The sequence below is a fragment of the Streptomyces wuyuanensis genome (assembly GCF_900103455.1).
Taxonomy (GTDB): domain Bacteria; phylum Actinomycetota; class Actinomycetes; order Streptomycetales; family Streptomycetaceae; genus Streptomyces; species Streptomyces wuyuanensis.
This window is the reverse complement of record NZ_FNHI01000022.1, coordinates 1-57,671: the sequence shown is the minus strand read 5'-3', so window position 1 is coordinate 57,671 and position 57,671 is coordinate 1. Positions and strand designations below refer to the sequence as shown.

Here is a 57,671-nt window from a genome sequence, read left to right as displayed (position 1 = left end):
CTGGCCGCCGCGAACGCCGGTTCCGCCGGCATCACCGCGCTCGAGGAGCTGTGCGACAAGGGCGAGCGGGCCGTGGCCGCCGACGACGTGGACCTGGCGGTGGCCACCAACGCCGCCTTCCACGCCAAGGTGATGGAACTCGCCGGGAACGTCGTGCTCGCCGAACTGGCCGGCCAGGTCGACCGGCGCGTGCGCTGGTACTACACCCCCGTCGCGCGGCAGCGCGGCGAGCAGTCGTGGATCGAGCACCGCGAACTGATCGCGGCGATCTCGGCACGCGACGAGCGCCGGGCGACCGAGGTCATGCGCGCCCACACGGAACACACCCGCCGCACGTACCACGAGCGCGAGTCCTGACCTCCCCCCGGCCGCAGGCCGACGGACCCGGCGGGGCAAGCCCCGTCCTGCCGCCGCTCGCCCCGCCCGCGGGCCACGGCCTGAGGTGCGCGCCCCCACGGCCCTGGCGCATCCTTCTTATGTGACCTGGTACGGCGCGGCCAGGCCCGGCGCGCACACGGAGCGCGGGCCGCAGCGCGAGACGAGCGGCGGCGCGGTCCATCCTCTGGACGAGCTCGGCCTGGTGCTCGCCGAGGCCGCGGTCCACTCGATCGGCGCGGTGGGGGGCCACGCCGGAGGGGTGTACCTGCGGTCGGGGACGCCTGGGCTGCTGCGCCTCGCCGTGGTCGTCGGGCTCCCCGGCGAACTGATGCGCCCGTGGTGGCGCATGCACGTCAACAGGCCCTTCCCCGTGGCCGAGTGCCACCGTCGCTCCCAGCCGATCCACCTCGCCGACGGCGAGGAGGCCATGCAACGCTTCCCGCAGCTCATGGCGGGGCTGCCGTTCTCCTTCAGCTCCCTGTACGCGCCGGTCAGAAGCGGCGACGAGCGCTTCGGCGTGCTCGTGGCGCTACGCCCCGCCACCGCCGGGGAACCGGTCGCCGAGGCCGACCGCCGGCGCTTCACCGACGCGGGGGCCCGGCTCGGCGCCGCCCTCGGCGAACTGCACCACGACGGCACCCCCATCCGCTGGGACGGTGAGCCCTTCGTCGTCCAGGCCCCAAACTCGACGGCCGGCCCCGTGCGGATCGGCACGTTCGACTGGGACATCGGCAGCGGAGTGCTCCGCGCCGACGAGGAACTCTGCGCCATCCTCGGTGTGGACCCCGCCGCCTTCACCGGCACCATCGACGCCCTCACCGCCCATGTCACGTCCGAGGACGCCTACCAGCTGTGGGCCGTGGCCCGGGAGGCGGGCCAGACCGGCCGCCCCGTCGTGCGCCGGATCCGGATCACCCGCGACGACGAACCGCCGTCGCTGGTGGAACTGACCGGCCGCCCGGTCCACCCGTCGCCCGGCATCGGGGCCCGCCGCGTCACGGGATCCCTGATCGACCTCGGCACCGGAGTGGTCTCCGGCGAGGCAGGCGACCGGCTACCCGACGGGCTCTTCTCCCTCGACCGCTCCTGCCGCATCACCTACGCCAACCACAGCGCCGAGGACCTGATCGGGATGGACCGGGACCGGCTCATCGGCCGCGTGCTGTGGGAGGCCGTGCCGTGGCTCGACCGCCCTGGCTACTGGGACCACTACCGGGCGGCGCTCCTCTCGCACACCCCTGTCCAGTTCCGGGCCAACCGGGAGGAGGACGTCTGGGTCACCGTCTCCCTCTTCCCCGGCCGGGAAGGGGTGACCGGGACGGTCGCCGACGCCGAACGTCCCGACTACACACCGGGCTCCGTCAGCTTCCCCGGCGCCGGGCTGGGCACCTTCGCCTCACCCGCCGACCGGGCCAGCGCGCTCTACCGGCCGGTCGCCCTCGCCATCGCCCTGACCGAGGCCGTCACCGCGCGCCAGGTCTCGGCCGTCGTCACCGAGGAACTGCTGCCCGCGTTCGGCGGCCGGCAACTGGCCATCTACGTCCTTCACGAGCGCCATCTCTACCTGGCCTGGGAGACCGGCTTCCCGGCCGGTTTCCTCGCGCCCTTCGACGGGGTGGGGCTCGACGCCCGGATCCCCGGCGTGGAGACCCTCACCACCGGCCGCCCGATCTTCTTCGAGTCCATGGACAAACTGTCCGCGGCCTACCCCGGGCTCGCGATCGACGCCTCCGTCGGCGCCCGCGCCTTCCTCCCGCTGATCGCCTCCGGCCGGCCCGTCGGCTCCTGCATCCTCGGATTCGACCACCCTCGCGGCTTCGCACCCGAGGAGCGCACCGTCCTCACCGCCCTCGCCGGGCTCATCGCGCAGGCACTCGAACGCGCCCAGCGCTACGACAGCGAGTCCGCACTCGCCCGCGGCCTCCAGGACGCACTGCTGCCGCACCGGCTGCCCGTCATCAAGGACGTGGAGACCGTCGGCCGCTATCTCCCCGGCACCCAGGGCATGGACGTCGGCGGTGACTGGTACGACGTCATCGAGACGGACCGCGGTCTGGCCCTCGTCATCGGCGACGTCCAGGGGCACGGGGTCTCCGCAGCCGCCATCATGGGCCAACTGCGCAGCGCCGTCAGGGCGTTCGCGCTCGCGGACCGGGAGCCCGACGAGGTGATGAGCGGCACCAACCGGCTGCTCATCGACCTCGATCCCGCGCAGTTCGCCACCTGCTGCTACGTACTCCTCGATCCGGCGACCGGCGCCGCCCAGGCCGTACGCGCCGGGCACCCCCAGCCGCTGCTGCGCAGGCCCGACGGCACGACCGAGGTGCTCGACCTGAGCGGCGGGCTCATCCTCGGCGTCGACGCGGAGGAGCACTACCCGGTCTCCGAACTCACCCTGGAACCAGGGGCGGTACTGGCCCTCTTCACCGACGGGCTGATCGAGGAGGCGGGCACCGACATCGACGCCGGTGTCGAGCGACTGCGCGCCACCCTCAGCAGGGTCAGCCGGATCACGATCGCCGACACCGCCGACCGGCTGATCCGCGAGGCCCGCCAGGCCACGGACCGGCCGGACGACATCGCGCTGCTGCTCACCGCCCGCTGGTCGAGGCGGGAGACGGACCGCACCCTGGCCGGCCCCGGCAGGCCCTGACCGCCGCGAAACGGCGACCGCCCGCGACCGCCCGTGCCGGGCGTCGAGGCGTTGGCCGGAGGCCGGCACGGCGCTCCGCCGCCCACACCTCAGCGCCCTCCGCGCGGCCGGAGGCCGGGGACCGGTCGTGTCGGCCCGTCCCGTACGCCCACCCGCCCTCGTATGTCCCCTTGCCGGCACCTGCCGCCGGTTGCGCCGCGGCCTGTCCTGTCCGCCCGGGCCTCCGGCTCGTGGGCGCCGCCGTGTTCACGGCCGGAAGGAGTCGGCGTGCGCGCCCGCGCACACTGGGGCGAACGTCCTCGGCGGGCGCCCCGTCACATCGCCCACGGCCGGCTGCACCACCGACTCGTCCGCCGCCCCGTCCACGAAGAAGCGGAAGAAGGCGTCGACGTACTCCACCGGCATCCGGGCCTCCATCCCGGCCCGCGCCTCCTCGTCCGACGACGCCTCGAAACGCAGCTCGCGGCGGAGCACCCAGCCGAGGATCCGCACCTGCTCCGCGGGCACGAGCGCCTCGGGCCCGGACAGCGTGTACGCGCGGCCCTCGTGGCCGGACGACGTCAGCGCCACCGCCGCCACGGCGGCGATGTCGTACGGATCGACCGCGGCGACCCCGGCCGCCTGGAACGCGGCACGCACCGTGTCGTCGCCGGCGCGCAGGCCCTCCGCCCACTCCAGGGTGTTCGACGTGAACGAGTACGGGCGCAGGAGCGTCCACGCCACCCCCGACTCCCTGACCGCGGTCTCCGCCTCGGTCCGGTAGCGCGTCACCGCGTTCGTGAGGCCCCCACCGGCACCGAAGCGCCGGAGAGGAGGACGACCCGCTCGACTCCCGACTCGCGCACGGCCTTCAGCGACTCCCGCGCCCGGTCGTGGCCGGGCATCGGGAACACGGCCCGCACCCCGGCGAGCGCCGCGGCCACCGACGCAGGACTGTCGAGACCCCCGTACCGCCTCGGCGCCCTCCGCAGCCCTTCCGCGCGGCCCGAGCGGCTGAACGCCCTTGCGGGGGCGCCCGCTTCGCCAGGACCCGGACCAGCTCCGAGCCGACATGGCCCGTCGCGCCGGTCACCAGGATCATCCCGGTAACTCCTCCGTCGTCGGTCGTACGACGCCGCGCGGATGCGCGCGCGGCCCGCCCGGGCGCCCGGCCCTGCCGCTTGCGGGGCCGGCCCGCCGGACCGGCCGCGAGCACTCCGCGGCGCCCCGGGCATCCCTCACAGTCTGGGGTCCGGCCCCCGGGGCCGCACCCGAGCGGACCCCTCGCGATCCGCGGCGGGCCTCCGCCGCGGACGCCCCGGGACCGCACCCGAAGCAGCCCTCCGGGCCCGCTCTGGCCCAGGCGCCACCCGTGGTCCGCAGCCGTGGCGTGCGGGTGGCCGGAGGACGGGGCACGCTGGTCCTGGGGCTGCCGACCGCCCGGCCACGGCCGCGGAGGAAGGGAAGCTGCGATGTTCGCGAGACTGAGCAGGTACGAGGGGTCGCCCGTGCCCCCCGAGGGCGACCTGTCCGCGCACGCGGAGACGGTCGTCCAGCAGGTCCGGGGACTTCCCGGCTTCCTCGGCGTGTACTGGTTCGTCGACCGGGCAACGGGCAGGGCCGTGTCGCTGACCCTGTGGGAGGACGAGGAGACCATGCTGGCCAGCGAGGAGAGGGCCGACCGGATCCGGGTGGACACGGCCCGCAGGGAGGGCCAGCGGATCGTCTCCGTCGACCGCTACGAAGTCGGCTTCAGCCACCTCAAACCCTGACGGCGCCCCACGGAACGCGCCCCGCCCGCGCCACGTTCGGCCACCCCCGTCCCCGGCTTTGTCCTGGGTGTGGAGAAAGTTGTGGTGGATTGCTGCTCAACTTCTTCCCCCTCGGGGAAAGCGCTGCTACGTTCCCCTCGAAAGCCCGACGAAACGGCTGACCGGGATCCCCCGCGCCGAGGGCCAGGGGAGGGGAGGGGCGCGTGAGACGCATGACGGCTCGACCCGCCAACGCGCACCAGGCGCGACTGCTCAGGCTGTTGCGCGACGGCGGCCCCAACTCCCGCGCCCAGCTGGGCGATCAGGTCGACCTCTCCCGCTCCAAGCTCGCCGTCGAGATCGACCGGCTGCTGGAGACCGGGCTGGTCGTCGCCGACGGCCTCGCCGCCTCACGCGGCGGCCGCCGTTCCCACAACATCCGGCTCGCCCCGAACCTTCGCTTCCTCGGCGTCGACATCGGCGCCACCTCCGTGGACGTCGCCGTCACCAACGCCGAACTGGAGGTCCTCGGACACCTCAACCAGCCGATGGACGTCCGCGAGGGCCCGGTCGCCGTCTTCGAGCAGGTCCTCGCGATGGCGGCCAAACTGAAGGTCTCCGGCCTCGCCGAAGGCTTCGACGGCGCCGGCATCGGCGTACCCGGACCGGTCCGCTACCCCGAGGGCGTCCCCGTCGCACCGCCGATCATGCCCGGCTGGGACGGCTTCCCGGTCCGCGAGGCCCTCAGCCAGGAACTCGGCTGCCCGGTCATGGTCGACAACGACGTGAACCTGATGGCCATGGGGGAGCAGCACGCCGGCGTCGCCCGCTCCGTCGGGGACTTCCTCTGCGTCAAGATCGGCACCGGCATCGGCTGCGGCATCGTCGTCGGCGGCGAGGTCTACCGCGGCACCACCGGCAGCGCCGGCGACATCGGCCACATCCAGGTCGAGGCCGACGGACGCGCCTGCGCGTGCGGCAACAAGGGCTGCCTGGAAGCACACTTCAGCGGTGCGGCACTGGCCCGCGACGCCGAGGAGGCGGCCCGCACCGGGCAGTCGCCCGAACTCACCGCGCGGCTGGAGGCCGCGGGCAGGCTCACCGCCGCCGACGTCGCCACCGCGGCCGCCGCCGGCGACTCCACCGCACTCGACCTGATCCGCGAGGGCGGCAACCGCGTCGGCCAGGTCATCGCCGGACTCGTCAGCTTCTTCAACCCCGGACTGGTGGTGATCGGCGGCGGTGTCACCGGTCTCGGCCACACCCTGCTCGCCAGCGTCCGGACCCAGGTCTACCGGAAGTCCCTGCCGCTGGCCACCGGAAACCTCCCCATCGTGCTGGGCGAACTGGGCCCCACCGCCGGAGTGATCGGCGCGGCCCGGCTCATCAGCGACCACCTGTTCTCCCCGGCCTGATCCGCCCGGACCGGTCGGTCCGCAAACGCACCACAGCACCACGCACCTGGTTCCACCCTGCCCGCTCACCGGCCGCACCTGCCGAGGGGATCCGCCATGGCACCAGAACCACCCGCACCACCATCACCGCAGGACACAACCGCACCACCGCTGCTCACGATGTCCGGCATCACCAAGTCCTTCCCCGGCGTCCGCGCCCTCGACGGCGTCGACCTCGACGTCCAGGCCGGCGAGGTCCACTGCCTCCTCGGCCAGAACGGCGCCGGCAAGTCCACCCTCATCAAGGTCCTCGCCGGAGCCCACCAGCCCGACGACGGACGGATCACCTGGCGCGGCGAAGACGTCGCCCTCAAGTCGCCCATCGCCGCCATGCGCCTCGGCATCGCCACCATCTACCAGGAACTCGACCTGGTGGAGGGCCTGTCGGTCGCCGAGAACGTCTTCCTCGGCCATGAACCCACCGCCGCCGGATTCGTCGTCCGGGGCCGCGGGGCCCGGCGCTCGGCCTCCGCGCTCCTGCGCCGCCTCGGCCACCCCGAGATCGACCCCGGCCGCCGCGTCGGCGGCCTCTCCGCCGCCCAGCAGCAGATCGTCTCCATGGCCCGCGCCCTCTCCCACGACGTGCGACTCATCGTCATGGACGAACCGTCGGCCGCCCTCGACCCCGACGAGACCGACAACCTCTTCCGCATCGTCGCCGACCTCACCGCCGCCGGGGTCGCCGTCGTCTACATCTCCCACCGCCTCGAGGAGATCCGCCGCATCGGCGACCGGGTCACCGTCCTCAAGGACGGCCGCGCCGTCGCCGGCGGACTGCCCGCCAAGGACACCCCCACACGCGACATCGTTGCCATGATGACCGGCCGCAACGTCGAGTACGTCTTCCCCGACCGCCCCGCCTCGCCGCCGGACACCGCACCCGTGCTCCGCGTCGAAGGCCTCAGCCGCGAGGGCGAGTTCGCACCCGTCGACCTCGAACTGCGCCCGGGCGAGATCCTCGGCCTCGCCGGACTCGTCGGCTCCGGGCGCTCCGAGATCCTGGAGACCGTCTACGGGGCCCGCAAGCCCACCACCGGCCGCGTCATCGTCGACGGCCGCACCCTCAAGCCCGGCAGCGTACGCTCCGCCGTCCGCGCCGGACTCGGCCTCGCCCCCGAGGAACGCAAGGCCCAGGGCCTGCTGATGCTCGAATCCGTCACCCGCAACGTGTCGGTGTCCTCGCTCTCCCGCTTCTCCCGCGGCGGCTGGCTCGACCGCGGCGCCGAGCGCCGCGACGCCCGCCGGGCCACCCGCGAGCTGTCGCTGCGCCCGGACAACCCCGACGCCCGCATCCGCACCCTGTCCGGCGGCAACCAGCAGAAGGCCGTCCTCGCCCGCTGGCTGCTCCGCGGCTGCCGCGTCCTGCTGCTCGACGAACCCACCCGCGGCGTCGACGTCGGCGCCCGCGCCGAGCTCTACGCCGTCATCCGCCGGCTCGCCGACGACGGACTCGCCGTCCTCCTCGTCTCCAGCGAGGTCCCCGAGGTGCTGGGCCTCGCCGACCGGGTGCTGGTGCTCCGGGAAGGCCGCGTCGTGCACACGGCGCCCGCCGGGGAGCTCGACGAGCACCGCGTACTCGACCTTGTCATGGAAGGGAGCCCGAGCTCATGACGCAGCCCGCCTCCGAGGCACCGCAGGCCCCTCCGCCGCCCGCGGTCACGCCCCCGGCCGCCAAGGCCGCCAGGCCCGCCCTGGGACTGCGCGCCGACGTCCGCAACCTCTCGCTCCTCGGGGTCCTCGCGGTGCTCGTGGCGGTCGGCGGCATCACCAAGCCCGAGACCTTCCTGGACACCTCCAACCTCCAGCTGGTGCTCACCCAGGCGTCCGTCATCGGCGTCGTCACCGTCGGCATGACCTTCGTCATCACCAGCGGCGGCATCGACCTGTCCGTCGGCGCGATCGTCGCCCTCGCCTCCGTGTGGGCGACCACCCTCGCCACCCAGGAGTACGGCTTCGCCGGCATCCTGTTCACCGCGGTCGTCGTCGGCGTCGGCTGCGGACTGGTCAACGGACTGCTCATCGCCTACGGCGGGATGGTGCCGTTCATCGCGACCCTCGCCATGCTCGCCTCGGCACGCGGACTCGCCCTGCAGATCACCGACGGCAAGACGCAGATCGTGACCGTACAGCCCGTGCTCGACCTGGGCGTTCCCGACTCCTACCTCCTCGGCGTCCCGCCGCTGGTGCTGGTCTTCGCGGTCGTCACCGTCCTCGGCTGGCTGCTGCTGAACCGGACGACCTTCGGACGCCGCACGGTCGCCGTCGGCGGCAACGCCGAGGCGGCCCGGCTCGCCGGCATCGACGTACGCCGCCAGCGGCTCTACCTCTACCTGCTGTCGGGACTGTGCTGCGGCATCGCGGCCTTCCTGCTGATCGTCCTGTCCGGCTCCGGCCAGAACACCAACGGCAACCTCTACGAACTCGACGCCATCGCCGCGGCGATCATCGGCGGCACCCTGCTCAGCGGCGGCCGGGGCACCATCGTCGGCTCCGTCCTCGGCGTCCTCGTCTTCACCACCATCACCAACATCTTCGCCCTCAACAACCTGGAGAGCGCCGTCCAGCAGATCGCCAAGGGAGCGATCATCGTGGCCGCAGTCCTGGTCCAGCGCAGCACCCTGCGCAACGGCGAGACGTGACCCAGCCCCGCTGACACCTCGTCACCCCCGTCCCTCCTCCACCCCCCCGCACGTCCCGGCCCACCCGCATGCCCGAACCCAGAGGGGTTGACCCGCCATGCCAGAAATCCCCGCCACCAGCCGCAGAGGACTGCTGTTCGGCACCGCCGCCGTCTCCGCAGGCGCCCTCCTCACCGCCTGCACCAGCAACGAGCCGAAGAGCGCCGGCACGGCCACCGGGAACGCCCCGGCCGCCGACGACAAGCCCGGCAAGCCCGTCACCATCGGCTTCGCCGGCCCGCAGGCCGACCACGGCTGGCTCGCCGCCATCAACGCCAACGCCAAGCAGCGCGCCGGGAAGTACTCGGACGTCACCCTGGAGATCACCGAGGGCTCCAACGACACCGCCGCCCAGATCGGCCAGATCCAGACCCTCATCAACAAGAAGGTCGACGTCCTGGTGATCCTGCCGGCCGACGGCAAGGCCCTCACCCAGGTCGGGCTCCAGGCCATGAAGGCCGGCATCCCGGTCGTCAACCTGGACCGGATCTTCGCCTCGCCGCAGGCCTACCGCTGCTGGATCGGCGGCGACAACTACGGCATGGGCCTCAACGCGGGCCGCTTCATCGGCGAGCAGCTCAAGGACAAGCCGAACGCCAAGGTGATCGAGCTCGCCGGCATGGACAACCTGGAGCTCACCAAGCAGCGCACCCAGGGCTTCGACGACGCCCTCAAGAACTACCCCAACATCCGCAAGGTCGCCCGCCAGGCCGCCGAGTTCACCGTCGAGTCCGGCCAGGCCAAGATGGCCCAGCTGCTCCAGGCGCAGAAGCAGTTCGACGCGCTGTGGAACCACGACGACGACCAGGGCGTCGGCGCCCTCCGCGCCATCCAGCAGGCCGGCCGGGACGACTTCCTGATGGTCGGCGGCGCCGGCGCCAAGTCCGCGATGGACGCCATCAAGGCCGACAACGGCGTGCTCAAGGCGACCGTCCTCTACCCGCCGACGATGGCCGCGTCCGCCATCGACCTCGCCCGCGCCCTCGGCCAGGGCAAGGGCATCGGCGGCATGGCGGAGCTCGAGATCCCCGCCTCCGTCACCCTCTACTCGGCCGTCGTCACCAAGGACAACGTCGACCAGTACCTGCCGACGGGCTTCAGCTGACGTTCCGCCCGCCCCCACCGAGCAACCGACGAGGAGGAACCCGTATGGCCGGCAAGGAACAGAGGGACAGCGACAGCGAGGCCGCACCGCCGACACTCGGCGTCGGCATGGTCGGATACGCGTTCATGGGTGCCGCCCACTCACAGGGCTGGCGCACCGCGGGGCGCGTCTTCGACCTGCCGCTGCGGCCGGTCCTCGCCGCGATCGGCGGCCGCGACGCGGTCGCCGTCCGGGCCGCCGCCGCCAAGCACGGCTGGGCGGCGGCGGAGACCGACTGGCGCACCCTCGTCACCCGCGACGACGTACAGCTGGTCGACGTCTGCACCCCGGGTGACAGCCATGCGGAGATCGCCATCGCGGCACTGGAGGCGGGCAAGCACGTCCTGTGTGAGAAGCCCCTGGCCAACTCGGTCGCCGAGGCGGAGGCGATGGTGGCCGCCGCCGAGGCGGCCGCCGCGCGCGGCCAGGTGGCCATGGTCGGCTTCAACTACCGGCGGGTGCCGGCCATCGCGTACGCCCGCCGGCTGATCGCCGAGAACAGGATCGGCGCGCTCCGCCACGTACGGGTCACCTATCTGCAGGACTGGCTCGTGGATCCCGACTTCCCGCTGACCTGGCGGCTCGAGCGCGAGCACGCGGGCTCCGGCGCGCTCGGCGACCTCGGCGCGCACGCCGTGGACCTCGCGCAGTACCTGGCGGGGGAGCCGCTGGTCGGGGTGTCCGCGCTCACCGAGACGTTCGTACGCGAACGGCCGCTGCTCGCCGGGGCCTCCACGGGACTGTCGGCGACCGGCTCGAACGGGCGCGGACCGGTCACCGTCGACGACGCCGCCCTGTTCACCGGGCGGCTCGCCTCCGGGGCGCTGGCCTCCTTCGAGGCGACCCGGATGGCGGCCGGCCGCAAGAACGCCCTGCGGCTGGAGATCAACGGCGAGCGCGGCTCACTCGCCTTCGACCTGGAACGCCTCAACGAACTGTCCTTCCACGACCACACCGAACCCGCCGCGTCGGCCGGCTTCCGGCGGATCCTCGTCACCGAATCCGCCCACCCCTACCTGGAGGCGTGGTGGCCGCCCGGCCACGCCCTCGGCTACGAGCACACCTTCGTGCACCAGGCGCGCGACATCGTGCACGCCGTCGCCTCCGGGAACACCGCACCGGCACCGTCGTTCGCCGACGGACTGCAGGTGCAGCGGGTGCTCGCCGCCGTGGAGGAGAGTGCCGAGAAGAACGCCGTCTACACCCCCGTCCCGGGGTCCGCCGGCTGACACCCGGCCCCACCCACCCGGCCCGCACACCGCCGGGGAGCCCGGGGGGTGCTCCCCGGCGGCGTGCCACCGTCCACGGGCCCGCCGTCCGCGGGCCGCCGTACGAGGAGGTCCTCGCCGTGCCCCGTCCCTTCACCCTGTTCACCGGCCAGTGGGCCGACCTGCCCCTGGAGGAGGTCTGCCGGCTCGCCCGCGACTTCGGCTACGACGGTCTCGAACTCGCCTGCTGGGGCGACCACTTCGAGGTCGACAAGGCCCTCGCCGACCCCGCGTACCTGGACGGGCGGCGCGCGCTGCTCGACAAGTACGGACTGAAGTGCTGGGCGATCTCCAACCACCTCGTCGGCCAGGCCGTCTGCGACAACCCGATCGACGAGCGGCACCAGGCGATCGTGCCCGCCCGGATCTGGGGCGACGGCGAGCCGGAGGGCGTCCGCCGGCGCGCGGCCCGCGAACTGCAGGACACCGCCCGCGCCGCGGCCGCGTTCGGCGTCCGCACCGTCATCGGCTTCACCGGATCGTCGATCTGGCACCTGGTCGCCATGTTCCCCCCGGTGCCGGAGCGGATGGTCGAACGCGGCTACGAGGACTTCGCCGAGCGGTGGAACCCGATCCTCGACGTGTTCGACGCCGAGGGCGTGCGCTTCGCCCACGAGGTCCACCCCAGCGAGATCGCATATGACTACTGGACCACGCACCGCGCGCTGGAGGCCGTCGGGCGGCGGCCCGCGTTCGGGCTGAACTTCGACCCCAGCCACTTCGTCTGGCAGGACCTCGACCCCGTCGGCTTCCTCTACGACTTCCGGGACCGGATCTACCACGTGGACTGCAAGGAGGCCCGCACCCGGCTCGACGGCCGCAACGGACGCCTCGGCTCCCACCTCCCGTGGGGCGACCCGCGGCGCGGCTGGGACTTCGTGTCCGCCGGCCACGGCGACGTGCCCTGGGAGGACGTGTTCCGGATGCTGCGATCCATCGGCTACGACGGGCCCGTGTCCGTCGAGTGGGAGGACGCCGGCATGGACCGTCTGGCGGGCGCGCCGGAAGCGCTTGCCACGCTCAAGCGGTACGACTTCGACCCCCCGTCCGCGGCCTTCGACGCCGCCTTCGGGGGCAAGGACTAGCCCGCTCCCGCAGGCCGGAGCCTGGTGGCGGCCCCCGCCGCCGGGCGGTCCGGCCTGCCCCGGAACGGCTTTGTCCTGATGCGGGAAAAAGTTCAACTTCCCCGCCGCACAAGGGCTTTCGGTGGTGGACGAACCCCGCTACCGTCCCTGAGGTGTACAGGACACAGCCGTGAAACACGGCTCGCATCCTGAACGAGTGACACGACCAGCGTGACGGCGCACGCCGGTCCCCGGACCTTCCGCACGGCAGCACCACCCGCCCGTACGACCGCTCTTTCCGGAGGACACACGTGCACATAAAACGGCCCGGAGCACAGCGAACCCGCGTCAGAAAGGGCATCGCGCTCCTCACCGGCGGCCTGCTCGCCGCGACCTCCCTCACCCTCGCCGCCCCCGTCGGCGCCCTCGCGTCCGCGAGCGAAGCGGCGCCCGCCGCGGCCGAGGAGTTCCAGCAGGTGACCCTCGCCAAGGGCGAGCCCGAGGTCGGCGAGCCCATGTCGCTCGCCGTACTGCCCGACCGCAGCGTCCTGCACACCTCGCGAGACGGCGAGCTGCGGATGACCGACGCCGCGGGCAACACCCGCGTCGTCGGCACCGTCCCCGTCTACGCGCACGACGAGGAAGGCCTCCAGGGCGTCGGCATCGACCCCGGCTTCGCACAGAACCGGGCGATCTACCTCTACTACGCGCCCCCGCTGGACACCCCCGCAGGCGACGCCCCCAACGAGGGCACCGCCGCCGACTTCGCCAAGTACGACGGCGTCAACCGGCTCTCCCGCTTCGTGCTCAGGGCCGACGGCACCCTCGACAGCGCCAGCGAGAAGAAGGTCATCGACATCCCCGCCACCCGAGGCATCTGCTGCCACGTCGGCGGGGACATCGACTTCGACGCCCAGGGCAACCTGTACCTGTCGACCGGCGACGACTCCAACCCCTTCGCCTCCGACGGCTACACGCCCATCGACGAGCGCCCCGACCGCAACCCGGCCTACGACGCCCGCCGCACCTCCGGCAACACCAACGACCTCCGCGGCAAGATCCTCCGCATCAAGGTCGCCGACGACGGCAGCTACACCGTCCCCGACGGCAACCTCTTCGCCCCGGGCACCGCCAAGACCCGGCCCGAGATCTACGCCATGGGCTTCCGCAACCCGTTCCGCTTCAGCGTCGACAAGAAGACCGGCGTGGCCTACGTCGGCGAGTACGGTCCCGACGCCGGCGCCGCCGACCCCAAGCGCGGACCGGCCGGACAGGTCGAGTTCGCCCGCATCACCAAACCCGGCAACTTCGGCTGGCCGTTCTGCACCGGCGACAACGACCCCTACGTCGACTACGACTTCGCCACCAAGGTGTCCGGCGCGACCTACGACTGCGCGGCCCCGAAGAACGACTCGCCGCACAACACCGGCCTCGTCGACCTCCCGCCCGCCGAACCCGCATGGATCCCCTACGACGGCGGCTCCGTCCCCGAGTTCGGCACCGGCTCCGAGTCCCCCATGGGCGGACCCGTCTACCACTACGACCCGGACCTCGACTCCCCGGTGAAGTTCCCCGAGGCCTACGACGGCGACTTCTTCGCCGGCGAGTTCGGCCGCCGCTGGATCAAGCGCATCGAGCACGGCGCCGACGGCACCGTCCAGTCCATCAACCCCGTCCCCTGGACCGGGACGCAGATCATGGACATGAGCTTCGGCCCCGACGGCGCGCTCTACGTCCTCGACTACGGAACCGCCTGGTTCGGCGGCGACGAGCACTCCGCGCTCTACCGCATCGAGAACGCCACCGGAGGCCGCTCCCCGGTCGCCGAGGCCACCGCCAACAAGACCTCCGGCAAGGCACCGCTGAAGGTCGCGTTCTCCTCCGCCGGCACGACCGACGCCGACGGCGACGCCCTCACCTACACCTGGGACTTCGGCGACGGCGGCACGTCCACCGCCGCAAACCCGACGTACACCTACCGCAAGAACGGCACCTACACCGCCACCGTGACCGCCAAGGACCCCACCGGACGCACCGGATCCGCCAGCGTCCAGGTCGTCGTCGGCAACACCGCACCCAAGGTCACCCTCGAACTCCCCGCCGAAGGCGCCCTGTTCAGCTTCGGCGACGAGATCCCCTTCAAGGTCACCGTCACCGACCCCGAGGACGGCACCGTCGACTGCGCCAAGGTCAAGGTCACCTACATCCTCGGCCACGACAGCCACGGCCACCCCGTGACCTCCGCCAACGGCTGCACCGGAACCATCAAGACCTCCGCCGACGGGGGCCACGACCCCAACGCCAACATCTTCGGCGTCTTCGACGCCGAGTACACCGACGGCGGAGGCGGCGGCCAGGCCGCACTCACCGGCCACGACCAGGCCCAGCTCCAGCCCCGCCACCGCCAGGCCGAGCACTTCACCGGCCGGTCCGGCATCAGCGTCATCGACAAGACGCCCGCCCACGGCGGCAAGACCGTCGGCGACATCCACGACGGCGACTGGATCTCCTTCAAGCCCTACAACCTCACCGGCACCACCAAGCTCACCGCCCGCATCTCCTCCGGCGGCGCCGGCGGCTTCCTCGAGGTCCGCACCGGCTCCGCAGGCGGCACCCTCCTCGGCTCCGCCCCCGTACCGGTCACCGGCGGCTGGGAGACCTTCCAGGACATCGACGTGCCGCTGCGCGCCGTACCCAGGAAGACCACCGAACTGTTCCTCGTCTTCAAGGGCGGAGCCGGAGCCCTCTACGACGTCGACGACTTCGAACTCTCCAGCACCCCCGCCGACCGCTCCGCCAAACGCGTCCTCGTCTTCTCCAAGACCGCGGGCTTCCGCCACGACTCCATCCCCACCGGTGTGACGGCCCTCAAGGAACTCGGCACCGGCAGCAACATCACCGTCGACGCGACCGAGGAAGCCGGCCAGTTCACCACCGCCAACCTCGCCCGCTACGACGCCGTCGTCTTCCTCTCCACCACCGGCGACGTCCTCAACGCCGAGCAGCAGAAGGCGTTCGAGAACTACGTCGCCACCGGCGGCGGCTACATGGGCGTCCACGCGGCCGCCGACACCGAGTACGACTGGGAGTTCTACGGCGGCCTCGTCGGCGCCCACTTCCACTCCCACCCGCAGATCCAGAAGGCCACAGTCCGCGTCGAGGACCACGACCACCCCGCCACCTCCCACCTCGACGCGGCCTGGGAGCGCACCGACGAGTGGTACAACTACCGCACCAACCCCCGCGGCCAGGCCCGCATCCTCGCCACCCTGGACGAGACCACCTACCAGGGCGGCAACATGAAGGGCGACCACCCGATCGCCTGGTGCCAGACCTACGAGGGCGGCCGCTCCTTCTACACCGGCGGCGGACACACCAGGGAGTCCTACGCGGAGCCCGCCTTCCGGCAGCACCTGCTCGGCGGCCTGCGCTACGCCTCCGGCCAGGTCAACGCCAACTGCAAGCCCGCCACCGGCTACCGCGACCTGTTCAACGGACACACCCTCGAAGGCTGGAAGCAGGCCGGCCCCGGGAAGTTCACCGTCACCGGCGGCGAACTGCGCACCGAGGGCGGCATGGGCATGCTCTGGTACCAGGCCAAGGAGCTCAAGTCCTACTCCCTCAAGCTCGACTGGAAGCTGGACGGCGACGACAACTCCGGAGTCTTCGTCGGCTTCCCCGCCTCCGACGACCCCTGGTCGGCCGTGAACAACGGCTACGAGATCCAGATCGACGCCACCGACGCCCCCGACCGCACCACCGGGGCCGTCTACGGATTCAAGTCCGCCGACCTCAAGGCCCGCGACCGGGTCCTGAGGCCGCCCGGCCAGTGGAACAGCTACGAGATCAAGGTCCAGGGTGAACGGCTCCAGGTCTTCCTCAACGGAGCGAAGATCAACGACTTCACCAACACCGACCCGGCACGCAGCCTGAAGGACGGCCACATCGGCATCCAGAACCACGGCGCCGACGACCAGGTGTCCTTCCGCAACATCCAGCTCAAGGAGCTGCCCTCGTCGTCGTAGGGCGGCCCCTGCCGGACCACAAGCCGGCGGCGGGCGGGGAGACGCCGTACCCCCGCCCGCCGCCCCACCACAGCACGCAGGGAGGCAGTCCGTGACGAACACCGACGAACGCCGCACCGGAGTCTGGCTGATCGGAGCCCGCGGCTCCGTGGCCACCACCGCGATCACCGGATGCGCGGCCGTCACCGCCGGACTCCACCCGGCCACCGGCATGGTGACGGAAACACCGCCGTTCGCCACGGCCGCCCTGCCATCGTTGTCATCCCTCGTCTTCGGCGGCCACGACACCACCGCCTGCCCCCTGCCCAAACGCGCCGAACACCTCGCCGCCGGCGGAGTCCTGCCGCACGGACTGCCCACCGCCCTGCGCGCCGAACTCACCGCCGCCGACGACGAGATCCGCACCGGCGGCCCCCTCCCCGGCGACACCCGCACCGACGACGAACTCATCACCGCCTTCGCCGCCGACATCACCGCCTTCGTCCGCCGCCACGACCTCGCCCGCGCCGTCGTCGTCAACGTCGCCTCCACCGAACCCGCCCCCGCACCCGGCTCGGCACGCCTGCCGGCCAGCTCCCTCTACGCCGCCGCAGCGATCGAGGCCGGCAGCGCCTACGTCAACTTCACCCCCTCCACCGGGCTGCGTACCGCCGCCCTCGAGGACGCGGCCCGCGCCGCCGGACTTCCCCACGCCGGCCGCGACGGCAAGACCGGCCAGACGCTGCTCCGCTCCGTGCTCGCCCCCATGTTCGTCCAGCGGGCCCTGACCGTACGGGCCTGGTCGGGCACCAACCTGCTCGGCGGCGGGGACGGAGCGGCCCTCGCCGACCCCGCGGCGGCCGCCGCGAAGAACGCGGGCAAGGAACGCGTCCTCGCCGACACCCTCGGCACCACGCCCGAAGGGGAGGTCCACATCGACGACGTCCCCGCCCTCGGCGACTGGAAGACCGCCTGGGACCACATCGCCTTCGACGGCTTCCTCGGCACCCGCATGGTCCTCCAGACCACCTGGCAGGGCTGCGACTCCGCACTCGCCGCCCCCCTCGTGCTCGACCTCGCCCGCCTCGCCGCCCGCGCCCACGAAGCCGGACTGTCCGGGCCCCTGCCGCAACTCGCCTTCTACTTCAAGGACCCCGACCCCGGGGCGCCCGCGGCGCTCGCCGACCAGTACGCGGCCCTCCTCGCCTTCGCCGGCCGGCTCCGGAACGCCCGATGACGCGGCGGCGCTCCCCGGCCGCCCCTGCGGCGCCGGGACCCGCGCGCACCCTGGGGCTTCTCGGCGCGCTGGCCACGGCCGCCGCGGGCACCGCGGTCCTCTTCGGCGCCTTGCGCGGCACCCCGGCCGGCGGCCCCGGCATGCCCTCGCGCACCGCGGGCGGCCCGGGTCAGGAAGCGGGCGGCTTCGGCCCGCCGTACGAACACCCCTCCCCACCCGCCTCGGCCACGGTCGGCCCCGGCCACACCGGCACGGACGAACGCGCCCGGCGCACCGCCGGGTTCCCGCCGCCCGCGACGGCGCCCGTCCGGGGCGGAGGCACGGCCGCCGGGGGAGCGGGGGCTGCCGGGCGGGGCCGTTCCGGCGACGTGTGCGGTGGCCCGGAGCGGCCCGGCGGCACTCCGCCGGGGACCGCGTCCGCCACCCGCGACGCCCCCACCGAAGACCCCGGAACCCTGCCCCGGCACACCACCGGAGCGATCGGCGAGCCCGATCCCGTCCCCGCGGGCGAAGGACACCGCCCACGCGCCACCGACGGCGACGCGGGCACGGCGAACGCCGCCCCGCCCGCCCCGGTGCTGCCCCGCGGCCCGGCGACGGCGGCCGACCCGGCCCCGTCCGCCGACCCGGCGACGGCCGGCGCGCGTTCCGGCCGTCGGGGCCCGGAGGGTCCGTGTGCCGACGGAGCACCTGCCGGCGGTGCGCGCCCCGACGGCCCGCACCCCGGGCGGCTCGCCGCCTGGGCCGAACTACTCCGCGTGTCCGCCCTGTTCACCGTCCCCGGCGACGCACTCGCCGGCGCCGCGGCCGCCGGGGCACGCCCCTCCCGCCGCACCCTGCTCGCCATCGGCACCTCCCTCTGCCTCTACGAAGCGGGCATGGCCCTCAACGACTGGAGCGACCGGGACGAGGACGCCGTCGACCGCCCCCACCGGCCCATCCCGTCCGGCCGCGTCAGCCCCGCCGCCGCCCTCACCGCCGCGGGCACCCTGACCGCCGCCGGACTCGCGCTCGCCGCCCGCGCGGGCCGGGCACCGCTCACCGTCGCCACCACCCTCGCCGCCGCGGTCTGGGCATACGACCTGCGCCTCAAGCACACGGCCGCCGGCCCCGCCGCCATGGCCTCCGCCCGCGCCCTCGACCTCCTCCTCGGCGCGGCGGCCACCCGGCCCCGCGACACCACCCCGGCCCTGCGCGCCGCACTCCCGCACGCGGGACTCCTCGCAGCCCACACCTACGCCGTCACCGCCGTGTCCCGCCACGAGACCCAGGGCGGCTCCACCACCGCGCCCCTCGCGGCGCTGGCGACCGGCGCCGCCATCACGGCCGCCACCACCCGCCACGCCCTGCACGCCGCCGCCCGGGGCCGGCCGTCCGCGGAGCAGACGCCCGCCGCGCTCACCGGCCTCGTCTACGCCCGCACCGCCCTCACCCCCCTCCTCCACGCCGCCCTCAACCCGTCCCCGCCCCTCACCCAGCGCGCCGTCGGCGCCGGCATCCGCGCCATGATCCCGCTGCAGGCCGCCCTCGCCGCCCGCGCCGGAGCGCCCGGCACGGGACTCGCCCTCCTGGGACTCGCCCCCCTCGCCCGCCGACTCGCCCGGAAGGTGAGCCCCACATGAGCCTGCGTCTCGGCTACGGAACCAACGGCCTCACCGACCTGCGCCTCGACGACGCCCTCCTCCTCCTCGCCGACCTCGGCTACGACGGCGTCGGCCTCACCCTCGACCACATGCACCTCGACCCCCTCGCCCCCGACCTCGGCACGCGCACCCGCCGGCTCGCGGGCCGTCTCGCCGACCTCGGGCTCGAGGTCACCGTCGAGACCGGCGCCCGCTACGTACTCGACCCGCGCCACAAGCACGGACCGTCCCTGCTCGACCCGGACCCCGACGCCCGCTCCGCCCGCACCGGGCTCCTCGTGCGCGCCGTGCAGGTCGCCGCCGACCTCGGCGCCCACGCCGTGCACTGCTTCAGCGGCACCACCCCCCGCGACACCCCGCCCGGCACCGCGTGGCGCCGCCTCGAGTCCGCCCTCACCCCCGTCCTGGAGGCCGCCGCCACCACCCGCGTCCCCCTCGCGATCGAACCCGAACCCGGCCACCTCCTCGCCACCCTCGACGACTTCCACCACCTCCGCGCCCTCCTCGGCGACCCCGAACCCCTCGGCCTCACCCTCGACATCGGCCACTGCCAGTGCCTGGAGCCCGCCCCGCCCGCCGAGTGCGTCAAGCAGGCCGCGCCCTGGCTGCGACACGTCCAGATCGAGGACATGCGCCGCGGCGTCCACGAACACCTCCCCTTCGGCGACGGCGACATCGACTTCCCGCCCGTCCTCGACGCCCTCGCCGCCACCGGCTACCGCGGACTGACCGTCGTCGAACTGCCCCGCCACTCCCACGCGGGACCCGAACTCGCCCGCGCGTCCATCGAGTTCCTCCGCCCCCGCATCCCGACGAACGGAGCCCCGGCATGGCGACCCTGACCCGCGAGGACCTTGACACCCGGCTCGACGGCGCCGCCCGGGCCTGGTTCCACGAAGCACTCGCCGAAGCCGCCCGCGCCGCCGCCCACGCCCCCCGGCACCCCGCCGGCCCCCGCACCGTCCCCGCCTGGGAGACCCGCTTCGCGTCCGCCGGCCGCCACTGCGGCCGCGAACACGCCGACTCCGTACGCACCCACCTCCTCCACGAGGCCCGCGCGGACGCCGCCACCCTCACCCGCCTCTACCGGCAGGGCACCGCCGCCGAACGCCGCGCCGTCCTCCTCGCCCTCCACCACCTCGCCCCCGACCCCGCCGACGGCCTCCCTCTCGTCGAAGACGCACTGCGCACCAACGACACCCGCCTCGTCGCCGCCGCCGTCGGCCCCTACGCCGCCCGCCACCTCCCCCCGCACCCCTGGCGCCACGCCGTCCTCAAATGCCTGTTCACCGGCGTCCCCGTCGACGCCGCCGACGGCATCGAACGCCGCGCCCAAGGCGACACCGAACTCGCCCGCATGCTCACCGACTACGCGGCCGAACGCACCGCCGCCGGCCGGCCCGTCCCCGCCGACCTCCACCGCGTCCTCGCCCTGACGTCCCCCACGGAGGAGTCCTGATGCGCATCTTCGACCCGCACATCCACATGACCTCCCGCACCACGGACGACTACCAGGCGATGTACGACGCCGGTGTCCGCGCCGTCGTCGAACCCTCCTTCTGGCTCGGCCAGCCCCGCACCTCACCCGCCTCCTTCTTCGACTACTTCGACTCCCTCCTCGGCTGGGAGCCCTTCCGCGCCGCCCAGTACGGCATCGCCCACCACTGCACCATCGCCCTCAACCCCAAGGAGGCCAACGACCCCCGCTGCCGCCCCGTCCTCGACGCACTGCCCCGCTACCTCGAAAAGGACAACGTCGTCGCCGTCGGCGAGATCGGCTACGACTCCATGACCCCCGAAGAGGACACCGCCCTCGCCGCCCAGCTGCAGCTCGCCGCCGACCACGGACTGCCCGCCCTCGTCCACACCCCCCACCGCGACAAACTCGCCGGCCTGCACCGCACCGTCCACGCAGTCCACGCGTCCGCCCTCGCCCCCGAACGGGTCCTGCTCGACCACCTCAACGAGACCACCGTCAGGGCCGCCGCCGACAGCGGCTGCTGGCTCGGCTTCTCCATCTACCCCGACACCAAGATGGACGAGGACCGCATGGTCGCCATCCTCGAGGACCACGGAACCGAACGCGTCCTCGTCAACTCCGCCGCCGACTGGGGCAGAAGCGACCCCCTCAAGACCCGGAAGACGGCCGACGCGATGCTCGCCGCCGGCTTCACCCACGACGACGTCGACCGGGTGCTGTGGCGCAACCCCGTCGCCTTCTACGGCCAGAGCGGCCGCCTCCGGCTCGACGTCCCCCCGCCCGAGGCCCTGCACGAGGGGAACTCCATCCTCCGCGGCGGGGAATGAGGAGGTCGCCCCCATGCGCTTCCGCCACCCCGACGGCACCACCGTCCACCTCTCCTACTGCACCAACGTCCACCCCGCCGAAACCCTCGACGGCGTCCTCACCCAGCTCCGCGACCACTGCGAACCCGTCCGCAAACGCCTCGGCCGCGACCGGCTCGGCATCGGACTGTGGCTCGCCCGCGACGCCGCCCACGCCCTCACCACCGACCCCGCCGCACTGCGCGGCCTGCGCGCCGAACTCGACCGGCGCGGCCTGGAAGTCGTCACCCTCAACGGCTTCCCCTACGAAGGCTTCGGCGCCGACGAGGTCAAACACCGCGTCTACCGGCCCGACTGGGCCGAACCGGCACGCCTCACACACACCGCCGACCTCGCCCGCCTCCTCGCCGCACTCCTCCCCGACGACGTCACCGAAGGCTCCGTCTCCACCCTCCCGCTCGCCTGGCGAACCCGCTGGGACGAGGACACCGCCGCCACCGCCCACACCGCCCTCACCACCCTCGCCGAACGCCTCGACGCCCTCGAGGAACTCACCGGCAAGTCCATCCGCATCGCCCTCGAACCCGAACCCGGCTGCATCGTCGAAACCACCGCCGACGCCATCGGCCCCCTCACCGCCGTCGCCAGCCCCCGCATCGGCATCTGCGTCGACACCTGCCACCTCGCCACCTCCTTCGAACAACCCGGCCCCGCCCTCGACGCACTCACCGCCGCTGGCATCACCATCCCCAAAGCACAGCTCTCCGCCGCCCTCCACGCCGAACACCCCCACCTCCCCGACGTACGCGAAGCCCTCGCCGCGTTCGCCGAACCCCGCTTCCTCCACCAGACCCGCACCCTTCCCCGACCCCACCCGGCAGGGAATCCACCATCCGCCGCCCACCTCCGCGGCACCGACGACCTCCACGAAGCCCTCGCCGCCGACGCCCTCCCCGACGCCTCACCCTGGCGCGCCCACTTCCACGTCCCCCTCCACGCACCCCCCGCCCCGCCACTCACCTCCACCCTGCCCGTGCTCCGCGACACCCTCGCCCGGCTCGCAGGCGGCCCCACCCCGCTCACCCGCCACCTCGAAGTCGAGACCTACACCTGGCAGGCCCTCCCCGACGCACAGAGGCCACGCAGCCGCGCCCAGCTCGCCGACGGCATCGCCGCCGAACTCACCCTCGCCCGCGACCTGCTCACCGACCTCGGCCTCAAGGAACTCCCATGAGCGACACCACCCCCGACGGCACCACCCGCCCCACCCCCCTGCTCGTCCTCGACGTCGTCGGCCTCACCCCACGCCTCCTCGACCACATGCCCCACCTCAAACGCCTCGCCGCCGCCGGCTCCCACGCCGCCCTCGGCACCGTCCTCCCCGCCGTCACCTGCACCGCCCAGTCCACCTTCCTCACCGGCACCCTCCCCGCCGAACACGGCATCGTCGGCAACGGCTGGTACTTCCGCGAACTCGGCGACGTCCTCCTGTGGCGCCAGCACAACGGCCTCGTCGCCGGCGACAAACTCTGGGACGCCGCCCGCCGCGCCCACCCCGGCTACACCGTCGCCAACATCTGCTGGTGGTACGCCATGGGCGCGGACACCGACATCACCGTCACCCCCCGCCCCGTCTACTACGCCGACGGCCGCAAGGAACCCGACTGCTACACCCGCCCGCCCGCCCTCCACGACGAACTCACCGACCGGCTCGGCACCTTCCCCCTCTTCCACTTCTGGGGACCCGGCGCCGACATCGTCTCCAGCCGCTGGATCATCGACGCCACCCGCCACATCCTCCGCACCCGCACCCCCGACCTCGCCCTCTGCTACCTCCCCCACCTCGACTACGACCTCCAGCGCTACGGCCCCGACGACCCGCGCTCCCACCGGGCCGCCACCGACCTCGACACCGCCCTGGCGCCCCTCCTCGACGACGCACACGCCGAAGGCCGCACCGTCGTCGCCCTCTCCGAATACGGCATCACCCGCGTCACCCGGCCCGTCGACATCAACCGGGAACTGCGCCGCGCCGGACTCCTCGAAGTCCACACCCAGGACGGCATGGAATACCTCGACCCCATGGCCTCCCGCGCGTTCGCCGTCGCCGACCACCAGATCGCCCACGTCTACGTACGCCGCCCCGAAGACCTCGACGCCACCCGCGAAGCCCTCAGCGGCCTCGACGGCGTCGCCGAACTCCTCGACGACGAGGGCAAGAAGACCCACGGCCTCGACCACCCGCGCTCCGGCGAACTCGTCGCCGTCGCCGAACCCGACGCCTGGTTCACGTACTACTACTGGCTCGACGACGCACACGCCCCCGACTTCGCCCAGCTCGTCGAAATCCACCGCAAACCCGGCTACGACCCCGTCGAACTGTTCATGGACCCCGAGGACCCCTACGTCCGCGTCAAAGCCGCCACGGCCCTCGCCCGCAAGAAACTCGGCATGCGCTACCGCATGGCCGTCGTCCCCCTCGACCCCTCACCTATTCGCGGGAGCCACGGCCGCCTCCCCACGAGCGACGACACCGACAACGGTCCGCTCATCCTGTGCTCCACCCCCCGCGCCGTAACGGGCCGCGTCGCGGCCACCGAAGTCAAATCCCTGCTGCTCCGACTCGCAGGACTTCACTGAACCACACGCCACCGACAACGAGGAGTCATCCACAGTGAGCCGCCCCAGCAAGCACACCGACCCCGAGCTCGCCCACAAGCTCAGCAGACGCGGCATGCTCGGCGTCGCCGCCGGCGCCACCGCCGCCGCCCTCCTCGGCGCCGGCGCCCCCACCGCCACCGCCCACGGCAAGGGCCACGGCCGCCCCGTCCTGCCCCCCGGCCGGCTCGGCATCCAGCTCTACTCGCTCCGCGACAAGGTCTCCACCCTCGGCTTCGCCGCCGTCTTCGCCGAACTGGAGAAGTACGGCTACGACGAAGTCGAGTACGCCGGCTACACCCAGGGCGCCGCCGGCCCCATCACCCTCCCGCAACTCCGCCGCCTCACCCGCGACCACGGACTGCGCGCCATCGGCAGCCACGTCGGCTACTACAACGACGCCGACCCCGGCGCCTACACCTTCGCCCAGAACCTCGACAAGGTCCTCGACGACGCCCAGGCCCTCGGCCTCAAGCACATCGGCACCGCATCGGGACCCTGGCGCTACGGCGCCACCGTCGACGGCTGGAAGCGCTGCGCCGACGAATTCAACGAGTACGGCGCCGCCGCCAAGGCCCGCGGCATGAAGTTCTACCAGCACAACCACGCCGAGGAATTCTCCTTCGCCACCGACAAGCCCGGCGTACGGCTCTACGACGTCCTCCTCGCCGAGACCGACCCCGACCTCGTATACCTGGAAATGGACATCTACTGGGCCTACGCCGGCCAGTTCCGATTCTCCAAGCGCGCCGACGGCACCCCCGCCCCCTTCGACCCCCTGCGCTACGTCCTCCAGCAGCCCGACCGCTACCCCCTCTTCCACGTCAAGGACGGAGAACGCGACATCTCCGCCCGCGACGGCTACCGAATGGTGGACGTCGGGGACGGAGACATCGACTACCAGCGCTTCATCTCGGCCGTGACCCGCACCCGGGGCGGCCGGCTCGACCACCACTGGCAGGCCGAGCACGACAACCCCGTCGAGTCCTTCGCCTTCGCCCGCAAGTCCAGCGCACACCTGCACTCACTGCGCGAGAAGGACTGCTGACACCGGCACCCCTACACCGCATCCCGGCTGATCGGCTGCGGGTTCGCCGCAATCCGGCGGGCTCGCGGCCGCCCCGGCGGATGCAGGAACAGCGCCACCACCCCCGCGAACAGCGAGATCGAACCCGCCAGGACGAACGCCCCCGCGTAGTCCCACGCCGCCACCACCACGGCACCCATGCCCGACCCCAGCAGACCCGACACCAGCTTCGAGCTGTACACCAGACCGTAGTTCGAAGCGTTGTTGTTCTCCCCGAAATAGTCCGCCGTCATCGCCGCGAACATCGGGAAGATCGCCCCGCCGCCGAAACCGGAAATACTGGAGAACAACAGGAACAGCGGCAGACTTTTGATGTTGCCCGACCAGAGAATGCCGTACTGCGACAACCCCAGCACCACACACACGAAGATCAGACACTGCTTGCGGCCATAACGGTCCGACAGCCAGCCGATCACACCCCGGCCCGTACCGTTCACGATCGCCTTCAACGACATCGCCGTCGCCACGATCCCGCCCGCGAAGCCGGCCTCGTCACCGAACGGCACCTGGAACGCGATACCGAAGATGTTCACACCCGACGTACACAGCAGACAGAACCACATCAACGCCACCCGGCCCGTCCGCCACGCCTCGATCGGCGTGTACTGCTTCACCGCCGGCGGATTCTTCTCCAACGCCCGCCGCGCCCGCGGATCATCCGGCTTCCGCAGCGGATCCACCTCCGCCGGCCACCAGTTCTTCGGCGGATCCCGGAAGAAGTAACCGGCGACCGCGACCACCGCAGCCAGGAACACACCAACCGACACCAGCACCCAACGGAAGTTCGTCAGATCCATATAGCCGGTGAAGATGAACACGAACGGCACCGACCCATAGGCGAAACCGCCGTTGACGAAACCCGTCTTGCCGCCCTTCCGCTCCGGATACCACTTGCCCACCATGTTCACACACGTCGCGTACACCATGCCCGCGCCCATACCGCTGAACATGCCGAACCCGAGATACGCCACCACCACATGCGGCGCGAACGCCAGCGACAGATAACCCAGCAGCGTGCCCACCGCACCCAGCATCATCGCCCACCGCGCCGGCAACTTCCCGCTCTCCCGCAGCTTCCCCGCCGGGAAGGCCACCGCAGCCTGGAAGAACACCCACACACCGAGCATCCAGAAAATGTGCTGACTGCTCCAAGAATGCGCCGTGTGCAGAGTCTCCTCCGCCGACGCGAACGCATACTCCGCCGAACTGATGCCCATCATGCCCACCCAGGGCAGAAGGACCATCCACTTGCGCTTGCGGCCCATGATGTCCACATCGGACTCACCGATGCGGTACACCCGGCCATTGGCGTCCGTCACCTCCCTGAAGGAGACGGGCGAGGAAACGTCGGTCGTCACCATGTCGATCAGAACCCCCTGCGTCGAAGAAGCCAGGCCAGCGCCCCCTGTCCGTACTTCTCGTGCCGGGGCCCGCAGCACACGCGCAACCACGGGCCCCTCGGGTGGTGCCTCACCTCAACTCATCGACCACCACCCGGCAGCAGACCCGCCGCCCGCGCCCAGGCGTACTTCGCACCCAGCACCGCGACCGGCTTCTCCGTCGTGTACGGATACGCCACGACACCCCGCTCGAAGAGATACGCACACGCCTCCTCGACCTCCACATCACCCGCCAGCGACGCCACCACCGGCTTCTCGATCCCCCGCTCCCGGAACTCCGCCACCACCCGCGCCGTCAACTCCGCGAAAACCATCGGCGGAGTCACGATCGTGTGCCAGTAACCCAGCACCAGCGCATGGATACGCGGATCCTCCAGCCCCAGCCGGATCGTCGCCTCGTACGTCGACGGCGGCTCACCACCCGTGATGTCCACCGGATTCCCCGCCGCACCGAACGGCGGAATGAACTCCCGGAACGCCGCGTCCAGATCCGGCGGAATCTCCATCAACCGCAACCCGTTGTCGACGATCGCGTCCGACAACAGCACACCCGAACCACCCGCACCCGTGATGATGACGACGTTGTCGCCCGCCGGCGCCGGCAGCACCGGCAACGCCCGCGCGAACTCCAGCATCTCGTTCAGACCCGGCGCCCGGATCACCCCCGACTGCCGCAACACGTCGTCGTACACCGCGTCGTCACCCGCCAGCGCACCCGTGTGCGAACCCGCCGCCCGCGCACCCGCACTCGTACGACCCGCCTTCAGCACCACCACCGGCTTCTTCGGCACCGTCGCCCGCGCCGCCTCCACAAACGCACGCCCGTCCTTCAGATCCTCCAGATGCATCGCGATGCAATCCGTGTTCGGATCCTCCCCGAACCACGTCAGCAGATCGTCCTCGTCGAGATCCGACTTGTTGCCCAGCCCCACGATCGCCGACACACCCGTACGCGTCGCCCGCGCGAAACCGAGAATCGCCATCCCGATCCCACCCGACTGCGACGTCAGCGCCACCCCGCCCCGCACGTCATACGGAGTGCAGAACGTCGCACACAGGTCCTGCCACGTCGAGTAGTACCCATAGATGTTCGGCCCCAGAAGCCGCACCCCGTGCCGCTCCGCCACCGCCACGACCTCGTCCTGCAGCGCCTGCTCACCCGTCTCGGCGAAACCCGACGGAATCAGCACCGCATTCGGGATCCCCTTGCGGCCCACCTCCTCCAGCGCAGCGGCCACGAACCGGGCGGGAATCGCGAACACCGCCACATCCACCTCACCCGGAACGTCCGTGACACTCTTGTACGCCTTGCGGCCCAGAATGTCATCGGCCCGCGGATTCACCGGATGAATCTCCCCCGGAAAACCCCCGTCGACGAGATTCCGCATCACCGAATTGCCGATCTTCCCCGGCTCGTTCGACGCCCCGATCACCGCCACCGACCGCGGCTGCATCAACCGCCGCATCGACGCCAGGATCTCCTCACGCCCATAACGACGACGCCGCCTCGGCACCCCCTCCGCCAGAATCACCCGGACATCCGCCGCCACCGCCCCCACCGGCGTCGCCACCACCGGATTCAGATCCACCTCCGCGATCTCCGGGAAATCCGACACCAGCCGCGACACCCGCCGGATCTGCTCCGCCAGCGCCCGGCGATCCACCGCCGGCGCACCCCGCACCCCCCGCAGAACCTCCGCCGCGCCGATCGAATCCAGCATCGACTCCGCCTCGACCGCACTCACCGGAGCCAGCCGGAACGTGACGTCCCGCAGAACCTCCACCAGGACACCGCCCAGACCGAACGCCACCACCTTCCCGAACGTCGGATCCGTCACCGCACCGACGATCACCTCCTGGCCCGGCGGCAGCAACTGCTGCACCTGCACCCCGTCGATCCGCGCATCCGGCGCATACGCCCGCACGTTCTCCACGATCCGCCGGAACGCCGACCGCACCTCGGCAGCACCCTCCACCCCCACGACCACCCCGCCCGCATCCGTCTTGTGCAGCACATCCGGCGAGACGATCTTCAACACCACCTTCCCGCCCAGCCGGTCGGCGTGCACCACCGCCTCTTCCACATCCCGCGCCAGCGCCTCACCCGGCACCGCGATCCCGTACGCGTCCGCCAGCGCCTTGGCCTCAGGCGCCGTCAACGCCGAACGACCCTCCGCCCGCACGGCACCCAGCACCGCACGCACCGCATCCCCGTCCACCTCGAGCGCCGAGCCCGCCTCGAAACCCACCACTAGATCACCCCACTCGTCTTCAGCAGCCGCAGCTCCTCGTCCCCGAGCCCCAGCTCGCCCACGTACACCTCGGCGTTGTGCTCACCCAGCAACGGCGAACGCACCACATCCACCGGAGAGTCCGACAGCTTCAACGGCGAACCGACCGTCGTGAAAGAACCCCGCTCCGGATGGTCCACCTCCACGACCATCCCGTTCGCCACCAACGACGCGTCCTCGATGATCTCCCTCGTCGAAAGGATCGGCCCGCACGGAATGTTGTGCGCGTTCAGCCGCTCCAGCACCTCCCACTTCGGCAGCGCCGACGACCACTCCTCGATCAGCTGGAACATCTTCCCCAGCTTCGGCAACCGCGCCTCCGGCGTCGCCCACTCCGGGTCCTCCGCCAGCTCCGGCCGGCCGATCAACCGCGAAAGCGGCTCCCACCCCACCGGCTGCACGATCACGTACACATAGTCGTTCGGGCCACCCGGAGCACACCTCACCGCCCACCCCGGCTGCCCGCCACCCGACGCGTTCCCCGAACGGGGAACCTCGGCACCGAAGTCCTCGTTGGGGTACTCGGCCAACGGCCCCCGCCCAAGACGCTGCTGATCACGCAACTTCACCCGGCACAGATTCAGCACCGCATGCTGCATCGCCACATTCACCCGCTGACCGCGACCCGTACGCTCCCGCTGCAGCAACGCCGCCAGAACAGCCGCCACCGCGTGCACACCCGTCCCCGAATCACCGATCTGCGCACCCGTCGCCAACGGCGGACCGTCCTCGAACCCCGTCGTCGCCATCGACCCGCCCATCGCCTGCGCCACCACCTCGTACGCCTTGAAATTGGTGTACGGGCCCTCACCGAACCCCTTGATGGAGGCATAGACGATCCGCGGATTGATCTCCCTGATCCGCTCCCACGTGAACCCCATCCGGTCCACCGCACCCGGACCGAAGTTCTCCACCAGCACGTCCGAACGCCGGATCAGCTCCGTCAGCAACTCCCGGCCCCGCTCGGACTTCGTATTCAGCGTGATGCTCCGCTTGTTGCAGTTGAGCATCGTGAAGTACAGCGAGTCGACGTCCGGGATGTCACGCAACTGCCTGCGCGTGATGTCCCCACCCGGCGCCTCCAGCTTCACCACGTCCGCACCCAGCCACGCCAGCAACTGCGTCGCCGAAGGACCGGACTGCACATGCGTCATGTCGAGGACACGAACGCCCTCAAGAGCCTTCGCCATGGCCGGAGCTCCTCACTTGTACATGGTCTGGTTCATGGTTCCCGGGGCGTACGCGTCCGGGTCCACCCAGACGTTGACCAGCGACGGCAGCCCCGACTCACGCGCACGCCGCAACGCCGGCCCGATGTCCGCCGCGTCACGGACCTCCTCGCCGTAACCGCCCAGCATCCGCGCGAACCGGTCGTACGGCACATCCCCCAGCGTGTTGCCGACCCGCTCCCGCTCCAGGCCGTACTTCTGCGCCTGGCCGTAACGGATCTGGTTCATCGACGAGTTGTTCCCCACGACACCGACGAACGGCAGGTCGTACCGCACCAGCGTCTCGAAGTCCCAGCCCGTCAGACTGAACGCACCGTCCCCGAACAGCGCCACGACCTCCTTGTCCGGCCGCGCCTGCTTCGCCGCCAGCACGAACGGCACCCCCACACCCAGCGTCCCCAGCGGCCCCGGATCCATCCAGTGCCCCGGCGACTTCGGCTGCACCACCTGCCCCGAGAACGTGACGATGTCACCCCCGTCACCGATGTAGACCGAGTCCTCCGTCAGGAAGTCGTTGATCTCACTCACCAGCCGGTACGGATGGATCGGCGACGCATCCGACCGCAACTGCGGCAACCGCCTGTCCAAGGCCGTCTGCTCCGCCGTACGCAGCTCCTCCAGCCACGCCTTCCGCCCCGCCGCCCCGCCGTTCAGCCGCCCCGACGCCGACTCCGTCACCGCCTTCAGGACCAGCCCCGCATCGCCCACGATCCCCAGGTCGACATCCCGGTTCTTGCCCACCGTCCGGTAGTCCAGATCGATCTGCACCACCGTCGCCGACGGCGACAACCGCTTCCCGTAACCCATCCGGAAGTCGAACGGCGTCCCCACGATCACGATCACATCCGCATTCGAGAACGCGTACCGCCGCGACAGCTGGAAGTGGTGCGGATCGCCCGGCGGCAGCGTCCCCCGCCCCGCCCCGTTCATGTACGCCGGCACGTTCAACGTCCGCACCAACTCGATCGCCGCGTCCGTCGCCCGCGTCGTCCACACCTGACTGCCCAGCAGGATCGCCGGCTTCTCCGCATGCACCAGCAGATCCGCCAGCCGCTCCACCGCCTCCGGATCCCCGGCCGACCGCGTCGACGCCCGGTACCGTCCCGCCGCCGGCACCCGCGCCTTCTCCACCGGCACCTTCGCGTCCAGCACATCACGCGGGATCTCCAGGAACGACGGCCCCGGAGCGCCGTGGTAGCACTCGCGGAACGCCATCGACACCATGTCAGCGGCACGCGCCGTGTCCGGCACCGTCGCCGCGAACTTCGTGATCGGCGTCATCATGTCGACATGGGGCAGGTCCTGCAGCGAGCCCATCTTGTGCTGCGTGAGCGCGCCCTGACCCCCGATCAGCAGCATCGGCGACTCCGCGCGGAAGGCGTTCGCCACACCCGTCACGGCGTCCGTCGTGCCCGGCCCCGCCGTCACCACGGCGCACCCGGGCTTCCCGGTGATCCGGGCGTAGCCGTCCGCGGCGTGCGCGGCGACCTGTTCATGGCGTACGTCGACGACTTCGATGCCTTCGTCCACGCAGCCGTCGTAGATGTCGATGATGTGGCCGCCGCACAGGGTGTAGATGACGTCGACCCCTTCTGCCTTGAGCGCCTTGGCGACCAGATGCCCACCGGAGATGAGGTCCTGCTGACGGTCCTGGCTGTCGTCGGGCATGGCGAAGTCCCGTCCCTTCGTAGGGGGATCCGTGGCCGAGGGACAGGCGCCCCGGGCTGCTGCGACCTGCCCGGGACCGCCCTCGCGGTAGATTGCATACAGTCGACGAATACTGTATGAACCTTGTTATCCCGCATCCGGAGGACGGTGTCCAGGGGGCGTGCGGCACTTTCCGAGACAGGAGCCGGCATGGATCTGTACGAGTACCAAGCCCGCGAGCTCTTCCAGCAGCACGGCATCCCCGTGCCCGACGCAGAAACCGTCCGCACGGCCCGCGAAGCCCGCGCCGCCGCCGAACGCCTCGGCGGCCGCGCCGTCATCAAGGCCCAGGTCAAAACCGGCGGCCGAGGCAAGGCAGGAGGCGTCAAACCCGCCGCGGACCCGGCCGCCGCCGAACTCACGGCCCGCCAGATCCTCACCATGGACATCAAGGGCCACCGCGTCCACCAGGTGATGGTCGCCCGGCCCGTCGCCATCGAAGCCGAGTGCTACGTCTCCTACGCACTCGACCGCGCCGCCGGCCACTTCCTCGCCATCGCCTCCGCCGAAGGGGGCATGGACATCGAGGAGGTCGCGGCCACCCGCCCCGAAGCCGTCGCCCGCATCCCCGTCGACCCCGGCCAAGGCGTCACCGCCGACAAGGCCCGGGACATCGCCGCCGCGGCCGGACTCCCACCCGCCACCGCCCCCGTACTCCAGCGGCTCTGGCAGGTCCTCACCGCGGAGGACGCACTCCTCGTCGAGGTCAACCCCCTCGTCCGCACCGACGACGGAGACATCCTCGCCCTCGACGGCAAGATCACCCTCGACGACAACGCCCGCTTCCGGCAGTCCCGGTGGGGCGACGACACCGACACCCACGACGACCCCCTCGAAGCCGCCGCCGCCGGCAAGGGCATCGGCTACCTACGCCTCGACGGCGAAGTCGGCATCATCGGCAACGGCGCCGGGCTCGTCATGTCCACCCTCGACGTCGTCGCCGGCTGCGGAGCCCGGCCCGCCAACTTCCTCGACATCGGAGGCGGCGCCTCCGCCACCGTCATGGCCGACGCCCTCTCCCTCGTCCTCGCCGACCCCAAAGTACGCAGCGTCCTCGTCAACGTCTTCGGCGGCATCACCGCCTGCGACGCCGTCGCCGACGGCATCGTCACCGCACTCGACACCGTACGGCTCACCAAACCCCTCGTCGTACGCCTCGACGGCAACAACGCCGTACGCGGCCGCGCCATCCTCGCCGAACGCGCGCACCCCCTGGTCCAGCAGGCCACCACCATGGACGGCGCCGCCCGACAGGCCGCCGACCTCGCCAACGACGCCGCAGCAGTGTGAGGAGACCCGGAATGGCCATCCATCTCACCAAGGACAGCAAGGTCCTCGTCCAGGGCATGACGGGCGCCGAGGGCATGAAGCACACCCGGCGGATGCTCGCCGCCGGCACCGACGTCGTCGGCGGGGTCAACCCGCGCAAGGCCGGGCGCAGCGTCGACTTCGACGACCGCACCGTCCCCGTCTTCGGCACCGTGCGCGAAGCGGTGGACACCACCGGCGCGGACGTCACCGTCGTCTTCGTCCCGCCCCAGTTCACCGGCGCCGCCGTCATCGAAGCGGCGGACGCGGGGATCGGCCTCGCCGTCGTCATCACCGAAGGCGTGCCCGTCCACGACGCCGTCGCCTTCACCGCGTACGCGAAGGCACGAGGCACTCGCATCATCGGCCCCAACTGCCCCGGCCTCATCAGCCCGGGACAGTCCAACGCGGGCATCATCCCCGCGGACATCGCGCCCCAGCCCGGGCGGATCGGGCTCGTGTCCAAGTCAGGGACGCTCACCTACCAACTGATGCACGAACTGCGCGACATCGGCTTCTCGTCGGCGGTGGGCATCGGGGGCGACCCCGTCATCGGGACGAGCCACATCGACTGCCTCGCGGCCTTCGAAGCGGATCCGGACACGGAACTCATCGTGCTGATCGGGGAGATCGGGGGAGACGCGGAGGAACGAGCGGCGACATATGTCAGCGAACAGATTTCAAAACCTGTCATCGCATACATCGCCGGCTTCACCGCACCGGAAGGCAGAACCATGGGTCACGCCGGTGCCATCGTCTCCGGATCCACCGGCACCGCACAGGCGAAGAGGGCCGCCCTCGAGGCCGCCGGCGTCACCGTCGGCTCGACCCCCACCGAGACCGCACGGCTCGTACGGAGCCTACTCGCCCAGTGACACGGGGTGACGTCACCCACACTTGGTTGGAGGAGCGCGACAGCCGGGGTATCGGGCTCACGACGTTCCTCGCGCGACGAGCCGTTCCTCCCGCCCCGACCGTGCACCGAGAGCGGAGACCACTCATGGCATCATCCCGCAACGGCACACCCACCCTCACCCTCAAGCCCGGCACCTCCTGGTCCGACGCCTGGCAGCGCTGTCTCGCCGTCGCCCCCGAGGCGTTCCGCGACGACCGCGTACTCAACCTCTGGGACGCCCGCTGGCAGGCCGACGGCCGCCCTCTTCCCGCCACCAGCCCGGTCGACGGCGGGCCGATAGCCGGCCCGCCCAGGCTGGCCGCGGACACGGCCCACCGGGCCGTCCACGCCTCGCTCGACCAGCACCGGTCCTGGCGCCACATCTCCCTCCCCGAACGCCGCGCCAGGGTGACCGCCACCCTCGACGCGCTCTGCGAGCACCGCGAACTGCTGTCCCTGCTGCTGGTCCACGAGATCGGCAAGCCCTGGCGGCTCGCCCAGGCCGACGTCGACCGGGCCATCGACGGGGTCCGCTGGTACGTGGACGGCATCGAGGACATGCTCGACGGCCGCTCACCGCTCGACGGCCCGGTCTCCAACATCGCCAGCTGGAACTACCCGATGTCCGTCCTCGTCCACGCGATGCTCGTCCAGGCCCTCGCCGGCAACGCGGTCATCGCCAAGACGCCCACCGACGGGGGCCTTTCCTGCCTCACCCTCGCCTGCGCACTCGCCGCCCGCGAGGGAATCCCGGTCACCCTCGTCAGCGGCAGCGGCAGCGACCTGTCCGAGGCGCTGGTCCGCGCACCCGAGATCGGCTGCGTCTCCTTCGTCGGCGGCCGCGACACCGGCGCCCGGATCGCCACCGCCGTGGCCGACCTCGGCAAGCGCCACATCCTCGAACAGGAGGGCCTCAACGCCTGGGGCATCTGGAACTACTCCGACTGGGACGCGCTCGGCGCCGTCATCCCCAAGCTGTTCGACTACGGCAAGCAGCGCTGCACCGCCTACCCGCGTTTCGTCGTCCAGCGCGCCCTCTTCGACGACTTCCTCGCCGCCTACCTGCCGGCCGTACGCTCGATCAGGCTGGGCCACCCTCTCGCCGTCGAACACCCGGACGACCCGCTCCCCGCACTGGACTTCGGTCCCCTGATCAACGCGGCGAAGGCCAAGGAGCTGACCGACCAGGTCGCCGAGGCCGTCGACCGGGGCGCCGTCCCGCTGCACCGGGGCTCGCTCGCGGACGGTCACTTCCTGCCGGGCCAGGACACCGGCGCGTACGTGGCGCCGGTGACCCTCCTCAACCCGCCGCCGTCCTCCCCGTTGCACCACGCCGAGCCCTTCGGGCCGGTCGACACGATCGTCCTCGTCGACACGGAGGCGGAGCTGCTCGCCGCGATGAACGCCTCCAACGGCGCGCTCGTCGCATCGCTGTCGACGGACGACCGGGAGACGTACGAGCGGTTGTCGCCACAGATCCGGGCGTTCAAGGTGGGCCGGGGAAAGCCGCGTTCGCGCGGTGACCGCGAGGAGCTCTTCGGGGGCTTCGGCGCGTCCTGGCGCGGCGCGTTCGTCGGCGGCGAGCTGCTGGTCAAGGCGGTGACCGTGGGCGAGCCGGGGGAGCGTCTGCCGGGCAACTTCCCCGACTACCAGCTCAACGCCTGACGCCGGCCGGGAGATGGGCTCTCGGCGCATGCCGCGGCCCATGCCCACGAGCCGCCCCGGGGCCGCGCGTCCTGGGGCGGCCGGGTGACCCGTCCGGTCAGCCGATGCCCTGGCGGTCGGGCCGCAGCGCGAATGCGCGCTCCGCCGCCTCGGGCAGGGTGCGTTCCACGGCCTGCACCAGCAGACCCCGGTGCCGTTCGAGCGGTGCGCGCCGTTCGTCCGGTACGAGCCGCAGCAGGTCGTCGATGCCGGCCAGCATGCGCCGGGACACCTGGGGGCTCGCCGCGGCGCAGCCGCGGATCTCGGTGAGGCCGAGATCGACCAGGTCGGTCCATCCGGGGACGTTCTGCACCAGCCGCACCGCCCCCTTGCGGTCGCGATGGTGCACCGCGCCCAGTGGGCGTGCGGCGACCGCGGCGAGGAACTCCACGATCCGGTCGAGGCACTGCACGGCGGTGGTCGGATCGTTCACGGCGGGGGAGAGGGCCCGCAGTGCGATGTCGGACAGTTGCCGCAGTCCGAACCCCAGGTCCTGGTGGAAGGTGCGCTCGACCCCGACCGACACGCTGTGCCGCAGCGCCGACCGGGCGGGCACGCGCGGCCCGTGCACCGCGAGTACAGGCGTGCCGGGCACGACGTAGTCCCCGATGCGGGGGATGAGCCGCAGCACGACCCCGTTCCGCCGGGCGACGCGCACCAGCCGCGCGATGTGCGCGTCCCGCAGGACGCCGGCGTGTCCCTGGTGGCTCATGCGCGCGATCTCGGGCGCCAGGGGTGTCCCGTCGGGTCCCTGCACGGGCATCCTCGCGACTTCCCCGAGCGACTCCTTGTTGATGCGTTCGACGACCGGTCCGACCTTCATGAGCTGCAGGGTCTGTGTGACGTAGGCGATGAACAGCACCAGGCTGAGCAGGACCATGACGACGGTCAGGGCGCTCTGGACGACCGGTACGGTCATGACGTCCCGCGGGTCGGCCTCGGTCTCGTACGAGGTGAGGACCAGGAGCGACAGCAGGAACGTCGCCAGGAACACCGAGAAGGTGAGCTTGCTGATCCTGCTGCGGATGAAGATCCGCACGATCCGGGGGGTGAAGTTCCCGGCGGCCATCTGGACGGCGACCAGCGAGATGCTGAAGACGACACCGATGAAGGTCATCATCGCCGCGCTGACGGTGGTGACGATGGTCCGGGCGTCCTCGGCGACGCGCATGAGGTGGCGGATGCCCTCGAGGTCCCCGTTCTGCCTCAGGGCCTCCACGAGCGCGACGTCGAGGGTGTCGGCGGCACCCCACAGCAGGAAGGCGAGCGCAAGGGTCGTGGTGGGCGCGAACCAGAAGGTGTCGCGCAGATGCTCCCGCAGCGGCGACAGGGCACGCGGCCTGCGCTGACGAAGTTCTCGGCTCACCCCAGCGAGGCTAGACGACGGGGTACGGCGCGTACGCGTACGGTCACTTTCCGTGCGCCGGGCCCGTGTGTGGACGGGGGTGACGCCGCTGGGGGCTGTCGCCGCCGCCTCACGTCACTGACCACGGGAAATGCGGTTCAGAGGCGCCGCGAACCCCTGGTAGAGTTATCCATGTCGCCGCGGGGAACGCCCCGAGGGCGACGAAACACCTGGTCCGGGTGGCGGAATGGCAGACGCGCTAGCTTGAGGTGCTAGTGCCCTTTATCGGGCGTGGGGGTTCAAGTCCCCCCTCGGACACAACCACTGACGATACGGATTCGAGGGCCTCGACCTTACGGTTGCGGCCCTCGTTTCGTGTTCGTAGGTGATCGCAATGCCGAGGGCTTCGTAGAGCGGCCCCTTTGCATCGGCGCTGGCTGCGTGAATGCGTTGTGCGATGTCGCCGAGGCCCTCCGTGATCTGTCGGATGCGGTGGGCATTGAGCGGTGGCTTCTTTTGCCGGCTCGTGTGGAGGAGCGTGTCGAGCTGCTTCTGGGCGCTCTCCTTGTCTCGGGGTGCTTCGTTGCTCCATTGGCTGACGACGGCGGGGTCGGCGCCGGCGTCGAGAGCGGCCTGGTAGCGGGCGAGGCGGTGGTCGCAGTCCTTGATCGCGTTGCGGGCTTTGGCCTGCTCGGGAAGCATGCGGCCCTCGTCGTCGGTCTCGGAGAGCTCCGCGTTCAGGCGCTCCAAGACGCGCTGGGCGCTGCTGGAGGGGTGGCCGAGCCAGATCGGCGTGGACAGGATCAAGATGTCGCGGCCCAGGATCGTGTCCCGGATCTCAGGCCACGCGCCCCCCTCGCCCATGTGGGCCTTCACGCCGGGCTTCACGTCGTGATCGGCGATACGAATGGTCTTGCCCGTGACGCCGTGACGCCGTGCCGGCGAGGGCGGCCATGGTCTGCTCGGCCAGCAGTTGTGAGCTCGATCGCGCGGGCGAGGGAGACAAGGTGCAGACGAGCGCGACAGCACGGAGCGGAGTGTGGTCGTTGGAGTCCATGTGACGTGAACACAAGTGGAACGGTCGACAACCGCAGCCGTCACGGAGGGGGCCGGATGACGGGCGTGCAGGTCCCCCCACTGCGCCCTGCCCGAGAGCGTCCGGGCAGGGCGCAGTGCGCTGCTACATGGCCGGCCTGTCCTCCACCGGGTGGAGGTCACGCACCTTCGATGTCAGCGTGCCCTCCTGCTGCTCGTACTGGGACAGTGCGAGCCCGAGACCGAAGAAGGTGGGTGCCCATTCCCCGACGAAAATGCCCCACCGGTCGGCGCGATCGACACCGAAACCCGGCTCCGCCTTCATTGACGCGGTCCAGGAGAAGATGGAGAGGCCGATCGAAACCACGGCGGCCGTGTAGGCGTGTTCGCTGCGCAGGCCTTTCTCGTGCAGCATTTTGATCATCGCTGATCTCCCTACGGAGTGGGTGAACACTCTCACCAGCGTCGCCCCAACCCGCGCCCACCGCACCCCCAGAGTGCAGAGCACCGGGCGGGACGACCGCCGGGTGATCGGGTCGCACCACGCCGCGGCCCTGGTGGAGCTCCACCTGGGGCGCCGAGAGGTGGCCGGGCGTCTGCTTCTGTTCTTTTCCTGCCCGCACCAACGCGATGGCGCGGGCGCGGAACTCAGCGGGGTAGGCGCGGGGCATGTCCGGCAGCCTTTCGTGAAGGCCGTCAGTTAGCCAGCAGAACTGGAACCTGAGAGGTGGGGCAGGTCAACCGGAACCTGCATCAGACCCGGAGATGGTCCCTCGACGGGTCGCTGCGACCTGCTGGGGTGGGCGCGTGTGGCGATAGCTCTGGGTTAGCACGCCTGTTCGTGAATCCGCTCGTGCCTACTCAAGCCGGCCCGGCTCGAGGAATCAGTCGAAAGTGCGGACACGTGCCGTAGTCGCCCCGTTATCCTGAGCGCTGCACGAGGGGGCAGGGCGAGGGGGACCGCATGAGTAAGCCGTTCACCGTGTATCGAAAGGCCGTTCGAGGCTCTTGGGGGAAGTCCTGGTGGTTCGCTTGGCCGATCACCGAGCGGATCTCTGTGGGCGACGTACTGCACAACGTCGATGGTCATGTGCGGCGTGCCGGGACGCTCAAGGACCGTGGTGTGACCTATGAGGATCGGGCGGGCAACCCGCATGCAGACGTGCTGCATGACGCTGGTGGTTCCGCGTCAGTTCGTTTCAAGCCTGCGGGCGTTGCTGTGGAGGGTTTCTCCGCCTTGGCGGCGGCTGAGTTAGGGGCAGCCGTTGAGTTCTCGAAGAGTCATTCCGCTCTTGTCGTCTACAAAGGACTCCGAGAGCAGGCGGTCGCCGACGAGAAGGCACTCGCGGCTGCGCTTGTCGACCTGACCTGGCAGACCTGGGACGACTCGCTCCTGGCCGTCACACAGGTCATATCCGCAAACTCGGGCACTCTGCTCATCAGCGAGTCCAGCGGAGCATCGGTGGAGTTCAGACTTCAGGCGGGCCTGGGCCAGGCCCCCTTTGGGATCGCGGACCTCGCCGGGGGCGCCTCCATCCTCCGGCACCGTGGGGTGTCCGAGAAGTGGGCTGGCGCAGAGTGCACCCCGTTCTTCCGAGTGGTTCGTCTGCGCAAACGCTGGTTCCGGAGCGTCACCGAGGACTACGGCCCACGCCAGCCCGGACGCGGTGCCCAACCTGAGCCCGTGCCGCCAGTACTGATCGATGAGGCGCGGCATGACCCGAGTGCCGTGCTGGAAACGGCGGAAGCGGAGGAGCAGCACACGTCGGATCCGGCGTCGGAGTAGCCGAGCGGGTCGAGCAAGATGAAAAAAGCGTCACTGCGGATCACTGCTTCGAGCGACGGGGTCGGCTTCGGCGTCGTCATATCGGCGGGCGATCGCTCCAACGAACCGGTCCCGTTGGGGAGCCTCGGGGAGGTCCACCGCCTTCGCGAGGTCTTCGACCGCAACGCGAGCGAGGACGACCGCCGAGAGGCGGGCGACCTTCTGTATGAGGCCCTACTCGGGGGCGGTGTGGCGGACCATTGGGCCACCCTGCGGGCGGGTTGCACCGCGGACTCTCCGTTGCGTGTGGTCCTGGACATAGAGCCGGCCGAGCTCAGGTCATTGCCCTGGGAGCTCATGCGGCAGCGTGGCGCGTGGTTGTGGCGTCGCCCCGAGCTTCTGATGAGGCGAGGTGCTGCTGTGCCCGCCGTCGACGTCGGCATGCCCGAGGCGTGGCCGCTGCGCGTTCTGGTGGTCATCGGCACACCAGCGCGTGACGAGCAGGCCCTCGCTGAACAGGAGCTGGCCGCGTTGTCTGGTGTACTGGAGTGCAGGCCCGGCCAGGCTCATGTGGAAGTCCTGGACTGCCCGGACTCCGCCCATGAACTGGCGGAGGCAGTCGAGGAACTGCGCCCCCACGCTGTGCACTTCATCGCCCATGGAATGCAGAGGGCGGGTGGTGGCAGCCCGGAGCTCTCGTTCACCACCGAGTCGGGGGGTGGCTGGCAGCTGTGCGCTGAGGACGTCGCCGACCTGACGCAGTGGCAGCCGCGGCTGGTGGTGCTCAACGCCTGCCATCTCGCCCAGGCAGATCCTGCAGATTGGGTTGGAGGCATCGCTCAAGCCTTCTCTGACACCGGCGCCCGGGCCGTGATCTCTATGCAGGCTGACATCAAGTCGTCCGCTGCGGTCGTCTTCACGCGGAGCTTCTACGAGGGTTTGGTGCGCGGCCTGCCCATCGACGAATGCATGGCAGCGGCACGATCCGCGCTGGGCAAGCTACCGGAAAGAACAGGGGAGTGGGCTCTCCCCGTACTGCTCACCAGTACCGAGCCCGACGCCGTCCTGCCCTTGATAATCCGTTCTCCCGAAGGCTCCCGGCCGGAAGACATTCACCGCCACAAGCAGTACATCGATCTCCGTCGTTTTGTGGGTCAGGTCGAGGAGCGCAGACAGGCATGGTGGGCGCTGGACGACCCGCGAAGCCACGACGGGATCCCGAAGCGCTCAGTGCTCGTGATCGGGGGACACTCCCACGGCGACTTCCGCCGTACGGGTAAGACCTGGCTGTCCAACTGGTGTCAGGCGACATGGTTCCTCCGCGGGCACCAGATCATCTCGGTGGACCTGTCATCCAGGCTCGCTGCACCGGGAGCGCGCGCCGGCGGTGGAACGAGACGTAAGGACTGGCTGACGGTGCTGCGCACGATCCGAGAGCAGGCAATCTCCTCGGATCAGCTCTGCTCGCTGCCGAAGGATGCCTTCCGCGACTTCAACGCGGAGTTGAACAGGCTCGTGGTCGGCCACGTACAATCGGTCGAGGGTGGGGGGGCCGGGCAGGAGGATGAGTGGAATCCCTTCAATGACGACGTCGGCCATGCGGATGAGCGCAAGAGGGACATCATGGCGGCTTTCGTCGCCACCCTCCGCCGGGTGGCTTCCGACCAACCGTTGATCCTCGCACTCGATCACGCCGATCGGATCATGGAGGAGTCGCTCGGCGGTGAACTGTACGAGGGGCTGATTCGCCCTATCGCTTACGGCAAGGCGGCCCCCTTGCGCCTGGTGCTTGTCGCGCCCGACAATTGGATGCGACCGATAATCCCGGACGCCGACTCGCACGTCATAGGCCGTGTGCAAGTCGGTGACTTCAGGCGCGGGCAGCTGGTGCGGCTGGCCAGAGCGTACAGCCAGCGCCTTGGATGCGAGCCCAACAAAGCCACCATCGGAGTCGTGGAAGCTCTGGCCCGACAGCCGCAGGAGTACTTCGGCGTCGATCTGTTTGAATGCCTCACCCCGCACGTCGACCAGTGGGCGGCCGCGATCAATAAACTGGAGGCAGGGTGAGGAACACCACGGGCCTCTCAGCCGAACTCATCCGAAGGATGGCTGCCGGCGAAACCCCGCAGGAGATCATTCGGTCGTTTCTCCCACCGCCCTGGCGAGCAGTCCTGCGAGCCGGCGCCGCCGCGCGCACGTTTGACGCCAACTTGTACGAAAAGGTGCTCCGACCCTGGGCCATGAAATCGCACTCCGAAGTGCCCACGCTGGCAGAACTCATCGAAGAACGTGCGGTTGTCGTCGTTCCCGGAGAACCGGAGAAGTACAGTCTCCCCGAAAGCGACCGCAATAGCTATTTCGCTGAATGGCTCAACCCTGCCCAGCCTGATCTGTTCGCAACTCTGCGCATCCTCGAAAAGAGGATCGCCGATCACGCCCGCGAGGCGGGGGATGAACACGAGGAGCTACGGCACCTACTCCTGGCCGACCCGGAACGGGCGCTGACGCTGTTTGACGAGCACTTCGATCGCGCCGACAACCAACGTGACTTCGCGGCATGCGAGGACTACGTCGACGTGCTGAGGGATCCGGACCGATCCGCCCACCTCACGCCGGAATTGTGCGAACGGCTCCAGAACCGAACCGGCTACGTCAGGGCACGTTCCTACTGGGCCGCCGACTACGCCCGCTCCGCACAGTACCTTCCGCCGGACGACCTCCTCTGGGACGCCGACAAACTCTTACGTGGCGAATCACGGGTATGGCATTTGCATGCGGCCGGTGGTGCGGGGAAGACGATGATGCTTCGGTGGCTCGTCGCCCGGCGCTGGGTACCCGCGCCCAGTGACGTGCTGTGCGCACGCCTGGACTTCGACTTCATCAGCGCCAGGGCCGTAGGCCAGCACCCGTGGCTGATCCTGCTCGAAGTCGCGGAGCAGTTGAGCCGCCGTCTACCGAAGAGCGTGTTCGAACGGCTCGACGCCTACGCCACCTACCGTGTGCTCCTGGACCGCCGCCCCTCACGGCTGGCCAAGGACGTCGCACAGACCATCGACTCGCTCGACTCCGCCGCTGTGGAGGAACGCCTGCTGAGCGACTTCGCCGTGCGCCTGAACGAAGCGAGTGCCGGCCAGCCGTGTGTCCTGGTGATAGACACGCTGGAGGAGCTGCTACTCCACGGCACCGCCGAAGCCGAGCGCCTGCTCCATATGCTCACACGAATGCTCGACCGCTGCCCCGGGATGCGGCTGATCATCGCCGGCCGGTACGACCTCCGCGAAAGCGTTCCCGACGCCATTCGCGCCTTCGACGATGCCGGAATCGAGCACAGGGAACTCAAGCCCTTCACCGCCCAACAGGCCCGCGCATACCTCTGTGAGAAGCGCGGAATCACCGACGGCGAACTGGTGAGGGCGGCGTTCCGAAAGTCCCACGGTCTCCCCTTCACGCTGGCGCTCTGCGCCGACGTCATCGACAGTGATCCCAGCATCACACCTGATGCGCTGACGTCCCATCAAGAGCCGCATCTGCACTACCTGATCGACCGGGTCGTGCAGCGCATCGACGACCGAGACGTGCGATGGCTGCTGCGCTACGGCGTGATCCCCCGCCGCCTCAGCGCCGAAGACGTCAGGACCGTCATGGCGCCCTGGATCGCGCGCGGGATCTTGGGCAGTGAAGACATCGACGATCCCCTCAGGGACGCCCACCACCTTCGGGGTAGGCCGGACGTCTTCCCCACCTCCAGCCAACCACCCGAAAGACTCGACGACGCCTGGCGGCGTCTACTGGACTACGCAAGCGCGTCGTCCTGGGTTTCCCGGCACGCAGGTGATGACTCCGTCGTCGTCTTCCACCCCAACGTCGTAGCACCCATGCGACAACTGGTCGCCCACCAGCCCGTCGCCCGGCATCTCCACCTGGCCTTCGCCCAGCGGTTTGACGACCTGGCACAGGCAGAGCCCCCTCAATGGATCAGCCACACCCGGGAAGGGGTCTACCACCGTTTTCAGGCCGGGGACCCGCACGCCGACGCCTTCTGGCGTCAGGCCGTCGACACGGCAGACAGGCACGGCCGGGTAGAGGACATGCGCGAACTTGCCGAGGAGGTACTGGGGCACGAGTACGTCGACGGCGACGCACCCAGGCAGCGCACTGGTAATGGCTTGCTCATCAGCCACGCGACACTGGCCGCCGCGCACCTGACCATCGCCACGAGCCTCGTTCTCAAACAGGCGGAAGAGACCACCTACAGCCCAGCCGACCCGATGTGGAACGAAGTCGAAAGCAGGCTGGCCCTCGTCGACCGACTGCGGAACACGGCTCCGTCCCCTTTCCCGCCCGACAGCGCCGAGAGCATCCTGAGAGCAAGCCTGCTCAGCGGCAAGAACATGCACATCGAGGCCCAGAAACTGATCCGCGATGCGCTGCCCAGGGAGACAGACGACCGGTGGAGAGAACGGCTCCAGGTCACCCTAGCCCGCATCCAGGCCGCAGTGAACGACTCCAACGCCGAGACCACATACCGCGATGCGCTGGCTACCGCACGGAGCGAGACCAGCCGACTCCTCATCTCCCTCGAACTCGCACAAGAGCTCGAGCGGCAAGGTCGCATCTCACAGGCATTCGAAATCGAGGACGCTGTGAGCCTCCCACAGGAGGAAGCGCCCGAGACTGAACAACCACGGCCGGGAACAGAGCGCGAGCGACTCGCCGCACTACGCACTCGTGCGACCCTGGCCAAAGCACGAAGGCAACTCCAGGCGTTCGCGCCCACAGAGGCGATCACCACCCTTCAGCAACTCGAACTGTCCGCCGCCACCGGATCTCAACGCATGGAAACGTGCCTGCTCCGCGCCCAGGGATACCACCTTCTGGGACAGTCCAAGCAGGCACTTGACGCGCTGGACCACGTACGGAGACTGTCCACCGGCAGCGAGAGCCCCACCGCCTACCGGTACCTCGCCGCGAGCCTGATGAGAAAAGGGGCCATCGAAGGCGAACTGCTCGCGGCGGACTCAGCCCAGGAGTCCTTCGACCGTGCAGCCGGCCTCTGGAGCGACCTAGGCTTCCCCAAAGGGCATCCGCACTGCCTCCTCCTCTACGCCTCCTACCTGGCACGCCACCTCGGAGACCTCCGCCGCGCCGCTCAGGCCCTCAAGAACCTTCGAGCCGCAGACGGAAGGAACGAGTGGGCCGTCCAACGGGGACTGCTCTGGCGCGAACTCAGAACCCTGGGATACCAGGTGAGAGATGAAGACCTACTCGTGGTGCCCGCAGGCACACGCAACGAGCTCCTACGGGGAGGCGTGGCCGCGGCCCTCGGCTCCCACCAACGATCGGAACGCCTGGCCGAAGCCCTGGCAACCCTGCAACCGCCCCCGGCCCGGCTGACCGCGCTCGCAGGCCTGGCCACGTACCCCACACCCCTCAGCCCCGATCCATACCCCGAGTTGGATCTACTCGCACCACTCTTCGACGGCATCGTCCAGCCCGCGGACACCGCGGCCGACCAGCAGGTACAAGTCCTGCGCCTGGCCGAGTTCGAACGCATCCGCGGCCGGGTCAAGCAAGCAGCCGCACTCGCCGACCGCGCCCACCGCATCCTCACCCGTGAAGCCCCGGACGACCCGCTACCCATCTGGCGCCGGGCCCGCTCCCAAATCAGGATGCAGGGCGAGGTGCGCCCCCAGACCAATCGGCGACTCATCCGTACAGCCCCCGAAGAAGCCCCACTGCTCGCCGCCGTGGGTCGGTGGCTGACTGCCAAACAGACACACTCCCCACTGGTCAAAGAGGAGCAACTCAGCGCAGCAGCCGAGGCGCTGAGCCATGTACGTCAGGCCTCACTCTGGGAGGCGCACATCCTGAGACTCGTGGGGCAAACCCACGGGCAGGAGTCGATGTGGCTCGCAGCCGACCGCATGCTGGCCCGCCTCGGGCATCCGGAACCGTGGAGCCAAGCCTCCCGAACCGTGCACGAGCTGGCACGCCCACACGACGAACGCGTGCTGGCCATCACTACCGACACCGACTCCACACTCGACCACGAAGCCCTGGCCGAGACACTGCGCCAAGACTGGCGAACCGCCGCACAACAGGCAGCTCCGAGGCTCAGCGACGTGGCACTCGCCGGCCACCACGCCAGCAACACCCAAGTACAGTCCGACGACCCCGCCGCCCACGCATTCCCCTGGGAACTGGTGCCCGTCGCGGACGGCCTAGAAGACCGGGACACCGTGCTGTACCGGAACCTCCCGGACACCGCGGAGTCAGCCGACATCCGCGCACTACAAGCAGCCCTGCGGGCCATCTCCACCCCGGAACTCGTGGTCGACGGCCTGCTGGGCACGCTCACCGCCGCCGCAGTCGGCGCAGCACTCTCCAAGAACATCAGCGGCGCGGCCAGGACCGTCCTGTTCTCCGTAGGCGCGGCAGCCCTGTGGCAGCTGATGCGAGACAACAGAAGGCAAACACGCCCCCAACTCGGCGCCCGCACCGTCCTGCTCCTCGAGAACACCCCGGGCGAAGCAACCGCCGACCCCCGCCCGATGCGCCGACCACTCGCCGACGTGTACCAGAGCCAAGGCTGCGCGGCCCTCCAACTCGTCACCCCCGAGGCGCTCCCCACAACGAACGAAAGCGCACCAGCACTGCTCCACGTCAGCGCTCCACTGAAGGCGAAGGCGGGCTCCACGCCATACTTCGACCTCTCTCCCGTCGGCCTGAGCCACAGCGACCGTCTCGGAAGCAAAGCGTCCGGGTCCGATCTGGACCCATCGAGACTCGTGCGATGGCTGGCCACGTTCGAGCCCGGAACGCAACCCCTGATCGTCCTTGCCCCGCCCCGACCCGGCTCGACGGCCGACATCCCCCTCCAGCTGGTCCTACGCAACCACTTCGCCGCCATGCTGTTCGCATCCGGTGTGACACCCGCGGTCATCTGCACCGGTCTGACAAGAACCCCAGACCTCCCAGCCATGGTCCTCGCCACAGGACTGCTCCGGGATGCGCCGCTGTTGGACCTGCACAAAGCAGTCCGAGCCATGCTTCTGCTCCACTCGGAAGACGAAACCACAGTCGACGGGAAGCGGCACAGGCAATCGCTGCAGAACCTCGACTGGAGGCACGACACCTTGACCGCGTTGTGCACCACGTTGTTCGCCACACCATCCGCACTGCGAATCTCCGAGCCGCAGCCCGAAACAGAGCCGGCATGAATGCCGGCAACACTTCCCCGACGGCCGCCACCGGGTACGCGCCCGTCGGCTACCCCGCTCGCCGGGAGCACGAGATCCGGCACGTCCTCGGGGACTTCCACACAGAACTCGACGAGTGGAGCGCAGCAGTCCTGACCGAGGGGCCGCTCCTGAAGCATCGCTCACAGGTGACAGGCGCGATCGGCGTCCTCCGGGCCGCTCTCGAACGCGTGGAGCGCATGTCGGCGCCGGACCGATCACAGCGAGCTCCCGAGATCATGCTTGATCTGCACCACCTGTGGGACTTCTTCCGCGGCAAACTGCTGATCCGTCACCTGCCCCGCTACAAGTCCCTGCTCGACGTCTCGGACGAACTGGCCTGGTCCCTCTACGAGCCCGCACTCCGCGCGGCGGGAGCCAAGGCGGGACAGTTCCCCAAGGAGCCGCCACTGACCTTCTTGAGCCGTCGTCCCATCCCCTTCGCCATGGCCCGAGGCGCAGACTTCGAGCCACTGCTTTCCCACGGCAGGCAGCGGACCTTCCACGGTCGCAGCGCTGCCCAGCACCTGCCGTTCCCCCTCATCGGCATCCCATGGTCCAGCGGCCGCCACCTTCCAGCACTCCTCGCAGTTGCCCATGAGACCGGCCACCACATCGAGGACGACTTCGGCCTGGCGCCCACGCTCAAGTCCCGACTCACCGAACGAGCCGGCCTCACCCCGCAGCGATTGGCTCACTGGGAACGCTGGCTCGGCGAGACATTCGCAGACGTCTGCGCCACCACGGCATGCGGAGCCGCGTACCTCTGGACGCTGACCGACGCCCTCGGCCCCGCGGGCCCCGACGGCGAAGAGGGGTCAGGAGACTATCCGCCGGCCCGCCTGCGCGCCCTCGTCTGCCGCGCAGCCATGCCGCCGGGCACCGCCGGCCTCCTGCCGCCACTCCCCGGGGAAGCCGACGCTTCGGACGATGAGGCAGAAGCCGTCGTAGCCGCCCTGACCGGAGAGGGATTGGCAGAACTCGACGGCCGCACGCCACAAGACCTCTTCGGCCTACGCAGGCCCGAAGGTCTCACCCTCACCGTGGACCGACTGCTGAACACCCTGCCATCCAGCCGAGGGGACGTGCCAGGCATCCTCGCCGCGGCAACGCTCGCCTTCATGACAGCACCCGACAGCTACACCGAACGAGGGATAGGGGAACGCGCGCTCAACGAGGTACTGGCTCTCGTCGCCCAGACCGCGCGAGCCGACACGGACCGCGACCTCCGCGCACAACGCGATGCAGCCTCGGGAAACGCCCTCTTCGACGCCCTCTCAGGACCGAGAAGGAGCAACCAGGGAGGCCAAGCCAGACGGCAGCAAGCGTGACATCGTCCTGGCAACCAACACCTATGACGGCGCCGGCAACCTCATCCAGGAGACCACCGGCGGAGGCCGCACCACCGTCACCCACACCGTCGACGCCACGGGCCGCACCACACGCAGCACCCTCGACCCGAACGGACTCAACCGCGTCACCACGTACGCCTACGACGGCGACGACCGCATCATCCAGCAGACCCAGACGATCGACCCCTCAGGCAAGAAGCTCACCGCGACCACCGACTACGACGCGGCCGGAAACCCCACCAAGTCGACGCTCACCGACGGGTCCAGCACACGGATCACGACACAGACCTACGACACCGCGGCCTGATCACCTCCACGGTGAGCCCTCGTGGCAACGACTCCGGCGCGAATCCGAGTGATGGGCTGTCAGGTCACCTTCGTATGGGTGGATGCGTTGTGCGATGTCTCCGAGGCCGTCCGTGATCTGTCGGATGCGCTGGGCGTCAGGAGATGGCTCCTTCTACCGGTCCGCGTGGGGAGCGTGTCGAGCTGCTTCTGGACGCTTTCCTTGTCCCGGTGCGCTTCGTTGATCCATTGGGTGACGACGGCGGGGTCGGCGCCGGCGACGCGGGCGGCCTGGTAGCGGGCGAGGCGGCGGTCGCAGCCCTTGATCGCTTTGCGGGCCTGGGCCTGCTCGGATGTCGGTGTGCACGGGCTCCTCCCGTGTGATGACCAAGCAATGGGCCCGCGCAGCCTTGCCCCGTCCTGCCTTCACCGGCATCTCCCGCGCACAACTGCGGAAGCTCGCCGACACCGGCACGAGGACTTCTAGCGGGCGTCGTTCGTTGGTGGTGCTGAGGGCTGATCGGCACCGGCGGTCCAGGAGGCCAGTATCCGCAGCCCGTCGTGGGAGCGGGTGCCCGGTTCGGCGGTCCAGGTGACCAGTTGCTGGTCGGGGTCGGTGGAGCAGACGAGGGTGTCCCAGTCCAGGGTGAGGTCCCCTGCGAGGGGATGACGGAATACCTTGGTGCCCATGCCGCGGACGGCGACGCGGTGAGCGCCCCACCAGCGCCGGAAGTCGGCGTCCTGGACGGAAAGTTCACCCACGAGGGTGGCCAGCCTGGTGTCGTGCGGGTCGCGGGCCTCCATGCGCAGTTGGGCCACCGCGGTGTGGGCGACGCCTTCCCAGTCCGGGTACAGCGCTCTGACGGCCGGGTCGACGAACACCAGCCGAACCAGGTTCCTCTGCCGTTCCGGGATCCGGCTGAAGTCGGTGATCAGCGCCGCGGCCATCGGGTTCCAAGCGAGGACGTCCATGCGGCGGCCCAGGACCACCGCGGGTGTGGTGGTCAGATCGTCCAGCAGCCGCTGCAACTGGGGCTGGACTCTCTGCACCGGTCGCCGGCGCGACCGGGATGCGTCCTTGCCGGCCAGGTCGAACATGTAGGCGCGTTCGTCGTCGTCGAGGCGGAGGATCTCGGCGAGAGTCTCCAGCACCGCTTGCGAGGCCTGTCTCCGTCCCTGCTCCAGGCGGGTGTAGTAGTCGCTGCTGATGGAGGCGAGCAGGGCCACCTCCTCCCGGCGCAGACCCGCGACCCGGCGCCTGCCCTCGGCCTGCGGCAGTCCCACCATGGCGGGGCTGAGCTCCTTGCGGCGGGCCTTGAGGAAGGCGCCCAGCTCGTCGCGGTGCGCGTTGGTGCTCATGCAAACAGTCTGGCAGTGAATACGGGGACTGTGAGGGGGCCGATTCTGTCCCAGGACAGCACAGTCCTGGGCCGGAAACCGCCCATTTTGCGGGCGCGCGGCACGTGGCAGCGTTGCTTTCGCCGCCACCGGGGCCTAACGAGCGGAACCCCTTTCAAAGGCCGTCCCGGATCCCGTGCCACCGCGGCCATTGCACTCGTGAACCAAGGAGTAACAAGCATATGAAGGTCGCCGTCACCTTTCCCAGCGCCGGTCTGCAGCTGGCCGGCATCCTGTTCACCCCGGACGACCACACCGGCGCCCCGCTGCCGGCCGTGGTGGTCTCCCACCCGGGCGGCGGTGTGAAGGAGCAGACCGCGAGCATCTACGCCGAACGGCTGGCCCGCGAGGGCTTTGCCGCGCTCGTCTTCGACGCCGCCTACCAGGGCGACAGCGAGGGCTACCCGCGCGGTCTGGAGAACCCCTTCCAGCGTGCCGAGGACGTCCGTGCCGCCGTCAGCCATCTGTCCACCCGGGACGGCATCGCCCCGGCCCGCATCGGCGCCCTGGGCATCTGCGCCTCCGGCGGCTACGTGCCGTTCGCCGCGCAGACCGACCACCGCATCAAGGCGGTCGCCACGGTCAGCGCCGTCGACGTTTGCAGCCTGCTGGTCGAAGGCCTGGGCCGCGGCCAGGGCCCCGAGGTCCTGCAGTCCCTGCTCGACCAGGCCGGCGCCGCACGCACCGCGGAAGCCAGGGGCGAGGCACCGGCCGTGCTGAACTGGGCCCCGGAAGGCCCGGAGGGCCTGGAGGAGGCACCCACCCTCTACCGGGAAGCGCAGAACTACTACCGCACCCCGCGGGGTGGTCACTGCAACTCGAACAACGAATGGCCGCTGCGCAGCATCGACCACATCGCACAGTTCGACCCCTACGCCATGATCGAGCTCATCGCGCCGCGCCCCGTGCTGATGATCGTCGGTTCCGAGTCGGACACCGCCTACTTCAGCCGTGAGGCCATCGGGAAGGCTCGGGAGCCCAAGGAACTGTTCGTCGTCGACGGCGCCACCCACATCTCCCTGTACGACCAGGACGCTCACGTCGTGCCCGCGGTCGCCAAGCTCGCCGACTTCTTCGGCCAGCACCTGACCGCGTGACACGCCCGAGCACCTCGGCGCCGTCCTGCAGCGGATCGCAACAATGAAGAGAACGGAACAATGCAAACGGAATCTGTGCGTTTCAAGAATCGGACCTGGGATGTGGCGGCTGACCTCCGTCTCCCGGACGGGTTCGATCCGGCGGAGAAGTACCCGGCCGTCATCTGCGCCCCCCGATCAGCAGCTGCAAGGAGCAGACGTCTGGCAGCGTCTACGCCGAGCGACTGACCGAACTGGGCTACGTGACGCTCGCGTTCGACGCCTCGCACCAGGGACAGAGCGGCGGTGAGCCCCGCTACCTGGAGGACCCGGCCACACGTGTGGAGGACTTCCGCTGTGCGGTGGACCTCCTGGTCACGCTCGACTACGTCGACGAGGACCGCATCGGCGTCGTGGGCGTCTGCGGTGGTGGCGGCTATGCCGCGACGGCGGCGATGACGGACCGCCGGATCAAGGCGCTGGGCACCGTGGTAGCCGCGAACTACGGACGGATCATGCGCGAGGGCAACCTCACCCCTCACGCGGCGATCGAAACGCTCGAAGCGATCGGCAGGCAGCGTACGGCCGAGGCACGTGGCGCGGAACCGCTGATCACCACCTACATCCCCGACTCCCCCGAGGAGCGGGAGCAGGTCGGCGTCTCGGACGTCGACATCGTCAACGCTGTGGACTACTACCGCACGTCCCGAGGGCAGAACCCGAACTCACCGAACAAGCTGCGCTTCTCGGGCCTGCAGGCGGCACTGGGATTCGATGCCTTCCATCTGGCAGAGGTTCTGCTGACGCAGCCCCTGCAAGTCATCGTGGGCGACGTGCCGGGTGCGTTCGGTTCGTACCGAGACGGCTGGGAACTCTTCGACCGGGCCGGGTCGGACCGGAAGAACATCTTCGTCGTCGAGGGCGCGAGCCACTACGACCTGTACGACCACCGAAGTACACCACCCAGGCGCTGGAGAAGCTCGAATCCTTCTTCGCGGACACCCTGTAGACCGAACGCTGCGCCGGCCCGACCGGTGTCTGCCGACGGCTGCCAGAACGACCACCCTTCACCCACCCGGCCGGGTGCTGCGATCACAGCACCCGGCCGACCGAACAGGGAGAGCATGTCGCCGGCAACCTCAGCGGGGAGAGCCGACACGAGTGGTCCGAGGCCGGCAGCAAGGGGCTCTGCCCGACATTCCGTGCCGGTTCCAGGGCTGCTGCGTGCCGGTTCCAGGGCTGCTACGTGCGGCTTTTGGGTGGCTCGCCTTTGCCGGGCGGGTGCTGTCCGGGGCCGGTGGGGTCCTGTGCCAGCGGGGTGGGGGACAGGATGGTGTCCTCTTCTCCGGGTTCGAGGAGGGTGTCGGCGGCGCCGATGATCAGCGGGTCGGGTGTGCCTACCGCTGCGGGGTCTTTGCGGGCGTAGTCGACGCAGGTGAGCAGATGGCGGATGGCCTCGAGCCGGGCGCGCCGTTTGTCGTTGCTCTTCACCACGGTCCAGGGTGCCCCGGTGGTGTCCGTGGCGCGGAACATGGCGACCTTGGCCTGCGTGTAGGCATCCCAAAGGTCGAGTGAGGCGACGTCGGTGGGGGAGAGTTTCCATTGGCGGACCGGGTCGACCTGGCGGATCGCGAACCGGGTGCGCTGCTCGGCTTGGGAGACGGAGAACCAGAACTTCACCAGGCAGATGTCATCCTGTACCAACATCTGTTCGAATGCGGGGCATTGAGTGAGGAAGAGTTCGTACTGCTCGGCAGTGCAGAACCCCATCACCTTCTCCACGCCGGCGCGGTTGTACCAGGATCGGTCGAAGAAGACGATCTCTCCGGGGCCGGGGAGGTGGGCGACGTAACGCTGGAAGTACCACTGTCCGGCCTCCCGAGCGGTTGGTTTGTCCAGGGCCACGACACGGGCCCCGCGCGGGTTGAGGCGTTCGGTGAAACGTTGGATCGTCCCACCCTTGCCGGCGGCGTCGCGGCCTTCGCAGATGACGATCAGGCGCCCACCGGTGTCCTTGATCCATCGTTGCAGTTTCAGCAATTCGATCTGCAAGATCCGCTTGGTGCGCTCGTACTCTCTCCTGGGCACTTTGTGGCTGTAGGGATAGTTCTCCCGCCAAGTCCGGATCGGCAAGCCCTGGCCGTCCAGCAGTACCGGCTGCTCGGGTCGCCTGCCGTCCACGCTCAGCCCGGCCAGCAGGTCTCTCTTGTCGCCCACGTCTGACCTCCTCTCCGGGGCCGTGCACCGTGCCACCATTTTCCCGCCGCCTCGCCGCGGCTCGCGCGTTGGTCCCCGGGGCTCCGCCGGCAAACGAAAGCCGCATGGGCGCGATCCGCTCGTGACCGGCTCCGAACGGCGTCTCATCCTCGGCGTTTCAGTGCGTGTGTCACGCGTGGCAGTTCCTCGTGCACCAAGCGGCCGATCAGCGCGCCGCCGAAGACGACGACGCCCACGCCGACCAGCCAGGTCTGGATGACCAGGACGGTCCCGATGGCCCCGTAGGTGACAGCGTTGGATGCGATCAACGGCGAGAAGACGAGGCGGGAGAAGACTCTGAGGCCGAGCAGTCCCATCACGGTGGCCACGGCGCCGGGAAACAGGGCTCGCCAGCGGATCCGCCCGCCGAGCAGCATGTGCTGGGACCACCACAGGAACAGGACCGCGCTCAGTGACGCGACCGCTCCACCCGCCAGAGGCTCGCGCCGCAGAGTCGTCGTGGCGGAGAGGAAGAGGTATCCGGTGAGGACACCGAGCCACACAACGTGCCGCCACCGGGCCCGCCAGTGGGTGGGCGGCAGGCCCCAGACCTTCTCGTAGCCGGCCTGCACCGCCGCTGCAAAAGTCAGCCCGAAGGCCGCCAGGGCCGCAATGCCGAACGCGGTCGTGGTCCGCAGTGCCTGGCCGGGCCCGGTGAACAGCTCTTCCACCTGTTCTCTGGAAGCCGTCGACACGCCGAGCCCTTCCCCCAGCCACTGTGCGAACCCGCGCCCTTGCTGGGGATCGCCCGAGGAGACGATGATCAGCAACGGAACCAGCGTGAGGAATCCGAGCGCGGCGAAGCCCAGGGCAAGCTGCCCCAGTTCCAGGTCGCTGCTCCGCCGCCATCCGCGCCCGACCGGGGAATGGCTGACGGCACGGCGTAGCCGTCCGAGCAGAGACGAACGGTTTGCGGCGCTGGAGGGCTTCATCGGCATGCATGTCGACTACCACGGTCGATGCCGACGCTGCGTGACGGCACGACGCACGGCCAAGCAGCGATCAAAGAGATCGACTACCGCGCGGCGTCACGGGTGCCCCGGTCCGATCTCAGGACTGACGTTCGCGCCGGAATTCGTCCACGGGCCGGTGCGCCTGCGGTCGGTGTCCGCATCCGCGTGTGAGGTGTCTGGAGGGTGCTGTCCGTCAACGGCGCGGCCGATGGCGCATCGACGGTCGACGAGCGAGGGTCCAACCGCTGAGGCATCGTCTGTTCGGCGATGCGGCAGGCCGCCGTGGTGCTGTCGGCGGGGACGGCGCGGGCCATTTGCTTCGCGGCCGGCATCGGCGGTGGTGTTCGGGGGAAGCGCCAGCAGGGCGACGGGGAAGCGTCAGCAGGGCGAAGTGGTCGTCGTCGCCGCGGTGATGACGGCGTCTCGTCGTCGAGCCGGGTCGGGCCGAGATGTACGACGCGGTGGTCGACGACCAGGCGGGTGGGGAGCCTGTTCGAGGCGGATGTGTGCACACCGGCGCGGGTGACCGGTCCGAGGTGGTCGGCCGATGCGCTGATCGGCGTGGGGAGTTCGGTTTCGTCGTTTCGAGCGCGTGGCCCCACGCGCGTCCGGAATCCCTCTCGGGAGCTTGTGGTTTCCCACCGCAGCAGAGCGCAACGTGCGTGAGCCCCCCGTCGTTTCGGTCCCGCTGCCCCGCTCGTACGGCACACGTGCTGCGCCGCGCCGAGAGTACCTGATCAAGCCGGTCAAAACCCGCCGAACAGCTGTATAGTGAAAGTACCGGGAGTACTTCGCACACCGGCTTTCATGCGGGTGTCGTTTCCGGCGATCACGAGAAACCGGGCTGCCGACGGGCAGCCCGGGGGCAGGTCCGCACCATGACCACCACCCTCGACCGGACCGCGCCGCGCGACCTCGCCGCAGAGCTCCCGGCACGCTTGTCCCTCACCCCGAAGACCACCCTCGCCGGCCAGCTCGACGGGGCCTGGTGGCCCCGTTCACGCGACCTCGAGGCCGAACTTCCGCCACTCGCGGCTGCACTCGACGAAACCTGGGGCCGCATCACGCGCGTCACCGTCAACCCCGCCCACTGGCCCGTCATCGCGCGCAAGGTGTCCGTTGCCGGGCACATCGTGCACGTGGGTTGGTTCACCGAACAGCACCCCGACAAGCTGATCCTCCTCTCCTACACCACCGGCCGCTGGGACCTGCTGGTGATCCCGCCCGAGACCGAACCGGGCGCCGCTGCCCGCCTGATGGCGGCCGCTGCGGTCCCCGGCAGCGTTCTCACCGCCGGGGCTCTGATGGCCGGCGAAGCCGCCATCGGGCGCGGCATCCGCGACGCCCGACGCCGGGAAGCCGACTGGGAAAGCGAAGGCGGGGCCTGCATGTCCCCCTTCGGGAACCCGATGGGCAGACGCGCTCTCCCACTGCCCGGAAACACCTGGAGGTGAGGTCGTGGAGACCCTCGTCCTCATCGCAGCGATCATCCTCGCGACCGGAGTCGGAGTGCGCCTGATCCACCTGCTGAACGCGCAGCACGACGCCCGGATCGCCGCCTACCACTACAGCGACCCCCTACCGAGACCTCCCGTCCGGCCGGACGGCACCAGTCGTCGAGCCCACCACACGGATGCCGACCGGTGAAGGACGGACGTTCCTCGACCGGGGGCAGCGAGTGGGGCGCCATGGCGCCCCACTCGCCGATCTCTCGCCATTCCGAAGGGAACACACCCACGTGAAGTACATCGAGACCCAGACGGTGCCGTCGCTCGGACTCGCCGAAGTCCGGATCATCGCGCACACACCCGAAGCCGCCCGCGCGGTCGCGGAGGTGCTTCGCCGCTGCTTCGCAGGCGCGGAACAGCGCAGCTACCCCGGGCTCGACGGGGACACCCGCCTCCACCTCACCGTGGATACGGCGACCCCCGCCGGTTCCCGGCCGGCCGCCAGCCGGAGCTCAGCCGGCACAGGCGCCCACTCCGACGAGGTCTGACGGGCTCGGAAGGCCGGAGCCGCTCCCCCAAGAGAGGGCGTGCTCAGGGCCCGAGCGCACCGAGGGCTATCGTGAACAGGTGCTCCTGGTCCGTACGCAGCCGCCGAAAGGCAGCCGTCGCCCAGTACGGGTGTGCGGACGCTGTCAGGTGGGCTGGGGGCGGCCGAAGAGGAGGTCGTAGCCCGTGGGGAGCTGGAGCAGGATCTGGCTCAGCAGGTCGTCGCCGGCGGCGTCGGCGACGGTGCTGAGGACGGCGCTGGCGTCCCACGCCGCGGTCTGTTCGGTGGCTCCTTCGATCCAGGCCGCGGTCGCGCGGACGAACCGCTCCGGTGACAGCGGCTCGGCGCTCTGCAGCGGGTTGAGAAGGATCAGGGCGAAGCCTTCCGGCAGACGCGCGGCGAGCTGGGCGCGTACCTCGCCGACCAGGTGTGCGCCCAGCAGGGCGAGCACCACGCGGGCCGCGCGCTCGGCCTCGTGCAGGGAGCCGTATTCGCCGCGTTCCTTCACCCGGTCGAGGAACGCTTCGCATCGCAGGGCCACGTCGGCCGCACCCCTTTCCTCGTTCATTGGGGCGCGCGGAGGACGGGAGAAGGGGAGACCAGGTACCCGTCCTCCGCCGCTGTTCGAGCCGTTCGACGGTCCGGCTCAGCCGGAGATCTCCTTGTGGCCGGATCCGACGCCGATGGAGATCTTGCGGGGCTTGGCGCGCTCGGCGATCGGGATGCGCAGGGTGAGCACGCCCGCGTCGTAGTCGGCCTTGATGTGCTCGGTGTCGAGGGTGTCGGCGAGCACGATCTGGCGGGAGAACACGCCCAGCGGCCGCTCGGAGAGTTCCATCTGCACGTCGTCGGCCTTCGCCACCGGTCGGCGCTCGGCCTTGACGGTCAGCATGTTCCGCTCGACGTCGATGTCGATCGCGTCCGCGGCCACGCCCGGGAGGTCGAAGGCCACCACGTACTCGTCGCCCTCGCGGTAGGCGTCCATCGGCATCGCCGACGGCTTCGACCAGGTGCCCGGGCCCATCAGCTGCTGGGCCAGCCGGTCCAGCTCACGGAAGGGGTCAGTGCGCATCAACATCGTGAAAACACCTCCAGCAGGTTCGGGCAGTTGCTGCCAATGCGCCTCACTGACACCGTTGTAACATGTCATCCAAC

Annotated in this window: 45 protein-coding genes and 1 tRNA gene (1 of these 46 running past the window's edge); 31 read left to right on the top strand and 15 right to left on the bottom strand. The window is 70.3% G+C overall.

Annotated elements, in window-relative coordinates; translation table 11 throughout:
* Positions 1-357, top strand: partial view of a GntR family transcriptional regulator gene (locus tag BLT82_RS27735; RefSeq protein ID WP_093659682.1) — the 3' portion only. It extends 318 nt beyond the left edge of the window; only the last 357 of its 675 coding nucleotides appear in the window; the start codon falls outside the window, past its left edge; its stop codon occupies positions 355-357.
* Positions 358-442: 85 nt separating this feature from the next.
* Positions 443-3,031: a SpoIIE family protein phosphatase gene (locus tag BLT82_RS27730; RefSeq protein WP_093659679.1), complete on the top strand. Its 2,589-nt coding sequence runs from the start codon at positions 443-445 to the stop codon at positions 3,029-3,031.
* 246 nt (positions 3,032-3,277) lie between these two features.
* Here BLT82_RS27730 and BLT82_RS38215 read toward each other — a convergent pair whose 3' ends face one another.
* Both BLT82_RS38215 and BLT82_RS38210 read right to left on the bottom strand, forming a co-directional pair.
* Positions 3,278-3,754: a Rossmann-fold NAD(P)-binding domain-containing protein gene (locus tag BLT82_RS38215; protein WP_244529660.1), complete on the bottom strand. Its 477-nt coding sequence runs from the start codon at positions 3,752-3,754 to the stop codon at positions 3,278-3,280.
* Positions 3,755-3,798: 44 nt separating this feature from the next.
* Positions 3,799-3,954 (bottom strand): hypothetical protein, encoded by a 156-nt coding sequence (locus tag BLT82_RS38210; protein WP_244529659.1) that lies wholly within the window; start codon positions 3,952-3,954, stop codon positions 3,799-3,801.
* A 528-nt stretch (positions 3,955-4,482) separates the two neighbouring features.
* Here BLT82_RS38210 and BLT82_RS27720 point away from each other — a divergent pair.
* The 16 genes from BLT82_RS27720 to BLT82_RS27645 all read left to right on the top strand — a co-directional run bounded on the left by BLT82_RS27720 (position 4,483) and on the right by BLT82_RS27645 (position 25,245).
* A complete protein-coding gene (locus tag BLT82_RS27720; RefSeq protein WP_093659677.1) occupies positions 4,483-4,782 on the top strand; it encodes an antibiotic biosynthesis monooxygenase in 300 nt (99 codons plus the stop codon).
* Positions 4,783-4,994: 212 nt separating this feature from the next.
* A complete protein-coding gene (locus BLT82_RS27715) occupies positions 4,995-6,176 on the top strand; it encodes an ROK family transcriptional regulator (protein ID WP_093659675.1) in 1,182 nt (393 codons plus the stop codon).
* A 159-nt stretch (positions 6,177-6,335) separates the two neighbouring features.
* Positions 6,336-7,826, top strand: coding sequence for a sugar ABC transporter ATP-binding protein (locus BLT82_RS27710; RefSeq protein WP_093659673.1), 1,491 nt, complete (start codon positions 6,336-6,338; stop codon positions 7,824-7,826).
* Positions 7,823-8,854 carry an ABC transporter permease gene (locus BLT82_RS27705; protein ID WP_093659671.1) on the top strand — a complete coding sequence of 344 codons (1,032 nt, stop codon included), beginning with the start codon at positions 7,823-7,825 and terminating at the stop codon, positions 8,852-8,854. The genes BLT82_RS27710 and BLT82_RS27705 overlap by 4 nt, the downstream gene beginning before the upstream one ends.
* Before the next feature lie 97 nt (positions 8,855-8,951).
* Positions 8,952-9,998 (top strand): substrate-binding domain-containing protein, encoded by a 1,047-nt coding sequence (locus BLT82_RS27700; protein WP_208868058.1) that lies wholly within the window; start codon positions 8,952-8,954, stop codon positions 9,996-9,998.
* Between the two features lie 44 nt (positions 9,999-10,042).
* On the top strand, positions 10,043-11,266 hold the full coding sequence (locus BLT82_RS27695; protein ID WP_093659669.1) for a Gfo/Idh/MocA family protein: 1,224 nt from the start codon (positions 10,043-10,045) through the stop codon (positions 11,264-11,266).
* 119 nt (positions 11,267-11,385) lie between these two features.
* Positions 11,386-12,390 carry a sugar phosphate isomerase/epimerase family protein gene (locus tag BLT82_RS27690; protein WP_093659667.1) on the top strand — a complete coding sequence of 335 codons (1,005 nt, stop codon included), beginning with the start codon at positions 11,386-11,388 and terminating at the stop codon, positions 12,388-12,390.
* 290 nt (positions 12,391-12,680) lie between these two features.
* Positions 12,681-16,394 carry a ThuA domain-containing protein gene (locus BLT82_RS27685; protein ID WP_093659665.1) on the top strand — a complete coding sequence of 1,238 codons (3,714 nt, stop codon included), beginning with the start codon at positions 12,681-12,683 and terminating at the stop codon, positions 16,392-16,394.
* A gap of 91 nt (positions 16,395-16,485) precedes the next feature.
* On the top strand, positions 16,486-17,610 hold the full coding sequence (locus BLT82_RS27680) for an inositol-3-phosphate synthase (RefSeq protein WP_093659663.1): 1,125 nt from the start codon (positions 16,486-16,488) through the stop codon (positions 17,608-17,610).
* A 758-nt stretch (positions 17,611-18,368) separates the two neighbouring features.
* Positions 18,369-19,232 (top strand): SCO3242 family prenyltransferase, encoded by an 864-nt coding sequence (locus BLT82_RS38205; protein WP_244529666.1) that lies wholly within the window; start codon positions 18,369-18,371, stop codon positions 19,230-19,232.
* Positions 19,229-20,095, top strand: coding sequence for a sugar phosphate isomerase/epimerase family protein (locus tag BLT82_RS27670; protein ID WP_093659661.1), 867 nt, complete (start codon positions 19,229-19,231; stop codon positions 20,093-20,095). Before BLT82_RS38205 ends, BLT82_RS27670 begins: the two co-directional genes overlap by 4 nt.
* Complete coding sequence (locus BLT82_RS27665; protein WP_093659659.1) at positions 20,083-20,712, top strand: EboA domain-containing protein; 630 nt, start codon at positions 20,083-20,085, stop codon at positions 20,710-20,712. The genes BLT82_RS27670 and BLT82_RS27665 overlap by 13 nt, the downstream gene beginning before the upstream one ends.
* On the top strand, positions 20,712-21,560 hold the full coding sequence (locus tag BLT82_RS27660) for a TatD family hydrolase (protein WP_093659657.1): 849 nt from the start codon (positions 20,712-20,714) through the stop codon (positions 21,558-21,560). The genes BLT82_RS27665 and BLT82_RS27660 overlap by 1 nt, the downstream gene beginning before the upstream one ends.
* A 13-nt stretch (positions 21,561-21,573) precedes the next feature.
* Positions 21,574-22,773, top strand: coding sequence for a metabolite traffic protein EboE (gene eboE, locus BLT82_RS27655; protein WP_093659655.1), 1,200 nt, complete (start codon positions 21,574-21,576; stop codon positions 22,771-22,773).
* Positions 22,770-24,179, top strand: a complete 1,410-nt coding sequence (locus BLT82_RS27650; protein ID WP_093659653.1) for an alkaline phosphatase family protein — start codon at positions 22,770-22,772, stop codon at positions 24,177-24,179. The genes eboE and BLT82_RS27650 overlap by 4 nt, the downstream gene beginning before the upstream one ends.
* 34 nt (positions 24,180-24,213) lie before the next feature.
* Positions 24,214-25,245 carry a sugar phosphate isomerase/epimerase family protein gene (locus tag BLT82_RS27645; protein ID WP_093659651.1) on the top strand — a complete coding sequence of 344 codons (1,032 nt, stop codon included), beginning with the start codon at positions 24,214-24,216 and terminating at the stop codon, positions 25,243-25,245.
* 11 nt (positions 25,246-25,256) lie between these two features.
* Here BLT82_RS27645 and BLT82_RS27640 read toward each other — a convergent pair whose 3' ends face one another.
* From BLT82_RS27640 to BLT82_RS27625, 4 genes are all read right to left on the bottom strand, one after another.
* Positions 25,257-26,645, bottom strand: a complete 1,389-nt coding sequence (locus BLT82_RS27640) for an OFA family MFS transporter (protein ID WP_093659649.1) — start codon at positions 26,643-26,645, stop codon at positions 25,257-25,259.
* Between the two features lie 119 nt (positions 26,646-26,764).
* Entirely contained in the window at positions 26,765-28,903 is a 2,139-nt protein-coding gene (locus tag BLT82_RS27635; RefSeq protein ID WP_093659832.1) for an acetate--CoA ligase family protein, read from the bottom strand.
* A 32-nt stretch (positions 28,904-28,935) separates the two neighbouring features.
* Positions 28,936-30,165, bottom strand: a complete 1,230-nt coding sequence (gene frc / locus BLT82_RS27630) for a formyl-CoA transferase (RefSeq protein ID WP_093659647.1) — start codon at positions 30,163-30,165, stop codon at positions 28,936-28,938.
* 12 nt (positions 30,166-30,177) lie between these two features.
* Entirely contained in the window at positions 30,178-31,872 is a 1,695-nt protein-coding gene (locus BLT82_RS27625) for a thiamine pyrophosphate-binding protein (RefSeq protein WP_093659645.1), read from the bottom strand.
* A gap of 189 nt (positions 31,873-32,061) precedes the next feature.
* Between BLT82_RS27625 and sucC the strand changes: the two genes are divergently transcribed.
* The 3 genes from sucC to BLT82_RS27610 all read left to right on the top strand — a co-directional run bounded on the left by sucC (position 32,062) and on the right by BLT82_RS27610 (position 35,779).
* Entirely contained in the window at positions 32,062-33,201 is a 1,140-nt protein-coding gene (gene sucC, locus BLT82_RS27620; RefSeq protein WP_093659643.1) for an ADP-forming succinate--CoA ligase subunit beta, read from the top strand.
* 11 nt (positions 33,202-33,212) lie between these two features.
* Entirely contained in the window at positions 33,213-34,094 is an 882-nt protein-coding gene (gene sucD, locus BLT82_RS27615; RefSeq protein WP_093659641.1) for a succinate--CoA ligase subunit alpha, read from the top strand.
* A 125-nt stretch (positions 34,095-34,219) separates the two neighbouring features.
* Complete coding sequence (locus BLT82_RS27610) at positions 34,220-35,779, top strand: aldehyde dehydrogenase family protein (RefSeq protein WP_093659639.1); 1,560 nt, start codon at positions 34,220-34,222, stop codon at positions 35,777-35,779.
* Positions 35,780-35,876: 97 nt separating this feature from the next.
* Here the strand turns inward: BLT82_RS27610 and BLT82_RS27605 are convergent, their stop codons facing one another.
* Positions 35,877-37,184, bottom strand: coding sequence for a DUF2254 domain-containing protein (locus tag BLT82_RS27605; RefSeq protein WP_093659637.1), 1,308 nt, complete (start codon positions 37,182-37,184; stop codon positions 35,877-35,879).
* Between the two features lie 212 nt (positions 37,185-37,396).
* Here BLT82_RS27605 and BLT82_RS27600 point away from each other — a divergent pair.
* Positions 37,397-37,481 (top strand) — tRNA-Leu (locus BLT82_RS27600).
* Here BLT82_RS27600 and BLT82_RS38870 read toward each other — a convergent pair.
* Both BLT82_RS38870 and BLT82_RS27590 read right to left on the bottom strand, forming a co-directional pair.
* Entirely contained in the window at positions 37,446-38,051 is a 606-nt protein-coding gene (locus tag BLT82_RS38870; RefSeq protein ID WP_404205397.1) for a flavodoxin family protein, read from the bottom strand. The genes BLT82_RS27600 and BLT82_RS38870 overlap by 36 nt on opposite strands.
* 292 nt (positions 38,052-38,343) lie before the next feature.
* A complete protein-coding gene (locus tag BLT82_RS27590; RefSeq protein ID WP_093659635.1) occupies positions 38,344-38,622 on the bottom strand; it encodes a hypothetical protein in 279 nt (92 codons plus the stop codon).
* 540 nt (positions 38,623-39,162) lie between these two features.
* On the opposite strand from BLT82_RS27590, the gene BLT82_RS27580 reads away from it, so the two are divergent.
* From BLT82_RS27580 to BLT82_RS27560, 5 genes are read left to right on the top strand one after another with little or no spacing between them, the layout of a single operon-like run.
* Positions 39,163-39,984 carry a hypothetical protein gene (locus BLT82_RS27580; protein ID WP_143041553.1) on the top strand — a complete coding sequence of 274 codons (822 nt, stop codon included), beginning with the start codon at positions 39,163-39,165 and terminating at the stop codon, positions 39,982-39,984.
* Between the two features lie 18 nt (positions 39,985-40,002).
* Positions 40,003-42,030 carry a CHAT domain-containing protein gene (locus tag BLT82_RS27575; protein WP_093659629.1) on the top strand — a complete coding sequence of 676 codons (2,028 nt, stop codon included), beginning with the start codon at positions 40,003-40,005 and terminating at the stop codon, positions 42,028-42,030.
* Positions 42,027-47,183: a hypothetical protein gene (locus BLT82_RS27570; protein WP_143041552.1), complete on the top strand. Its 5,157-nt coding sequence runs from the start codon at positions 42,027-42,029 to the stop codon at positions 47,181-47,183. The genes BLT82_RS27575 and BLT82_RS27570 overlap by 4 nt, the downstream gene beginning before the upstream one ends.
* Positions 47,180-48,532 carry a hypothetical protein gene (locus BLT82_RS27565; RefSeq protein WP_093659625.1) on the top strand — a complete coding sequence of 451 codons (1,353 nt, stop codon included), beginning with the start codon at positions 47,180-47,182 and terminating at the stop codon, positions 48,530-48,532. The genes BLT82_RS27570 and BLT82_RS27565 overlap by 4 nt, the downstream gene beginning before the upstream one ends.
* The gene (locus BLT82_RS27560) at positions 48,444-48,860 is read left to right on the top strand and encodes a hypothetical protein (protein ID WP_093659623.1); all 417 of its coding nucleotides are present in this window, start codon (positions 48,444-48,446) and stop codon (positions 48,858-48,860) included. The genes BLT82_RS27565 and BLT82_RS27560 overlap by 89 nt, the downstream gene beginning before the upstream one ends.
* Positions 48,861-49,321: 461 nt before the next feature.
* Here BLT82_RS27560 and BLT82_RS27550 read toward each other — a convergent pair whose 3' ends face one another.
* Entirely contained in the window at positions 49,322-50,197 is an 876-nt protein-coding gene (locus BLT82_RS27550; RefSeq protein WP_093659619.1) for a helix-turn-helix domain-containing protein, read from the bottom strand.
* 221 nt (positions 50,198-50,418) lie between these two features.
* On the opposite strand from BLT82_RS27550, the gene BLT82_RS27545 reads away from it, so the two are divergent.
* Complete coding sequence (locus tag BLT82_RS27545) at positions 50,419-51,333, top strand: alpha/beta hydrolase (RefSeq protein WP_093659617.1); 915 nt, start codon at positions 50,419-50,421, stop codon at positions 51,331-51,333.
* 1,221 nt (positions 51,334-52,554) lie between these two features.
* Here BLT82_RS27545 and ppk2 read toward each other — a convergent pair.
* From ppk2 to BLT82_RS38865, 3 genes are all read right to left on the bottom strand, one after another.
* Positions 52,555-53,568 (bottom strand): polyphosphate kinase 2, encoded by a 1,014-nt coding sequence (ppk2, locus tag BLT82_RS27535; RefSeq protein WP_093659615.1) that lies wholly within the window; start codon positions 53,566-53,568, stop codon positions 52,555-52,557.
* A gap of 104 nt (positions 53,569-53,672) precedes the next feature.
* Positions 53,673-54,506, bottom strand: a complete 834-nt coding sequence (locus BLT82_RS27530) for a YihY/virulence factor BrkB family protein (RefSeq protein WP_093659613.1) — start codon at positions 54,504-54,506, stop codon at positions 53,673-53,675.
* Between the two features lie 77 nt (positions 54,507-54,583).
* Positions 54,584-55,123, bottom strand: a complete 540-nt coding sequence (locus BLT82_RS38865; RefSeq protein ID WP_404205392.1) for a DUF5994 family protein — start codon at positions 55,121-55,123, stop codon at positions 54,584-54,586.
* Between the two features lie 276 nt (positions 55,124-55,399).
* On the opposite strand from BLT82_RS38865, the gene BLT82_RS27525 reads away from it, so the two are divergent.
* The 3 genes from BLT82_RS27525 to BLT82_RS27515 all read left to right on the top strand — a co-directional run bounded on the left by BLT82_RS27525 (position 55,400) and on the right by BLT82_RS27515 (position 56,517).
* A complete protein-coding gene (locus BLT82_RS27525) occupies positions 55,400-55,975 on the top strand; it encodes a DUF5994 family protein (RefSeq protein ID WP_093659611.1) in 576 nt (191 codons plus the stop codon).
* Between the two features lie 4 nt (positions 55,976-55,979).
* Entirely contained in the window at positions 55,980-56,168 is a 189-nt protein-coding gene (locus BLT82_RS27520) for a hypothetical protein (RefSeq protein ID WP_093659609.1), read from the top strand.
* Between the two features lie 91 nt (positions 56,169-56,259).
* Positions 56,260-56,517 (top strand): hypothetical protein, encoded by a 258-nt coding sequence (locus tag BLT82_RS27515; protein ID WP_208868057.1) that lies wholly within the window; start codon positions 56,260-56,262, stop codon positions 56,515-56,517.
* Positions 56,518-56,661: 144 nt separating this feature from the next.
* On the opposite strand, the gene BLT82_RS27510 is transcribed toward BLT82_RS27515, so the two are convergent.
* Positions 56,662-57,084 (bottom strand): DUF2267 domain-containing protein, encoded by a 423-nt coding sequence (locus BLT82_RS27510; protein WP_244529658.1) that lies wholly within the window; start codon positions 57,082-57,084, stop codon positions 56,662-56,664.
* A 78-nt stretch (positions 57,085-57,162) separates the two neighbouring features.
* Positions 57,163-57,594 carry an Hsp20/alpha crystallin family protein gene (locus BLT82_RS27505; RefSeq protein ID WP_093659605.1) on the bottom strand — a complete coding sequence of 144 codons (432 nt, stop codon included), beginning with the start codon at positions 57,592-57,594 and terminating at the stop codon, positions 57,163-57,165.
* Positions 57,595-57,671: the final 77 nt, after the last annotated feature.

Coding starts and splice junctions, on each gene's coding strand:
- BLT82_RS27720 (WP_093659677.1), top strand. CDS start 4,483: ATGTTCGCGAGACTGAGCAGGTACGAGGGGTCGCCCGTGCCCCCCGAG.
- BLT82_RS27715 (WP_093659675.1), top strand. CDS start 4,995: ATGACGGCTCGACCCGCCAACGCGCACCAGGCGCGACTGCTCAGGCTG.
- BLT82_RS27710 (WP_093659673.1), top strand. CDS start 6,336: ATGTCCGGCATCACCAAGTCCTTCCCCGGCGTCCGCGCCCTCGACGGC.
- BLT82_RS27705 (WP_093659671.1), top strand. CDS start 7,823: ATGACGCAGCCCGCCTCCGAGGCACCGCAGGCCCCTCCGCCGCCCGCG.
- BLT82_RS27700 (WP_208868058.1), top strand. CDS start 8,952: ATGCCAGAAATCCCCGCCACCAGCCGCAGAGGACTGCTGTTCGGCACC.
- BLT82_RS27695 (WP_093659669.1), top strand. CDS start 10,043: ATGGCCGGCAAGGAACAGAGGGACAGCGACAGCGAGGCCGCACCGCCG.
- BLT82_RS27670 (WP_093659661.1), top strand. CDS start 19,229: ATGAGCCTGCGTCTCGGCTACGGAACCAACGGCCTCACCGACCTGCGC.
- BLT82_RS27665 (WP_093659659.1), top strand. CDS start 20,083: ATGGCGACCCTGACCCGCGAGGACCTTGACACCCGGCTCGACGGCGCC.
- BLT82_RS27660 (WP_093659657.1), top strand. CDS start 20,712: ATGCGCATCTTCGACCCGCACATCCACATGACCTCCCGCACCACGGAC.
- eboE (WP_093659655.1), top strand. CDS start 21,574: ATGCGCTTCCGCCACCCCGACGGCACCACCGTCCACCTCTCCTACTGC.
- BLT82_RS27650 (WP_093659653.1), top strand. CDS start 22,770: ATGAGCGACACCACCCCCGACGGCACCACCCGCCCCACCCCCCTGCTC.
- BLT82_RS27640 (WP_093659649.1), bottom strand. CDS start 26,645: ATGGTGACGACCGACGTTTCCTCGCCCGTCTCCTTCAGGGAGGTGACG.
- frc (WP_093659647.1), bottom strand. CDS start 30,165: ATGGCGAAGGCTCTTGAGGGCGTTCGTGTCCTCGACATGACGCATGTG.
- BLT82_RS27625 (WP_093659645.1), bottom strand. CDS start 31,872: ATGCCCGACGACAGCCAGGACCGTCAGCAGGACCTCATCTCCGGTGGG.
- sucC (WP_093659643.1), top strand. CDS start 32,062: ATGGATCTGTACGAGTACCAAGCCCGCGAGCTCTTCCAGCAGCACGGC.
- sucD (WP_093659641.1), top strand. CDS start 33,213: ATGGCCATCCATCTCACCAAGGACAGCAAGGTCCTCGTCCAGGGCATG.
- BLT82_RS27610 (WP_093659639.1), top strand. CDS start 34,220: ATGGCATCATCCCGCAACGGCACACCCACCCTCACCCTCAAGCCCGGC.
- BLT82_RS27590 (WP_093659635.1), bottom strand. CDS start 38,622: ATGATCAAAATGCTGCACGAGAAAGGCCTGCGCAGCGAACACGCCTAC.
- BLT82_RS27580 (WP_143041553.1), top strand. CDS start 39,163: ATGAGTAAGCCGTTCACCGTGTATCGAAAGGCCGTTCGAGGCTCTTGG.
- BLT82_RS27575 (WP_093659629.1), top strand. CDS start 40,003: ATGAAAAAAGCGTCACTGCGGATCACTGCTTCGAGCGACGGGGTCGGC.
- BLT82_RS27565 (WP_093659625.1), top strand. CDS start 47,180: ATGAATGCCGGCAACACTTCCCCGACGGCCGCCACCGGGTACGCGCCC.
- BLT82_RS27560 (WP_093659623.1), top strand. CDS start 48,444: ATGCAGCCTCGGGAAACGCCCTCTTCGACGCCCTCTCAGGACCGAGAA.
- BLT82_RS27550 (WP_093659619.1), bottom strand. CDS start 50,197: ATGAGCACCAACGCGCACCGCGACGAGCTGGGCGCCTTCCTCAAGGCC.
- BLT82_RS27545 (WP_093659617.1), top strand. CDS start 50,419: ATGAAGGTCGCCGTCACCTTTCCCAGCGCCGGTCTGCAGCTGGCCGGC.
- ppk2 (WP_093659615.1), bottom strand. CDS start 53,568: ATGGTGGCACGGTGCACGGCCCCGGAGAGGAGGTCAGACGTGGGCGAC.
- BLT82_RS27530 (WP_093659613.1), bottom strand. CDS start 54,506: ATGCCGATGAAGCCCTCCAGCGCCGCAAACCGTTCGTCTCTGCTCGGA.
- BLT82_RS27525 (WP_093659611.1), top strand. CDS start 55,400: ATGACCACCACCCTCGACCGGACCGCGCCGCGCGACCTCGCCGCAGAG.
- BLT82_RS27510 (WP_244529658.1), bottom strand. CDS start 57,084: ATGAACGAGGAAAGGGGTGCGGCCGACGTGGCCCTGCGATGCGAAGCG.
- BLT82_RS27505 (WP_093659605.1), bottom strand. CDS start 57,594: ATGTTGATGCGCACTGACCCCTTCCGTGAGCTGGACCGGCTGGCCCAG.